This is a genomic window from Bacteroides sp. 3_1_23, from assembly GCF_000162555.1.
Lineage (GTDB): Bacteria > Bacteroidota > Bacteroidia > Bacteroidales > Bacteroidaceae > Bacteroides > Bacteroides ovatus.
Genome location: NZ_GG774957.1, coordinates 1 through 57,671 on the forward strand (window position 1 = coordinate 1; position 57,671 = coordinate 57,671).

The 57,671-nt window shown below is 42.0% G+C and carries 44 protein-coding genes and 3 pseudogenes (1 of these 47 running past the window's edge); 29 read left to right on the top strand and 18 right to left on the bottom strand.

Going from position 1 to position 57,671, the window contains the following annotated elements; all coding sequences use genetic code 11:
* Positions 1–336: pseudogene (locus HMPREF9010_RS25790) on the bottom strand (ISL3 family transposase); the annotation flags it as partial.
* 161 nt (positions 337–497) lie between these two features.
* Here HMPREF9010_RS25790 and HMPREF9010_RS01300 point away from each other — a divergent pair.
* A complete protein-coding gene (locus HMPREF9010_RS01300; RefSeq protein ID WP_008651728.1) occupies positions 498–2,123 on the top strand; it encodes an ATP-binding protein in 1,626 nt (541 codons plus the stop codon).
* A 76-nt stretch (positions 2,124–2,199) separates the two neighbouring features.
* Here HMPREF9010_RS01300 and HMPREF9010_RS01295 read toward each other — a convergent pair whose 3' ends face one another.
* A complete protein-coding gene (locus tag HMPREF9010_RS01295) occupies positions 2,200–3,345 on the bottom strand; it encodes an iron-containing alcohol dehydrogenase (RefSeq protein ID WP_004300100.1) in 1,146 nt (381 codons plus the stop codon).
* A gap of 79 nt (positions 3,346–3,424) precedes the next feature.
* The gene (locus HMPREF9010_RS26420) at positions 3,425–3,565 is read right to left on the bottom strand and encodes a hypothetical protein (protein WP_004300101.1); all 141 of its coding nucleotides are present in this window, start codon (positions 3,563–3,565) and stop codon (positions 3,425–3,427) included.
* Between the two features lie 359 nt (positions 3,566–3,924).
* On the opposite strand from HMPREF9010_RS26420, the gene trpB reads away from it, so the two are divergent.
* The 13 genes from trpB to HMPREF9010_RS01230 all read left to right on the top strand — a co-directional run bounded on the left by trpB (position 3,925) and on the right by HMPREF9010_RS01230 (position 18,203).
* Positions 3,925–5,112, top strand: a complete 1,188-nt coding sequence (trpB, locus tag HMPREF9010_RS01290; RefSeq protein WP_004300103.1) for a tryptophan synthase subunit beta — start codon at positions 3,925–3,927, stop codon at positions 5,110–5,112.
* Positions 5,113–5,160: 48 nt separating this feature from the next.
* Positions 5,161–6,567 (top strand): anthranilate synthase component I family protein, encoded by a 1,407-nt coding sequence (locus HMPREF9010_RS01285; RefSeq protein ID WP_004311853.1) that lies wholly within the window; start codon positions 5,161–5,163, stop codon positions 6,565–6,567.
* A 45-nt stretch (positions 6,568–6,612) separates the two neighbouring features.
* A complete protein-coding gene (locus HMPREF9010_RS01280; protein WP_008651733.1) occupies positions 6,613–7,179 on the top strand; it encodes an anthranilate synthase component II in 567 nt (188 codons plus the stop codon).
* 4 nt (positions 7,180–7,183) lie between these two features.
* Positions 7,184–8,179: an anthranilate phosphoribosyltransferase gene (gene trpD / locus HMPREF9010_RS01275; RefSeq protein ID WP_004317865.1), complete on the top strand. Its 996-nt coding sequence runs from the start codon at positions 7,184–7,186 to the stop codon at positions 8,177–8,179.
* 48 nt (positions 8,180–8,227) lie between these two features.
* Positions 8,228–9,010, top strand: a complete 783-nt coding sequence (gene trpC / locus HMPREF9010_RS01270; protein WP_008651734.1) for an indole-3-glycerol phosphate synthase TrpC — start codon at positions 8,228–8,230, stop codon at positions 9,008–9,010.
* A 26-nt stretch (positions 9,011–9,036) separates the two neighbouring features.
* Positions 9,037–9,660, top strand: a complete 624-nt coding sequence (locus HMPREF9010_RS01265; protein ID WP_004300108.1) for a phosphoribosylanthranilate isomerase — start codon at positions 9,037–9,039, stop codon at positions 9,658–9,660.
* Between the two features lie 18 nt (positions 9,661–9,678).
* Entirely contained in the window at positions 9,679–10,449 is a 771-nt protein-coding gene (gene trpA / locus HMPREF9010_RS01260) for a tryptophan synthase subunit alpha (protein WP_004303723.1), read from the top strand.
* A 754-nt stretch (positions 10,450–11,203) separates the two neighbouring features.
* The gene (locus HMPREF9010_RS01255; protein WP_004300111.1) at positions 11,204–12,244 is read left to right on the top strand and encodes an asparaginase; all 1,041 of its coding nucleotides are present in this window, start codon (positions 11,204–11,206) and stop codon (positions 12,242–12,244) included.
* Positions 12,245–12,485: 241 nt separating this feature from the next.
* Positions 12,486–14,870, top strand: coding sequence for an LruC domain-containing protein (locus HMPREF9010_RS01250; protein WP_004303725.1), 2,385 nt, complete (start codon positions 12,486–12,488; stop codon positions 14,868–14,870).
* Positions 14,871–15,104: 234 nt separating this feature from the next.
* A complete protein-coding gene (locus HMPREF9010_RS01245) occupies positions 15,105–15,470 on the top strand; it encodes a PleD family two-component system response regulator (RefSeq protein ID WP_008651738.1) in 366 nt (121 codons plus the stop codon).
* Positions 15,471–15,487: 17 nt separating this feature from the next.
* Entirely contained in the window at positions 15,488–16,645 is a 1,158-nt protein-coding gene (locus HMPREF9010_RS01240) for a sugar transferase (protein ID WP_004300115.1), read from the top strand.
* An 11-nt stretch (positions 16,646–16,656) separates the two neighbouring features.
* On the top strand, positions 16,657–17,604 hold the full coding sequence (locus tag HMPREF9010_RS01235) for a glycosyltransferase family 2 protein (RefSeq protein WP_004317854.1): 948 nt from the start codon (positions 16,657–16,659) through the stop codon (positions 17,602–17,604).
* The gene (locus HMPREF9010_RS01230) at positions 17,556–18,203 is read left to right on the top strand and encodes an acyltransferase (protein WP_004303727.1); all 648 of its coding nucleotides are present in this window, start codon (positions 17,556–17,558) and stop codon (positions 18,201–18,203) included. Before HMPREF9010_RS01235 ends, HMPREF9010_RS01230 begins: the two co-directional genes overlap by 49 nt.
* Before the next feature lie 543 nt (positions 18,204–18,746).
* On the opposite strand, the gene HMPREF9010_RS01225 is transcribed toward HMPREF9010_RS01230, so the two are convergent.
* Positions 18,747–19,358 (bottom strand): helix-turn-helix transcriptional regulator, encoded by a 612-nt coding sequence (locus tag HMPREF9010_RS01225; RefSeq protein ID WP_004300118.1) that lies wholly within the window; start codon positions 19,356–19,358, stop codon positions 18,747–18,749.
* On the bottom strand, positions 19,348–20,052 hold the full coding sequence (locus HMPREF9010_RS01220; RefSeq protein ID WP_008651739.1) for a hemerythrin domain-containing protein: 705 nt from the start codon (positions 20,050–20,052) through the stop codon (positions 19,348–19,350). The genes HMPREF9010_RS01225 and HMPREF9010_RS01220 overlap by 11 nt, the downstream gene beginning before the upstream one ends.
* Positions 20,053–20,260: 208 nt before the next feature.
* Between HMPREF9010_RS01220 and HMPREF9010_RS01215 the strand changes: the two genes are divergently transcribed.
* From HMPREF9010_RS01215 to ccsA, 10 genes are all read left to right on the top strand, one after another.
* Positions 20,261–21,436 (top strand): phosphoribosylaminoimidazolecarboxamide formyltransferase, encoded by a 1,176-nt coding sequence (locus HMPREF9010_RS01215; protein WP_008651740.1) that lies wholly within the window; start codon positions 20,261–20,263, stop codon positions 21,434–21,436.
* A 135-nt stretch (positions 21,437–21,571) separates the two neighbouring features.
* The gene (fldA, locus tag HMPREF9010_RS01210) at positions 21,572–22,078 is read left to right on the top strand and encodes a flavodoxin FldA (RefSeq protein ID WP_004311873.1); all 507 of its coding nucleotides are present in this window, start codon (positions 21,572–21,574) and stop codon (positions 22,076–22,078) included.
* A gap of 33 nt (positions 22,079–22,111) precedes the next feature.
* A complete protein-coding gene (locus HMPREF9010_RS01205; protein ID WP_004300123.1) occupies positions 22,112–22,474 on the top strand; it encodes a DUF2023 family protein in 363 nt (120 codons plus the stop codon).
* 390 nt (positions 22,475–22,864) lie between these two features.
* Entirely contained in the window at positions 22,865–24,205 is a 1,341-nt protein-coding gene (locus HMPREF9010_RS01200) for a hypothetical protein (protein ID WP_008651744.1), read from the top strand.
* A gap of 26 nt (positions 24,206–24,231) precedes the next feature.
* The gene (locus HMPREF9010_RS01195) at positions 24,232–25,386 is read left to right on the top strand and encodes an imelysin family protein (protein ID WP_008651745.1); all 1,155 of its coding nucleotides are present in this window, start codon (positions 24,232–24,234) and stop codon (positions 25,384–25,386) included.
* A gap of 110 nt (positions 25,387–25,496) precedes the next feature.
* A complete protein-coding gene (locus HMPREF9010_RS01190) occupies positions 25,497–26,927 on the top strand; it encodes a di-heme oxidoredictase family protein (RefSeq protein WP_004311875.1) in 1,431 nt (476 codons plus the stop codon).
* A 27-nt stretch (positions 26,928–26,954) separates the two neighbouring features.
* Positions 26,955–28,169, top strand: a complete 1,215-nt coding sequence (locus HMPREF9010_RS01185; protein WP_004303732.1) for a porin — start codon at positions 26,955–26,957, stop codon at positions 28,167–28,169.
* A gap of 23 nt (positions 28,170–28,192) precedes the next feature.
* On the top strand, positions 28,193–28,906 hold the full coding sequence (locus HMPREF9010_RS01180; protein ID WP_004300128.1) for a hypothetical protein: 714 nt from the start codon (positions 28,193–28,195) through the stop codon (positions 28,904–28,906).
* Between the two features lie 21 nt (positions 28,907–28,927).
* Positions 28,928–30,082, top strand: coding sequence for a Rid family hydrolase (locus HMPREF9010_RS01175; RefSeq protein WP_004303734.1), 1,155 nt, complete (start codon positions 28,928–28,930; stop codon positions 30,080–30,082).
* A 20-nt stretch (positions 30,083–30,102) separates the two neighbouring features.
* Positions 30,103–32,202, top strand: coding sequence for a cytochrome c biogenesis protein CcsA (gene ccsA / locus HMPREF9010_RS01170; protein ID WP_032852976.1), 2,100 nt, complete (start codon positions 30,103–30,105; stop codon positions 32,200–32,202).
* 318 nt (positions 32,203–32,520) lie between these two features.
* On the opposite strand, the gene HMPREF9010_RS01165 is transcribed toward ccsA, so the two are convergent.
* The 4 genes from HMPREF9010_RS01165 to HMPREF9010_RS01150 form a co-directional block, all read right to left on the bottom strand.
* On the bottom strand, positions 32,521–33,129 hold the full coding sequence (locus HMPREF9010_RS01165; RefSeq protein WP_004300131.1) for a TetR/AcrR family transcriptional regulator: 609 nt from the start codon (positions 33,127–33,129) through the stop codon (positions 32,521–32,523).
* A gap of 17 nt (positions 33,130–33,146) precedes the next feature.
* Positions 33,147–34,883, bottom strand: coding sequence for an ABC transporter ATP-binding protein (locus HMPREF9010_RS01160; protein WP_004300132.1), 1,737 nt, complete (start codon positions 34,881–34,883; stop codon positions 33,147–33,149).
* Complete coding sequence (locus HMPREF9010_RS01155) at positions 34,876–36,648, bottom strand: ABC transporter ATP-binding protein (protein ID WP_004300133.1); 1,773 nt, start codon at positions 36,646–36,648, stop codon at positions 34,876–34,878. The genes HMPREF9010_RS01160 and HMPREF9010_RS01155 overlap by 8 nt, the downstream gene beginning before the upstream one ends.
* A gap of 265 nt (positions 36,649–36,913) precedes the next feature.
* Entirely contained in the window at positions 36,914–39,220 is a 2,307-nt protein-coding gene (locus HMPREF9010_RS01150; protein WP_008651747.1) for a family 20 glycosylhydrolase, read from the bottom strand.
* A 184-nt stretch (positions 39,221–39,404) separates the two neighbouring features.
* Between HMPREF9010_RS01150 and HMPREF9010_RS01145 the strand changes: the two genes are divergently transcribed.
* Complete coding sequence (locus HMPREF9010_RS01145) at positions 39,405–40,319, top strand: cation diffusion facilitator family transporter (RefSeq protein WP_008651748.1); 915 nt, start codon at positions 39,405–39,407, stop codon at positions 40,317–40,319.
* Between the two features lie 335 nt (positions 40,320–40,654).
* Here HMPREF9010_RS01145 and HMPREF9010_RS01140 read toward each other — a convergent pair whose 3' ends face one another.
* The 9 genes and pseudogenes from HMPREF9010_RS01140 to HMPREF9010_RS01105 all read right to left on the bottom strand — a co-directional run bounded on the left by HMPREF9010_RS01140 (position 40,655) and on the right by HMPREF9010_RS01105 (position 50,313).
* Positions 40,655–42,994, bottom strand: coding sequence for a TonB-dependent receptor (locus HMPREF9010_RS01140; protein ID WP_008651753.1), 2,340 nt, complete (start codon positions 42,992–42,994; stop codon positions 40,655–40,657).
* 113 nt (positions 42,995–43,107) lie between these two features.
* A complete protein-coding gene (locus tag HMPREF9010_RS01135) occupies positions 43,108–43,449 on the bottom strand; it encodes a hypothetical protein (RefSeq protein WP_008651754.1) in 342 nt (113 codons plus the stop codon).
* A gap of 124 nt (positions 43,450–43,573) precedes the next feature.
* Positions 43,574–44,890, bottom strand: a pseudogene (locus HMPREF9010_RS26820) (TonB-dependent receptor plug domain-containing protein); the annotation flags it as partial.
* Between the two features lie 342 nt (positions 44,891–45,232).
* A pseudogene (locus HMPREF9010_RS26825) lies at positions 45,233–45,895 on the bottom strand (TonB-dependent receptor); the annotation flags it as partial.
* Positions 45,896–45,979: 84 nt separating this feature from the next.
* Positions 45,980–46,360 carry a hypothetical protein gene (locus HMPREF9010_RS01125; protein ID WP_032846677.1) on the bottom strand — a complete coding sequence of 127 codons (381 nt, stop codon included), beginning with the start codon at positions 46,358–46,360 and terminating at the stop codon, positions 45,980–45,982.
* Positions 46,361–46,406: 46 nt separating this feature from the next.
* Positions 46,407–48,005, bottom strand: a complete 1,599-nt coding sequence (locus HMPREF9010_RS01120; RefSeq protein ID WP_008651761.1) for an aspartate:alanine exchanger family transporter — start codon at positions 48,003–48,005, stop codon at positions 46,407–46,409.
* Positions 48,006–48,052: 47 nt separating this feature from the next.
* The gene (locus HMPREF9010_RS01115) at positions 48,053–48,955 is read right to left on the bottom strand and encodes a cation diffusion facilitator family transporter (RefSeq protein ID WP_004300142.1); all 903 of its coding nucleotides are present in this window, start codon (positions 48,953–48,955) and stop codon (positions 48,053–48,055) included.
* An 80-nt stretch (positions 48,956–49,035) separates the two neighbouring features.
* A complete protein-coding gene (locus HMPREF9010_RS01110; protein ID WP_004303823.1) occupies positions 49,036–49,416 on the bottom strand; it encodes a thioesterase family protein in 381 nt (126 codons plus the stop codon).
* A gap of 18 nt (positions 49,417–49,434) precedes the next feature.
* Positions 49,435–50,313: a hypothetical protein gene (locus HMPREF9010_RS01105; protein WP_008651763.1), complete on the bottom strand. Its 879-nt coding sequence runs from the start codon at positions 50,311–50,313 to the stop codon at positions 49,435–49,437.
* Positions 50,314–50,509: 196 nt separating this feature from the next.
* Between HMPREF9010_RS01105 and HMPREF9010_RS01100 the strand changes: the two genes are divergently transcribed.
* The 4 genes in view from HMPREF9010_RS01100 to HMPREF9010_RS01085 are tightly spaced (at most 38 nt apart) and all read left to right on the top strand, a layout consistent with a single transcriptional unit that may run on beyond the window.
* The gene (locus tag HMPREF9010_RS01100) at positions 50,510–51,400 is read left to right on the top strand and encodes a calycin-like domain-containing protein (RefSeq protein WP_008651766.1); all 891 of its coding nucleotides are present in this window, start codon (positions 50,510–50,512) and stop codon (positions 51,398–51,400) included.
* 14 nt (positions 51,401–51,414) lie between these two features.
* Entirely contained in the window at positions 51,415–52,098 is a 684-nt protein-coding gene (locus HMPREF9010_RS01095; RefSeq protein WP_008651768.1) for an HmuY family protein, read from the top strand.
* Positions 52,095–54,242: a TonB-dependent receptor gene (locus HMPREF9010_RS01090; RefSeq protein WP_004308060.1), complete on the top strand. Its 2,148-nt coding sequence runs from the start codon at positions 52,095–52,097 to the stop codon at positions 54,240–54,242. The genes HMPREF9010_RS01095 and HMPREF9010_RS01090 overlap by 4 nt, the downstream gene beginning before the upstream one ends.
* Positions 54,243–54,280: 38 nt before the next feature.
* On the top strand, positions 54,281–57,671 hold the 5' portion of the coding sequence (locus tag HMPREF9010_RS01085) for a cobaltochelatase subunit CobN (protein ID WP_008651769.1). The gene runs 1,004 nt beyond the window's last position; only the first 3,391 of its 4,395 coding nucleotides appear in the window; the start codon lies at positions 54,281–54,283; its stop codon lies off the right edge, out of view.

Consider the following 57,671-nt stretch of genomic DNA (forward strand, 5'->3'; position numbering starts at 1 on the left):
ATATTTTTGTGGACAAGAAACATTGTCACAATAATATTTGCCAACCTTGATGACTAAACTACCCAAAAGTAATGACCGTAAAACTTCAAGATCCTCAATATGACGGGAGTAGTAACTGTGCAATCGGTGACTGAAATGTCCGCAATAAGGACAGGAAGCCCCTTTGCCAGCCGTATGTAGAAAGACCGTCAATGAGCCAACAGCTTCAGAGATACCATCTTGTTGCAGATTATCGTAGCCAAGACTGAATCTGAAATCATGGAATAATCCCCTATTTGTAGGAGCATTTTCTTTTTTTGATGTATATTTGTACGTTGTAGATATGACTTGTTGCATTGTAACTCTTAATGATGTGGTGTCTTTAAAGTTACTAAAAAGCAAACATATCTACAACTTTTAATAGGATTAAGAAAGAAGAAGACAGTTGAAATAAAAAAGAGATTACCACCAAATTTGACGAAGAACCATCTTTACACCTCATTTATATCAAACATTTTATGGCAAACAATATTTTGTTAAATTATTGGATTAACGAAGTTCATTGGGGTTATAATTATTTACTAGTAGTTATTTTGCTCCTTGTCATCAGCATCTTACTATATAGAATCCGAAAATTGCAAAAAACGATTAAAAAGACCAATCATTCCTACCGTTTCTCCTTTGATATTCTCGATAACCTTCCTTTCCCCATCTTTGTAAAAGATATAACAAACGATTTCCGATACTATTACTGGAATAAAGAATCAGCCGCTCAATCCGGCATTAGCAGTGAAGAAGCCATCGGACATACTGATTATGAAATTTATGGAGAAGAAAGAGGTGAAAAATACCGGCATATCGACAAAGAACTCATACAAGCAGGCAAAGTATATCGCAAAGAAGAGAAATACACCACTCCCGATGGAATCACCCATGATACTATTGCCGTTAAATCTATTATTTCATGGGAAGGAGAAAAGAAATGGCTGTTGGCAACCCGGTGGGATATCACACAACTCAAGAATTATGAAAGAGAATTAGTTGCCGCCAAGGAAGAACTGGAAAAAGCATTGAAGAAGCAAAAACTAGCTCTAAAAAGTATCGACTTCGGCCTTATCTATATTGATAAAAATTACCGGGTACAATGGGAGGAAACAAGACAAATAGCCAGCCTGGTAAAAGGCAGACGATACATACCGGGAAAAATTTGCTATCAGACCAGTGCACTTCGTAATGAACCGTGTGGACAATGTGCTTTCAAGAAAGCTATCGAACAGGGCAAAATTATCCGGCATACCATCAGAGTAGACAATGTAGATTTTGAAGTGACCGCAACACCTGTATTCGGCGATGAAAAGGAAACTGAAATTATTGGAGGATTACTTCGTTTTGAAAACATCACTGAAAAATTAAAGATGGACAAAATGCTGCAGGAAGCAAAGGAAAAAGCCGAAGAATCCAATCGGCTCAAATCTGCCTTTCTCGCTAATATGAGCCATGAAATACGAACCCCGCTAAATGCGATTGTAGGATTCTCCGAAATGGTTTGCCAAACGGAGGAAGAGGAAGAGAGAAAAGAATTTGTAAAAATCATCTCCAGCAACAATATCTTATTATTGCAACTAATAGACGACATCCTCGATCTTTCTAAAATTGAAGCCGGTACTATGGAATTCACATTTGCACAGACTGATATCAACGAATTGATGGAAGGTATTTGCAGACAAATGCAAGAAAAGAATTCTTCCCCAGACATTCAAATCTTATTCACAGAGAAAGCAGATCAATGCATGATGTATACCGACCGCATACGTCTATCACAGGTTATCATCAACTTTACAAATAATGCTTTGAAATTCACCCCCAAAGGTTCTATCGAAATGGGATACCGGATTGAAGAAGCCAAAGATGAAATATACTTTTATGTAAAAGATACAGGTATCGGAATTCCTGCTGACAAGATAGATAAAGTGTTTGAACGCTTCGTCAAACTGAACTCCTTTATTAAAGGGACAGGACTCGGACTAGCCATCTGCCGTGTCATAGTAGAAAGACTGGGCGGGGTTATCGGAGTGGAATCTAAAGAAGGAGAAGGCTCTCGCTTCTGGTTCAGAATTCCAAGGTCAGAGAAAATTGAAAAATAATAAAAAGAAAAGAGGATATTGTGAAAAGTATGTTCCAATATCCTCTTTATCCTATATTTTTAATGTAAGAGTATGCTTAAAGTGCAGTCTCTAATATCCTGCGGGCAACAGCACCCGTTACATTTCCATTCTCTCCATATTTAGCACCACGTTCATTGAATCGGCGTTCGATTTCCAGAATAGTATCCTGTCCGATGTTCTCTTCATGCAAACGTGTAGTCAGCCCAAGCGAACGAAAGAACTCTTCGGTATGACAAATCGCTTCATCAATCCGTTCTTCTCGCGTACCGGAAGTAATTCCCCAGACTCTTTCACCATACTGCAAAAGTTTATCTCCTTTTTCTTCATGAAGCACCTGTAAAGTGGCAGGAAGAACAATGGCTAACGTATGACCATGTGTCAATCCGTGCAAAGCAGTAATTTCATGGCCAATCATGTGAGTTGCCCAGTCTTGCGACACTCCCATAGCAATAAATCCATTCAATGCCATTGTAGCCGAAAGCATAAAATCAGCCATCAGTTGATAATCATGCTGGTTTTCACGGATTTTCGGAGCTATTTCTACCAAAGTTTGTAAAATGCCTTCCGCCCAACGATCCATAATGCGGCTCTGCCCGGGAGTAGTCATATATTGCTCCATCACATGAACAAAGGTATCAGCCAAACCACAGGCCACCTGATGAGGAGGCAAGGTAAAAGTTACTTCCGGGTCAAGAATAGAGAAGATTGGATAGTTAGCATAAAAAGGATATTTCTCTTTTGTTTCACGACGGGAAATAACTGCCCCGTTATTCATCTCCGAACCGGTAGCGGGCAAAGTCAATACAGTGGCAAGAGGTACAGTATGAGTGACTGGACGTCCGGCAAGTACTAAATCCCAGGCATCACCATCATACAGGATTCCTGCGGAAATCAATTTCGTACCGTCAATAACGGAACCACCACCAACAGCCAGCAGATAATCTACTTTCTCTTCTTTTCCCAAAGCAATAGCTTTACGGAGAGTTTCAATGGCAGGATTGGGTTCGATTCCCCAGAATTCTACTGTAAAATGATTCTTCAATGCTTCCTTTACCTGATCGTACACTCCGTTTTTCTTCACGCTTCCACCGCCAAAAGTAATCATAATACGCTTGTCGGACGGTATTTCTTTAGCCAACCGAGCAATCATCCCTTTTCCCATTATCAGTTTCACGGGATTTTGAAAAATAAAATTTTCCATATCTTAGTCTATTGTTATTATTTTGGTTATTAGTCACTATCCTTGCAAAGATACATGATTTATCCGAACCCTGTCAGAATCAAGCGAAGAATTGTTGTGCCACGGAAGGAACCATAGCCGACAACCAAGGTTTCATATCCTCTGCTACCAATAACCAATACAATAATAATATAATGAAAATGGCAATAGCGATACCTACTAAAACTTTTCTCTGTTTCATAATTGTTTTTGTTTAAATATTCAATATTTATAAGAACAGTTCAGGTTGAAAATTGTTCTATATCAGAAAAATGAAGGCAAAAGAGAAAAAAAGTCATTTTTTGTTTGCTGTTTCAAACAAAGTGTCTATATTTGCCCCCATAAAATTACAAAAGACAATGAGAACAATGTTAGTAAATACATATTGGTGGTGGCACCCGTTACAACTCCGACAGTCGTAAGGGAGCAGTGCTCGTATGTATATACCTCATTAAAGATATAACAGATTTGAAAGAGCCCTGTCGCAACTTGCGGCAGGGCTCTTTTTATTTGCCCATTTTCGAACAGATTTAGATAATAACATAAAAAATAGATAGGATTATGAAAAGTTTTTTAGTTGACCAGGATGGCTATTACGGAGAATTCGGTGGTGCTTATGTACCGGAAATCCTCCACAAATGTGTTGAGGAACTGACAAACAAGTACCTCGAAGTGATTGAAAGCGAAGAGTTTAAAAAGGAATTTGAGCAATTATTACGCGACTACGTAGGACGCCCTTCCCCACTCTATCTGGCAAAACGCCTTTCCGAAAAGTATGGTTGCAAGTTGTATCTGAAACGGGAAGACCTGAATCATACCGGTGCACACAAAATCAACAACACCATCGGACAAATCTTGCTGGCACGCCGCATGGGAAAGAAACGCATCATCGCCGAAACCGGAGCCGGACAACATGGAGTAGCAACAGCTACCGTATGTGCGTTGATGGATATGGAATGTATCGTTTATATGGGAAAGACGGATGTAGAACGCCAACATATCAATGTGGAGAAAATGAAAATGCTGGGAGCTACCGTTATTCCCGTTACTTCCGGAAACATGACCTTGAAAGACGCAACCAACGAAGCGATCCGCGACTGGTGTTGCCATCCTGCCGACACTTATTATATTATCGGCTCTACCGTAGGCCCTCATCCTTATCCTGATATGGTGGCACGCCTGCAATCTGTTATCAGCGAAGAAATAAAAAAACAACTGCAAGAAAAAGAAGGACGTGACTATCCGGATTATCTGATAGCCTGCGTTGGAGGAGGAAGTAATGCTGCCGGAACGATTTATCATTATATCAATGATGAACGGGTAGGCATCATTCTGGCGGAAGCCGGAGGTAAAGGAATAGAAACCGGAATGACCGCCGCCACCATCCAACTCGGTAAAATGGGAATTATCCACGGAGCGCGTACTTACGTCATCCAAAACGAAGACGGACAGATTGAAGAGCCTTACTCGATTTCCGCCGGACTGGATTATCCGGGCATTGGTCCGATACACGCCAATCTTGCCGCACAAAGACGTGCCAACGTTTTGGCAATCAATGACGACGAAGCAATAGAAGCCGCTTACGAACTGACTAAACTCGAAGGTATTATCCCTGCACTGGAATCCGCCCATGCATTAGGAGCTTTGAAAAAATTGAAGTTCAAACCGGAAGATATCGTTGTATTGACTGTTTCAGGACGAGGAGACAAAGATATTGAAACCTATTTATCGTTTAATGAACAGCAATAAGTAATTAGTAAACCATCATTCGTAATCAATAATCAAGCAATTATAGAAATGAAAACATTTAATTATACAACTCATAGCAAACAAGTGCTCGGAGATATGCATACTCCTGTCAGCATTTACCTGAAAGTGCGCGACATGTATCCGCAATCTGCATTAATGGAAAGTTCCGACTATCATGCCGGAGAAAATTCCTTGTCATTTATAGCCCTCTGTCCCCTGGCAAGTATCGGTATAAATGGCGGCATTGTCACTTCCAACTATCCCGATAACAGCCGCACGGAAGAACCCCTGACAAAAACCTTCCATGTAGAAAAGGCCATGAACCGGTTTATCAATCAATTCCAGGTGACCGGGGATAATAAGAATGTATGTGGACTTTACGGATACACGACGTTCAACGCTGTGAAATACTTCGAGCACATCCCGGTGAAAGAAAGTCACGATGAGCAAAATGACGCTCCGGATTTGCTATACATATTATATAAGTATGTCATTGTTTTCAATCATTTCAAAAATGAATTGACACTCGTTGAAATGTTGTCCGAAGGAGAAGAAAGCGGCTTACCGGAACTGGAAGCAGCCATCGAAAACCGGAATTATGCTTCTTACAACTTCTCTGTAACAGGTCCCGTTACTAGCCCTATCACCGACGAGGAGCATAAAGCCAATGTCCGCAAAGGAATCGCGCACTGTATGCGTGGAGATGTTTTCCAAATCGTACTTTCCAGAAGATTTATCCAACCTTATGCCGGAGATGATTTCAAAGTGTACCGCGCACTCCGCAGCATCAATCCTTCTCCTTATCTTTTCTACTTCGATTTCGGAGGATACCGCATCTTCGGTTCTTCACCGGAAACACATTGCAAAATCGAAGATGGTCGTGCTTACATCGATCCGATTGCCGGAACTACCCGCCGTACCGGAGATGTAGTAAAAGACCGGGAACTGACAGAAGCTTTATTGGCTGACCCTAAAGAAAATGCAGAGCATGTCATGCTGGTTGATCTTGCCAGAAACGACCTTTCCCGTAATTGTCATGATGTACGCGTACTATTCTATAAGGAACCACAATATTATAGTCATGTCATTCACCTGGTAAGCCGTGTCAGCGGTATGTTGAATGAGGGCGCAGATAAAATAAAAACGTTTATTGATACGTTTCCTGCCGGCACATTAAGCGGTGCTCCCAAAGTACGCGCTATGCAGTTAATCAGCGAAATCGAACCACATAATCGTGGAGCCTATGGTGGCTGTATCGGTTTTATCGGATTGAACGGCGAATTAAATCAGGCTATCACTATCCGTACTTTTGTAAGCCGCAACAATGAACTCTGGTTCCAAGCCGGAGGAGGTATTGTAGCACGCAGTCAGGATGAATATGAACTGCAAGAGGTGAACAACAAACTGGGAGCACTGAAAAAGGCGATTGATTTAGCTGTCAAATTAAAAAATTGAAAGCAGAGATAGTATTTGAACAACCATTTTACAATGACAATAAAAATGAAAATATTACTTTTAGATAACTACGACTCTTTCACTTATAACCTACTGCACGCAGTGAAAGAATTAGGGGCTACAGATGTAGAAGTAGTTCGCAACGACCAGATAGAGCTTGATGAAGTAGACCGATTTGATAAAATCATCCTGTCTCCCGGACCGGGCATACCCGAAGAGGCCGGACTGCTATTACCTATTATTAAAAGATATGCTCCGACCAAAAGCATTCTGGGTGTCTGCCTCGGTCATCAAGCCATCGGCGAAGCTTTCGGAGCACGTCTGGAAAATCTCAAAGAAGTATATCATGGGGTACAGACTCCGATTACCATCCTTCACCAGGATTTGCTTTTTGAAGGGTTGGGAAAAGAAATCCCTGTTGGAAGATACCATTCCTGGGTAGTCAGCCGGGAAGGTTTTCCCGATTGCCTGGAAATAACGGCAGAAAGTCAGGAAGGACAAATCATGGCAATCCGCCATAAGACCTACAATGTACATGGTATTCAGTTCCATCCCGAATCAGTATTAACTCCGCAAGGAAAAGAAATTATTAAAAACTTCTTAAACGATTAAACTTATGAAACAGATTCTATACAAACTTTTCGAACATCAATATTTGGGACGCGATGAGGCTCGCACCATTTTACAGAACATCGCACAAGGAAAATATAATGATGTACAGGTAGCCTCTTTAATTACCGTCTTTCTGATGCGTAATATCTCTGTGGAAGAATTATGCGGTTTCCGCGATGCATTGCTTGAAATGCGTATTCCGGTTGATTTAAGTGAATTTGCTCCGATAGATATCGTAGGAACCGGAGGTGATGGAAAAAATACATTTAATATTTCTACAGCTTCCTGTTTTACTGTTGCCGGAGCCGGTTTCCCGGTTGTGAAACATGGTAATTACGGAGCAACATCAGTCAGCGGTGCCAGTAATGTAATGGAGCAACACGGTGTAAAGTTCACCAGTAACGTCGATCAACTGCGCCGTAGCATGGAGAAATGTAATCTTGCCTATCTGCATGCTCCTTTATTCAATCCGGCATTAAAGGCAGTTGCTCCGGTTCGTAAAGGATTGGCAGTGCGCACTTTCTTTAATATGCTCGGTCCGTTGGTTAATCCGGTATTACCGGCCTATCAGCTTTTAGGAGTTTACAACCTCCCGTTACTTCGCCTCTATACCTATACTTATCAGGAAAGCAAGACGAAATTTGCCGTTGTTCATAGTCTCGACGGATATGACGAAATCTCTCTGACAAATGAGTTTAAAGTGGCGACCAGCGATCATGAAAAGATTTACGCTCCCGAGAGTCTCGGATTCTCCCGCTATAAGGAAACTGACCTGGATGGTGGACAAACACCGGAAGATGCAGCTAAGATTTTCGACCAGATCATGAATAACACGGCTACAGAAGCTCAAAAAAATGTAGTGGTAGTCAATTCAGCTTTCGCCATCCATGTGATTTGTCCGGAGAAGACTATTGAAGAATGTATTGCTCTCTCCAAAGAGTCATTGGAAAGTGGACGCGCATTAGCTACCCTAAAAAAATTCATTGAATTGAACAGTTAATGTTTTATTTTTGCAAATCCATCATTTACAATTAATAATCCCACATCAATGAAAGATATATTATCAGAGATTATAGCAAACAAACGATTTGAAGTTGACCTGCAAAAGCAGGCTATCTCCATCGAGCAATTACAGGAAGGTATCAGCGAAGTTCCGACCTCTCGTTCTATGAAGCAGGCATTAGCCTCATCTGCATCGGGTATTATCGCTGAATTCAAGCGTCGGTCTCCATCCAAAGGATGGATAAAGGAAGAAGCATGCCCGGAAGAAATTGTTCCCTCCTATGCAGCAGCAGGAGCTTCTGCCCTTTCCATCCTCACCGACGAGAAATTTTTCGGAGGAAGCCTGAAGGACATCCGCACTGCACGCCCTTTGGTAGAGATCCCCATTCTTAGGAAGGACTTCATCATTGACGAATACCAGCTTTATCAAGCCAAAATTATCGGTGCCGATGCCGTACTTCTTATCGCAGCCGCATTAGAACCGGAGAAATGTAATGAACTTGCAGAAAAAGCTCATGAACTAGGTCTGGAAGTTCTTCTGGAGATTCATAGCTCCGAGGAATTAATATACATCGACAAGAAAATAGATATGGTAGGAATCAACAATCGTAATCTGGGTACTTTCTTCACTGATGTAGAAAACTCTTTCCGCTTGGCCGGACAGCTTCCCCAAGATGCTGTATTGGTATCCGAAAGCGGCATCTCCGATCCGGAAATAGTAAACCGACTTCGGGCAGCCGGATTCCGTGGATTCCTGATCGGTGAAACATTTATGAAAACACAGCAACCGGGAGAAACTTTACAGAATTTCCTGCAAGCAATCCAATAAACTAATTATTCAAAACGGACAGCCCTATGATTAACGGAAAAATTATCAAAGTATGCGGTATGCGTGAAGCTGAAAACATACAGGACGTAGAGTCTATCGAAGGCATAGATATGCTGGGATTCATCTTCTATCCTAAATCTCCCCGATATGTCTACGAGCTTCCGGCTTACTTGCCCATTCATGCCCGGCGTGTCGGAGTTTTCGTCAACGAAGACAAGCAGACAATCAGCATGTATGCTGATCGTTTCGGACTGAATTATGTACAGCTCCACGGAAATGAATCACCGGAATACTGCCGGTCCTTACATTCCACTGGATTGAAAATCATCAAGGCCTTTTCAGTAGACCGTCCCAAAGATTTGAGAAAGGTATATGACTACGAAAAAGTCTGTGATCTTTTTCTGTTCGATACCAAATGCGAACAATATGGTGGTTCGGGAAATCAATTCGACTGGAGCATCCTGGATATGTACAATGGACATGTACCCTTCCTATTGAGCGGAGGCATTAACTCATACAGTGCCAATGCCCTGAAAGAGTTTAAACATCCCCGGCTTGCCGGATACGATCTCAACAGCCGTTTTGAATTGAAACCGGGAGAAAAGGATCCGGAGCGTATCCGGACATTTTTAAACGAATTAAAATCATAATCTAAAAATTCCAACGTCATGAATAGAATTAATCAACTTTTCAATAGCAACAAGAAAGACATACTTTCTATTTATTTTTGTGCCGGTACTCCTACTTTGGATGGTACCGCTGATGTAATCCGCACGCTCGAAAAGCACGGAGTGAGTATGATTGAAGTCGGCATTCCTTTCAGTGATCCGATGGCAGATGGCATTGTTATTCAGAATGCCGCTACGCAGGCATTGCGCAATGGTATGTCTCTAAAACTTCTTTTTGAACAATTACGGGATATTCGCAAGGACGTAAAAATCCCACTTGTGCTTATGGGATATTTAAACCCAATCATGCAATTCGGATTTGAGAATTTCTGCCGTAAATGTGTGGAATGTGGTATCGACGGCGTCATTATTCCTGATCTCCCTTTCCGTGATTACCAAGAACATTATCGTATCATTGCCGAACGCTATAACATCAGAGTGATTATGCTCATCACACCGGAAACCAGCGAAGAACGGGTACGCGAGATAGATACACATACCGACGGATTTATTTATATGGTTTCATCAGCAGCAACCACCGGAGCGCAACAAGATTTCAACGAACAAAAACGGGCTTACTTCAAAAAGATTGAAGGTATGCATCTGAACAATCCGTTGATGGTGGGATTTGGTATCTCCAATAAAGCAACATTCCAAGCAGCTTGCGAACACGCTTCCGGAGCTATCATCGGCAGTAAGTTCGTCACTCTGCTCGAAGAAGAAAAAGACCCGGAAAAGGCGATTACCAGACTGAAAGAAGCCCTGAAGTAAGAGCCTCGGATGAAAATCTCCGCAGGCCGCAGGGCTATTTCCGCAAACCGTGGGGCTATTTCTGCAAGCCATGGGGAGGCTGTACTTCACCCGTGGGACGAGCAGAGACAAGCCGTGAGCTGAACAAAAACAAGACGTGGACTGAACAGGATCGAGGCGTGGGCTGACAATCTCGTTGCCCCTGTCATTCACCGAATCCGAAGTCCGAACAACAACAGCAGCAGTCTTCCTTTCCTCGCCAATATTGCTGCTGTTGTTTACAACAGTAGTAATATTTCTCTTCTCTTCTACTCTACTCTCTTGGGTTTCATTCGGTTTTTGCCCTTTATCCATCGGCGTTTCAGAGTTTTTTTCCACTGCACTTTTTTCCACTGGTTTTTGTATACTATTAACCACTGATTTGCTGTAGTCATTCTTTGCACACAGATACAGCAACAACACATAAATCCCTACAAGTTGCACTCCCCCTATCTGATACATCATGACGCTCAAATTGTCGCCTGCCCAAAAACAGATTTCTAACGGAAAATACCGGTCATTTTTCATTTTCTCTTTCGTTTTTTATTTAAAGCCGGACACTTCGTCCAACCTGCCCCAAAGATGGGGACATTTTTTCATACTACATATCGCAAAAATGCAACATAGATATTTTTTATAGTCTTGTCCTTCCAACTTTATATAATTCGTCGTTTAGCACTCATTATTCGCATTTAATCCGTATCTTTGCCAATGTTTTAACAGTAATTCAACAATTATGAGAGCAGAAACTCCTTCCGTTTTGTTAATTTACACGGGTGGGACTATCGGAATGATAGAGAATCCGGAAACAGGTGCCTTAGAAAATTTCAACTTCGATCATTTGCTTAAGCACGTCCCCGAACTGAAAAGATTCAACTACCGCATTTCCTCCTACCAATTCGATCCCCCTCTCGACTCTTCGGACATGGAACCTGCTTACTGGGCAAAACTGGTAAAGATCATCAATTACAATTATGATTATTTCGATGGTTTCGTCATCCTTCACGGAACAGACACAATGGCTTACACTGCCTCTGCACTAAGTTTCATGCTCGAAAATCTAAGCAAACCTGTCATCCTCACAGGTTCCCAGCTCCCGATCGGGACTTTGCGCACAGACGGAAAGGAAAACCTCATCACAGCCATCGAAATTGCAGCAGCTAAAAATCCGGATGGTACAGCCATTGTTCCGGAGGTTTGTATTTTCTTTGAGAATCATTTGATGCGTGGCAACCGTACCACCAAAATCAATGCGGAGAATTTCAATGCTTTCCGCTCTTTCAATTATCCGCCATTAGCACGGGTAGGTATCCACATTAAATATGAGCCTAATCTCATTCGAAAACCAGACCCGACAAAACCGTTAAAGCCGCATTACCTGTTTGACACCAATGTAGTTATTCTAACGCTTTTTCCGGGCATTCAAGAGAGTATCGTGACTTCTCTGCTTCATGTTCCGGGATTGAAAGCGGTTGTCATGAAAACCTTCGGTTCGGGAAATGCTCCGCAAAAAGAATGGTTCATCCGCCAACTAAAGGAAGCTACCGATCGTGGAATTATCATTGTCAACATTACACAATGTGCCTCCGGAGCAGTAGAAATGGGACGTTACGAAACAGGAATGCATCTTCTGGAAGCAGGTGTAATCAGTGGATATGACAGTACCCCCGAATGTGCCATAACAAAGCTCATGTTTTTATTGGGACATGGATTACCCAACAAGGATATCCGATATAAAATGAACTCCTGCTTAATAGGAGAAATCACCAAGTCTTAAGTTAAATCCATCTATTGTAACCCCCTGATTTTCATTTTAAGCAGTTGTATAAAAGTGAAAATCAGGGGATTTCTCTTCATCATCATCAAGACCGAATCAAACCTAAAAGAGCCAAAGAAGAACCAAAACGGAAGTATAGTTGTTTTCACTCCATAAAATAACAGAAAAAACATTTCCAATAAAAGATATGCAGTTATTTTTGTGATGGATTTGGTTACAAACAATCAAGCAATAATACATTATGATGAAAAAAACAATTCAATTTGTACCCATCATTGCAATAGCAATGGCAGGTACTATGTCTAGTTGTGTTGACTCTGGAAAGGATCTCTATGATCCGTCTTACGAAACACCTAACCCGATGGGAGATGGCTTTGCTGCTCCCGATGATATCGATTGGAACATGATAACCACTAAAAATGTCTCGGTCGAAGTGAAAGATGAAGAAGGAGGACTATTTGCTTATTTAGTTGAAATATATGCAGAAGATCCTTTGACTAATGAAAGCGCTTCCGTGCTCGCTGCAAGGACAGCTAATAAAGAAAACAACTTTAAATTTACAACCGCTGTCAGTCTGCTGCCAACTCAAAAGGGTATTTATGTGAAGCAAACCGACCCTAGAGGACGTGAACAGGTATATCAGTTCGATGTGCCGGAAAACAGCGATAATATTACCTGTAAACTCTATTATGCAGGATCTACTGCACAAAATAGAGCGTTGATGAGTCGTGCCGCTGCTACAAGAGGCCTTTCATTTGAAAAGCCGGATTACTATTCCATACCTGCTAATGCAAAAGAAGTGACTGAAATGTCAGGAACCACTTTGCTGCGTGATGCTTCTTACAAAATCACCTCTGACTATGCCGGCACATTCAAGTTTGACGGTTATGACGGTGAAATTGCAACCAAAGTTTATGTAGATGCTAAATGGACGATTCCCGCAACATTCCAATTCCAAAACGGTATTGAAATCATTGTGATGAATAATGCTAAAATTGAAGCATCAGGAACCATGACGTTCATTAGAAACTCCATGTTGACCATTATGGAAAAGGGAGAAGTAAATGCAGAGGATATATCATTCACCAATGGAGCGCCTGCTGCATTAAGAAACTGGGGTGCACTGACTGTAGCGAACACAATGACACTACATTCCGGTGCAACACTCTACAACAAAGGAACCATAACCAGCAAGAATATCTCAATCAATTCCAATACGAAAATTGTAAATGACAATAAAATCAGTTTGGAAGGAGAATTAAATCTGCCGTCTAATTTCTCTTTGGAAAATAACGGAGAGATTTATGGAGAGAAATTAATTGCAAATTCCGACGCTGTTGCTACCAACAACAACATCATGAAGTTTACAACCATCAGTCTCACCAATACGACTGTCAACAACGCTTGTAGCATGGAAGCAACGACTTCTTTCTATGCCAACGGAGCGACGTTTAACTTTACTCAAGGATATTTGAAAGCTCCTAAAATGGAGTTTGTTAATGGAACAGTAAATTTAAGTGATGGTTCTATGCTGGATGCTACGACAAGTATCAGCATACCTCCCGGTTATGCCAAGTTTTATGGAAAAGGCGAAAATACTTCTATGATAAAATCACCGGTTATCACCGGACAAGGTTTCACATATGATGGAAATTTGGTTATTGAATGTGACAGCCACGTTGAAAAGAACCAATGGTGGGAAAACTTCCATGTACTGAATGGCGCATACTTCACCAAAATGGGAGACTCTAAAGTCATCATCGATGTTTGTACAGGAATTAAAAATGGTGGAAATGAAGGAGGAGATCCTGAAGATCCTAAGTTCCCGATCATCATGGATGATAATCGCAATTATGCTTATCTGTTTGAAGACCAATGGCCTTTATATGGGGATTACGATATGAACGACCTTGTTCTGATTATCAAGGAAAGAAAGATCTCCATCAATAAGAGCAATAAGGCAGAAGAGTTCACGTTAAGTCTTGATTTATCGGCTGCCGGAGCTACCAAGAGTATTGGAGCTGCTATCATGCTGGACGGTGTTCCTGCCAGTGCCATTACGCAGCCGGTGGAATTCAGTGACAACTCTCTTTTTAAAGGTTTCAATGTGAATAGTAATCTGATTGAGAACGGACAGGACTATGCGGTTATTCCATTATTTGACGATGCTCACAAAGCATTGGGAAGAGACCGTTACGAACAGATCAATACGATTGCAGGTCACTCTGCCAATACGAGTCCTAAAAATATCAGTTTCACTATAAAGTTCAGCAATCCTATCTCTGTGGATGAGCTTAATATCAATAAACTGAATGTTTTCATTTTCGTAGAAGGAAACAGAAACCAGCGTAAGGAGATTCATATTGTCGGTTATCAACCAACTAAGTTGGCAAATACCGACTTGTTCGGAGGCAACAACGACGATAGTTCTACTTCCCGCAAGAGATATTACATCAGCAAAGATAACCTGGCATGGGGAATCATGGTTCCGACAGACTTCAAATGGCCTTTGGAATATGTGAATATCAAATCAGCTTACTCGTTATTCGAAAGTTGGGTGACCAGTGGCGGTACTAAGAATGAAGAATGGTGGAAAACTTTTGATTCATCAAGAGTATATAAATAAGCCTAACAATTAATCTTTAACACGGATTCCAGTTTTTATGGAATCCGTGTTTTTTCATTAAGATGCTGTAAGTTGCAATTAATAGAAAAAAAAGATATATCACGAATTTTACTCTCCTGATTGGGGATTATTCTAAAATAATATCTATATTTGCAGTGTATCACAAATATTATGTGACAACAATCTTAATCTATAAATCAAATAACAAAGCAAGCGATAGAAAGGTCTATTCGTATGAAGAAAAAAATATTACTAGTCGACGATAAATCGACAATCGGAAAAGTGACCGGTGTGTATCTAGGAAAAGAGTATGATTTTACCTATTTGGAAGATCCCATCAAAGCAATAGAATGGCTTAATGAAGGCAATGTACCTGACCTCATTATTTCAGACATTCGTATGCCTCTCATGATGGGGGATGAATTCTTAAGATACATGAAGAACAATGAATTATTCAAGTCAATTCCTATCGTTATGTTATCCAGTGAGGAAAGTACAACGGAAAGAATCAGACTATTGGAAGAAGGAGCAGAAGACTATATCCTGAAACCATTCAACCCTTTGGAACTCAAAATCCGAATCAAAAAGATTATTGACTAATACCGGGTCTTCTACACATGCAATATTTTGTTTATATAGGCAGAGATAGCAAAACAATAGAACTACTCTCCCGACTAAGTATTGGGGTATTCTATGCTGCACCCAATTGTAGCAAAGCTGTCAAAGTATTGGAGAAAATACGCGAAAAATATGACGCAGCTCTATTTTTCGAACAAGTGAACATATCCAAAGATATTGCAGATATCCAATACATGCGTAAAAAGTATCCGGGGCTTTATATGGTACTCGTTATCGACTCCTTATCTAAGGAAGAAGCATCCGAATACCTTAAAGCCGGTATCAACAATACGATAAAATATGAAACAAGCCAGGAGGCTTTAAAAGATTTATCAACTTTCCTTAAACGAAGAAAAGATCAGAAAATAAAGGCACTTCAACTTAAAGCACAAAATATAAATGCTTTCCGCCTGCCTTTATGGAAAAGAACCTTTGATATTTTCTTTTCAGGAATGGCGATATTATGTCTTTCTCCTCTCTTAATATTTACTGCACTAGCTATCCGGATAGAAAGTAAGGGTCCTATTATCTACAAATCCAAGCGCGTAGGAAGTAATTATCAGATATTCGACTTCCTTAAATTCCGTTCGATGTATACTGATGCAGACAAGCATTTAAAGGATTTCAATGCCCTTAACCAATATCAGCAGGAAGATGAGGATATTTGGGGAGAAGAACCGGAAGCGGAAGTGAATGAAGAAATCGATGAAGAAGAAATCCTCTTGATATCTGACGATTTCGTAATCTCCGAAGAAGACTACATAAACAAGAAGTCCAAGGAAAAAAGCAATGCTTTCGTTAAGCTGGAAAATGACCCTCGAATAACTAAGATTGGACGTATTATACGTAAATATAGTATTGACGAGTTACCCCAGCTTATTAATATTTTAAAAGGGGATATGTCAATAGTAGGCAACCGCCCTCTCCCACTCTATGAAGCCGAGTTGCTGACAAGCGATGAACACATCGACCGTTTCATGGGTCCGGCCGGATTGACCGGTTTATGGCAGGTAGAGAAAAGAGGCGAAGCCGGTAAACTTTCTGCTGAAGAACGCAAGCAATTGGATATCACCTATGCAAAGACATTCTCTTTCTGGTTGGATATAAAGATTATTCTGAAAACAGTTACTGCATTCATTCAAAAAGAGAACGTATAATCTCCTTCCAGATGATAGACTCTTATATCTACATAATAGATGATCTGGTATTCTTCTGTACAGGGCTTTTGCTCCTATACCTCTTTGTGATGGCCATAGCCTCACATTTCAAACATATCACCTACCCGAAGGCTCAAAAGGAATATGGTTGCGCCATTCTCGTTCCGGAGGGAAGTATTCTTCCGGATGTGTATAAAGAAGAAGAGTACGAGTTTATCACATACAGCGATCTATATCAGGCAATCAACAGTTTAGATCAGGAACGATATGATCTGGTTCTCTTCCTGTCCAATACAGCATGCGCTTTATCTCCGCAATTCCTGAATAAGATATATAATGCCTATGATGCCGGTGTACAAGCCATCCAACTACATACGATAGTAGAAAACCGCAAAGGCATCCGTAATCGCTTCCGGGCTATACGTGAGGAAATAAAAAACAGCCTCTGTAGAGCCGGCAATACACAATTCGGACTGTCATCCAATTTATTGGGAACTAATATGGCAATCGACCTAAAATGGCTGCAAAAGAACATGAAAAGTTCTAAGACTAATATCGAACGAAAATTATTCCGACAGAATATATACATTGACTACTTGCCGGATGTGATTGTTTATTGCCAGTCCGCACCCGCCTGTCCTTACCGTAAACGTATCCGGAAAACAACTTCCTACTTACTCCCTTCCATATTTGAAGGAAACTGGAGTTTCTGCAACCGGATCGTACAACAATTAACGCCTTCTCCACTTAAATTATGTATCTTCGTAAGTATTTGGACTTCGTTGATTACCGTATATAATTGGACCTTATCATTCGGATGGTGGATTGCACTTTTCGGTCTATTAATCACTTATAGCCTGGCAATTCCTGATTATCTGGTAGAGGACAAAAAGAAGAAAAAACATTCAATATGGAGAAGAAAACACTTAAACAGCGAATTAAAGAAAACCCCGGCTTAAAACAGGCTGTACATCGTTTTATCATGCACCCCGTTAAAACTCGCCCTAATTGGTGGATACGGCTCTTCGATTTCATATACCTGAAACGCGGAAAGGGTTCTGTCATCTATCGGAGTGTACGCAAAGACCTCCCTCCTTTCAACCGATTCTCTTTGGGTAAATATTCTGTTGTCGAAGACTTCTCTTGTCTGAATAATGCAGTTGGCGACTTGACAATCGGAGATTATACACGCATCGGATTGAGAAACACAATCATAGGTCCGGTTAATATTGGCAATCATGTCAACCTGGCACAGAATGTAACGGTCACAGGACTCAACCATAATTATCAGGATGCAGAAAAGATGATTGACGAACAAGGTGTCAGCACACTGCCTGTTGTCATCGAAGATGATGTATGGGTAGGTGCCAATTCGGTCATTCTACCGGGAGTAACTTTAGGGAAACATTGCGTAGTGGCTGCCGGAAGTGTAGTCAGTCATTCCGTCCCACCCTATTCAATATGTGCCGGATGCCCTGCTAGAATCATAAAAACATACGATTTCGAGACTAAAGAGTGGAAAAAAGTAGAGAAAACACCTGCTACTAACCATAAATAGTGAGAATAGCTACAGAATATACCTCATAAAGGTGATTGTGACACATTCTGAAACGCATTATCTTTGCAGTATCAGAATTGAATTAATTAGTCATAATTTTATTACGTAGCCACATTTAAGTAAAAAATGAAATAGAGTCCCGCCGAAGCGATTTCGTCGGGATTTTGTTTTTTATTACCTTAATCCAATCCACAGACTTAAATCCCATATAAATAAAAAACGAGCTAATTCTTTTTATAGAACCACTCGCCACTGCATCAGAAAAGCCTAAAGGCTTTTCCATAGTACCTCAAATTTCCTGAAAACTAATCTTCTTTTTACCTAAAAACGTCTTACCTATTGTTATCCTTTTACCTTCTACTAAAAACTTATCCTATTGAACTAAACTAAAAAACTTTTAATACCTTAAACTGTCTAATCTAATACCTTATTTAATATTTTCTTTTACCTTATAAACTAACAGCAATTTCTCAACTGCTTTGCAAAGGTACGAATATTTTTCGTGTGCGCAAACGGTTTTATATTTTATAACACTTCCGCAGGCTATAAATCTTTCACATCGCTCAATGCAACCAGCTTATTTACAATAGCATAGATAGTCAAACCGGCAGCACTATGTATTTGCAATTTTTTGCTAATATTTCTTCGGTGTGTAATCACTGTATGAATCGACAAAAAAAGCTTTTCCGCTATTTCCTTATTTGTCATTCCCTTCACCACACAGATGACGATTTCCTTTTCCCGCTGGCTAAGCGTATCCTGATTATCCATCTCTTCTTCTTCGGAAACCACATTCAATAAACCTGCAATTTTCTTAGAAAGAGTTTCCAAATCATCGAATATCGAAATAGACTCATCATACTTACCCAATAATGAAGCATCTACAAAAGAAGTAACCAACGCTATTAAACGTATTCTTTTACCGGATATTTCTTCTCGAAACTTAGCTACATCAAAGTAATCACCAAAAGTAGGATTGACAATCAACATCTCGGGACATTGCGTTCGGACGCAATCGTGCAAAGCTTCAACAGACAGTAATTCTATTGGTTGTACTTTTACGTTAGAAAGACGCTTCAATGCAGCAGTCAACCCACCACGAATAATTACAGAGGTCTCTGCAATAGCTATTCGAACTACTTCGTTATTTTTCATTTTCCCTAATCCTCCTTTCCAAATTCAGAATAGCAGGAACAAAAATATAGTCCTCAACCTTGCAATGAGATTCCAGTCCGGCTTCGCAAGCATATATGTCGAAAAGAGCCGCGTTCAGAAGATTTTCATTTGCTTTGGCAGGGCAATATTTAATAATGATATTTTTCAGTTCTGTCAATTTCTCCCCTACCTGATCGTGATGCTTGGAAAATGTACTGATCTGATAGTTTTTGGGAGCAACTCCTTTAATCAATGAATCGACATACTTAAATACGGTTTTCTCTTCATAATCCATGTGCTTACGCACCTCTCGTGTATATTCATCGAAAAACTTAAGGATGAGAAAAGCAACATCGTCTTGCGAACAGTCGATTGCCTCGATCAATTTACGACGAATAGCGGGAAGAGAAAAATCCAGAAAATAAATATGTGCCTGCCGCAGATAATCAATCAATGCAGGTATGGAAATATCATCTTTATCTCCATCGAGCCGGGAAAAGCCTTCAGCCATAAAGTTGACTACAATCAGAAAGGTCCGGCAGTCTACTCCATTCAGTTCACACACCTCCTTGACTGTCTTGTCACCGAACCCCAACGAAAGCCCAAAACGACTCATCACTTGCAACAAAGAATAATTATCGCTGATGAGATCAATCATCTTATCAGTTGGCTTATATTTTTGTAAATTATCCATCATACCTATTTATATTAGAGACTGCAAAGGAACGGAATATTTTGCTGAAATACAATCATCATTTATAGGTATTTTAATTCACCGGAAATAGCCAAATACTAATTATATGCTACTATTTTGTAGCGTAACTTTAGGCAAGCTAGTCTTTTTTTAGTAATTTTGTCGCTATCAATTTGTAATTAGTAACTCGTAATTTGTAATTAATAAAATGGCAAACGAACTCGAACTGAAATACGGCTGCAACCCTAATCAAAAGCCTGCCCGTATCTTCATGAAAGAAGGCGAACTCCCCATCGAAGTATTGAATGGACGTCCCGGTTATATCAATCTATTGGATGCATTCAACAGTTGGCAACTAGTGAAAGAACTGAAAGAAGCTACCGGACTGCCGGCTGCCGCTTCTTTTAAACATGTCAGCCCTGCAGGTGCTGCTGTTGCGGTAGAAATGAGCGACACGCTGAAGAAGATTTATTTTGTCGATGACATGAAACTATCTCCATTGGCTACAGCATACGCCCGTGCACGTGGAGCAGACCGTATGTCGTCTTACGGAGACTTTATCGCATTGTCCGACACTTGTGACGAAGAAACAGCACGCATCATCAACCGTGAAGTATCCGACGGCGTCATTGCTCCTGACTATACTCCCGAAGCACTGGAGATTCTAAAGAATAAAAGAAAAGGAAACTATAATGTAATAAAGATAGATCCTGCATACCGCCCGGCTCCTATCGAACATAAAGATGTATTCGGAGTAACTTTCGAACAAGGAAGAAACGAATTGAAGATCGATGAAAGTCTTTTGAAAGAGATGCCTACGCAGAACAAGGAAATCCCGGCTGATGCAAAACGCGACTTAATCATTGCCTTAATCACTTTAAAATATACACAATCCAATTCTGTATGTTATGCCAAAGACGGACAGGCAATCGGTATTGGCGCAGGCCAACAGTCACGTATTCACTGTACGCGCCTGGCAGGAAATAAAGCAGATATCTGGTATTTACGCCAACACCCGAAAGTGATGAACTTGCCGTGGATTGAAAAAATCCGTCGTGCAGACCGTGACAATACGATTGACGTTTACATTTCGGAAGATTATGACGACGTACTGGCAGACGGTATCTGGCAACAGTTCTTCACTGAAAAGCCTGAAATACTGACACGCGAAGAAAAACGGGCATGGTTGGATACGATGACAGGCGTAGCTTTAGGATCAGATGCATTCTTCCCATTCGGAGATAATATAGAACGCGCACACAAGAGTGGCGTCAGCTATATTGCACAACCGGGCGGATCAGTACGTGACGATCATGTGATTGGAACTTGCGACAAATACAATATGGCAATGGCATTTACAGGCATCCGCTTGTTCCACCATTAAAAAGATCGACCATTTTTTATTCCATATATCCCCATTTATAATGAGAAGGAGACAAATCTTCCATTATAAATGGGGATTTCCTATTTCTTTAAGACCCTCTATCTTTGCAGCGTTACATTTAAAAACGAATCAAAGATGAATAAAATTGGTGTATTTTATGGTTCCACAACAGGAACAACAGAAGACCTTGCCCGTCGAATTGCAGAGAAATTAGATGTACCATCGGCAGATGTATTTGATGTATCCAAGCTAACAGAGGCATTAGTCAATGAATATGATGTATTGGTGCTCGGCTCTTCCACATGGGGAGCAGGCGAACTTCAAGATGACTGGTACGATGGAGTAAAAGTTTTAAAGAAGTGTGATTTATCCCACAAATCTGTAGCCCTGTTCGGTTGCGGCGACTCTGACTCGTATAGCGACACATTCTGTGACGCAATAGGTATTCTTTATGAAGATCTGAAAGATACCCACTGCAAATTCTGTGGAGCAACAGATACTGCAGGCTATACCTTCGATTCTTCCATTGCCGTCGTAGACGGTAAGTTTGTAGGTCTTCCACTTGACGAAGTCAACGAAGATAGCAAAACAGACGAACGTATCAGCGCATGGGCTGAACAAGTGAAACAAGAAATTAGCTAATTTTACCTTAACATAAAAAGAATACTTTGCATCATGGCAACTGAAAGAATCATCCCCGGCGAAATCCGAATTTTTCTTAATCATATTTATGAGTTTAAGAAAGGCGTACGCAACATGGTACTTTACACAATGAGTAAAGAGCACGAAGAATTTGCCATCCGCCGATTGAAAAATCAAAAGATCAGTTATATGATACAGGAAGTAGGTACCAATAAAATTAACCTGTTTTTTGGAAAGGCAGAATGTATGGAAGCCATGCGGCACATCATCATCCGTCCTTTAAACCAACTGACTGCCGAAGAAGATTTTATTTTAGGAGCCATGCTGGGATATGACCTTTGCCAGCAATGCAAACGATATTGCAGTAAAAAAGAAGGTATAAAGATGGCAGTTTAAGCGATAACCTTAGCATAAGTTTAGCTTTGTTTGTATGTAGTTTGTCTGAGTTGAATCGTTTCTGAAAAGGTAGTTTCCTGATGGTAGATATACTCAAGGAAACTGGTTGTAGAAGAAACGATTCGCTCAATTACAAACAAAATCGGTGACACTATGAAATAATAAAGACAACTCTACACACTAACAACAGACAAAGGTGTATATCAGTAAAAATTATCATACTGAAATACACCTTTGTCTGTTTTATTTCATCTACTACTATATTTTTTTTACTCTTTAGATTAAAATTACCTACATATACTGAATTTAAGAAACAACTATGCCTAATATTAGGTATTGCCACATTTTTTAACCTCATCTAACTTTGCAGCCGATAAAATTATTAAAAAGATGAGAAAAATAACAGCAATCGTTATTCTTAGTCTCCTACCTTCTCTTACAATTCCAGCACAGGAGACAAAAGAAATTTCCAAAAGTAGTAATTCTTCTTCTACAGAAGAATATACAAAATTCCGTTTTGGAGGATACGGTGAAATGGTCGCTAATTTTAAAGATTATGGCATCAACCGTTTCTATGGAGGAAACGATGGTAATCCAAAGAAAAACAGGAATACCATTTCAATTCCCCGTTTCGTTTTAGCTTTTGATTATAAGTTCAATTCCAAATGGATACTCGGTGCAGAGATTGAGTTCGAATCTGGTGGAACAGGTACAGCTTTCGAATTAGAAAACACCGAAAACGGTGAATACGAAACAGAAGTTGAAAAAGGAGGTGAAGTAGCTATCGAACAATTTCACATCACACGTTTAATTCACCGCTCCCTCAATGTACGTGCCGGACATATTATTGTTCCGGTAGGATTGACTAACGCACACCATGAACCGATCAATTTCTTCGGAACTTCACGCCCGGAAGGTGAAACAAGCCTTTTGCCTTCTACCTGGCATGAAAATGGTCTGGAAATCTTTGGTTCTTTCGGAAAAGGGTATGCAAGCTTCGATTATCAAGCTATGGTGGTAGCAGGCCTGAATCCTAATGGATTCGATCGTAACACATGGGTAGGTAGTGGCAAACAGGGAATCTTTGAGGAAGACAACTTCACTTCTCCCGCGTATGTATTTCGTTTAGACTATAAAGGAGTTCCCAATTTACGTGTAGGTGCATCATTTTATTATTGTGCAGATGCAGGAGCCAACTCTGATAAAGAACAGACTTATGCAAGCTATGGAAAAATTCCGATAAGAATCTTCACCGCAGATGCACAGTATCGCAATAAATATGTAACGGCACGCGGTAATATCTTATATGGAAATTTAGGAAATTCATTAGGAGTAAGTCAGGCAAATGTCAAATTATCCAATAAATCGCCTTACAGCCGTCTGGCTCCGGTAGCGAAGAATGCCGTAAGTTATGCAGCAGAAGCCGGTATTAATATCCGCTCGGTCTTCGGAGGCAATAAAAAGATTCCGGTAATCTATCCATTTGCCCGCTATGAATACTACAACCCACAAGAGAAAGGGGAAAAAGGGCAAACGATGGAAAAGCGTTGCCAAGTAAGTATGTGGACAGCGGGATTAAATTGGTACGCTTTGCCAAACTTAGTGATAAAAGCAGACTATGCAACCCGCCAGATTGGTACAAATAAAGTTTTTGGCGTATCAAAGTCATACAACAGTGAAAACGAATTTTCTATTGGAATTGCCTATATAGGATGGTTTATTAAGAAATAACAAATAATCAATTATTTAATTTTTATATGATGAAAACAAAATTCTTTTATGTCGCAGCCCTAATATTGGGATTAGCATTCACAACAACTTCTTGCAGCAGTGATGATGACAACCCAACAGTAGATCCTGCTAATATTGATTACACTCCTGAAAATGCATCAAGCTGGCATAACTACATGAGAAATGTAGCAGCACTTCTAAAAACAGATGCAACCAATCTCTACAACGCATGGAATTCAAGCTATAAAGGAGGTGAAAGCTATGCTTCCCTGTTCAAGGCTCATAGTGCCTCTCCTTACGCAAGCGCCTTGAGCTGTGTGGAAGAAATCGTGGATAAATGCGCGGAAATTGCCAATGAAGTCGGTACAGCCAAAATTGGTGACCCATACAACTTGTATAAAGCCGGAAATACTGAAGAAGCATTATATGCTGTGGAATCCTGGTACAGCTGGCATTCTCGTGATGACTATACCAATAACATTTATTCCATCCGGAATGCATATTACGGTTCTTTAGACGGTAATATAAATGCTAATTCTTTATCTACTGTTATCGCCGGTGTTAATTCATCATTAGATACCAAGATAAAGAATGCTATCCAAAAAGCGGCAAAAGCCATTCAGGATATTCCGCAACCTTTCCGTAATCATATTCCCAGTAACGAAACGGTAGCAGCTATGGATGCTTGTGCAGAGCTGGAAAGTATACTGAAGAATGACTTAAAATCCTATATTGCAAATAATAGCAACAATATCAATACGGACGCAGTACTTAATCCTGTAGTAACACAATATGTAGATGCAGTAGTAGTGCCTACCTACAAAAGTTTGAAAGAAAAAAATGACGCTCTCTACAATGCAGTAATAGCCCTTGCAGACAATCCGTCAAATAGTGCTTTTGAAACAGCTTGTGATGCTTGGATCACTGCTCGTGAACCATGGGAAAAGAGCGAAGCTTTCTTATTCGGTCCGGTAGACGAAATGGGACTTGATCCTAACATGGACAGCTGGCCTTTGGATCAGAATGCTATTGTACAAATACTGAATTCTCAAAGTTGGAGTGATCTCGAATGGAGTGAAGGTGATGATGAAGCTGCTGTCGAATCGGCACAAAATGTACGCGGTTTCCACACATTGGAATTCCTTCTCTACAAAAACGGTGAACCACGTAAAGTACAATAAAGCTTTATCTTAGCTAAGATATTATTGAGAAGTAAAGGTTGGAATTCAATGATCCACCTTTACTTCTTTGGTATGTTTAAAACATATTATTGAAACAAAGTCAATAAACAATGAATCACTTTCTAAAATATTCATTCTCTTTCTTTTGCCTGTTGGCATGCTCTGCCTGTGATGATGACGGAATTGACATATTGGATATCGAGATTCCGGAGGGCTATGCTCTATCAGCCGGAACATCAACTATTTTCTTGAATTCGTCTGTTGCTTATGACACGCCTGCAGATTGGATAACAGGAGCATACGATGTACGTTTCACCCGAGGTGACAGACTATATGACGATGTACGTACAAGTAACAACGGTCATGGCGGCGGACTTGGTCCCGTTTATGCCGGTTATTCGTGCGGCAGTTGCCACCGGAATGCGGGACGTACCAAACCCTCTTTATGGACAGAGGGTGGATCGGGCAGCTATGGATTCTCTTCCATGCTAGTCTACATATCCCGTAAAAACGGAGCTTTCTTTCAAGATTATGGACGTGTGCTTCATGACCAGGCAATCTATGGAGTGCAACCGGAAGGCAAACTGTCTGTGGAATACACTTACGAGACATTTTCTTTCCCTGATGGAGAAGCCTACACACTTTGCAAACCCAATTATACTATATCTGAATGGTATGCCGAAGAAATCAAACCGGAAGATTTGTTTTGTACCGTACGTATTCCATTACGCCATGTAGGCATGGGGCAAATGATGGCACTAGATCCTGTTGAAATTGAAGCACTTGCAGCAAAAAGTAATTATCCCGAATATGGAATCAGCGGACGATGTAATTACATCACCGAACGCGGAGTGAGAAGTCTGGGATTGTCCGGCAACAAAGCTCAACATGCCGATTTAACTGTAGAATTGGGATTCTCCAGTGATATGGGCGTTACCAACAGCCGCTATCCGGAAGAAATCTGTGAAGGACAAATACAAGTAAACCAAGGTAGCATGATGGGGCTTTCTTACGACCAACTGGATGTCAGCACAGAAGAGATGGAAAACGTAGATCTCTATATGCAAAGTCTTGGTGTTCCCGCCCGGCGTAATGTAAACGATCCGCAAGTAATCAAAGGGGAACAGAACTTCTATAAAGCCAAATGTCATCTCTGTCATGTGACCACTTTACACACTAAGACACGTGGTAGTGTTTTATTAAATAATACTCAACTCCCGTGGTTAGGCGGTCAAACGATTCACCCTTATTCTGATTATCTATTACATGATATGGGTTCTGAAATTATGGGAGTCGGACTGAACGACAACTATATAAGCGGGCTGGCACGTGGAAACGAATGGCGTACTACCCCTCTTTGGGGAATCGGCTTACAAGAAAAGGTCAACGGACATACTTATTTCTTGCATGACGGACGTGCCCGCAATCTGACAGAAGCCATCATGTGGCATGGCGGAGAAGGAGAAGCATCAAAGAACTTATTTAAGAATATGAGTAAGGAAGACCGGGATGCGCTGATTGCATTTTTAAATTCACTTTAAACTAAAAGTAGTATATATAAAGTAATTATGAAGAGATTTATAATCATTGCCATGCTGACTGCCATAATGCCTTTGGCCGCTATGGCACAACATGAAGAAGATACAGAAAATGGTGTAGTATCATTAGCTGGAAGAGAAGGATTCACTATCGAAACCAAGAAAGGAGATTTTGTATTCAAACCCTATCTGCTCGTACAGACCAGTGCAAACTTCAATTGGTACGACGATGAAGGACTGGATAAAGCATACAATCAAGATAACATAGCCAACTCCGGATTTTCAGTTCCTTACGCCGTACTCGGATTCACCGGAAAGGCTTTCGATAAAGTATCTTTCAACCTTTCCATAAATGCGGCAGCCAGTGGAGGCGCATTACTTCAACAAGCCTGGTTTGATGTTCAACTGAAAAAGCAGTTTGCCATCCGGGTCGGTAAATTCAAAACTCCGTTTTCACATGCCTACCTGACAACACTGGGAGAAACATTGTTACCTAGTTTGCCAGTATCACTGACTGCTCCCGTTATCCTCCCCTATTCTTTGAATGCGGTAACACCCAATATTGGCACCGGATTCGATTTAGGTGTAGAGATTCACGGTTTGGTAGCTGATAAATTCGGGTATGAAATCGGTTTATTCAACGGTACGGGTGCAGCGGTAAATACAGCAACAAAAACATTTAGTGATGACTGGCACATTCCGTCTTTACTGTACGCCGGACGTTTCACCTATATGCCTAAAGGAGTGATGCCCGCTACACAGGGAAATCCGAACAGGCTGAATGAAGACAAAATCATGTTTGGTATTTCTACCTCTATCAATGTAGAAAGTGAAAATGAAAGTACCAATGATTATCGTGCCGGATTGGAGTTTGCAATGCTAAAGAACAAACTTTACCTGGGTGCTGAAGTCTATTATATGAATGTTGGCTTCACAAAAAGACAAAAGATTTCCGAGTCATATAATTACCTGGGCGGCTATGTACAAGGTGGTTACTTCGTTGCCCCCCGTCTGCAAGCAGCTGCACGCTATGATTTCTTCAACCGTAACGGAATGGACACCAATGGTTTTCTAAATATGCCAGCCGTGGGTATGAACTATTTTTTCAAGAACTGTAATCTGAAGTTACAAGCGATGTACCAGTATATTGCCCGTAAAGGTCATGATACCCAACTTGATCGGGATAACGACGATTTAGGTTTGGCAGTACATTCGGCCAGTATTCTACTTCAGTATACATTCTAAATAGCACAAGAAAGGATTTGTTTATGAAAAAATATATTCTTTTCGGAGGTTATCTACTGTTATTGGCATATATCACATCATGCGATGACGGACGTATTTACGAAAAGACAGAGACCCTATCAGAAGAAGGACGCACGCTGAAGATGAGCGGTAAGATCAATGGTATCAGTAAATGGCCCGATGGTTATAGTGTTGTAGTGGCAGGCTTCAATGATGAGAGCGAGTATGCCGTTGTCACCAAAACAATTCCGGCGGTCGAAGATGATGAGATCCAGGTTACGATGACAGGAGTCAGTGATAAAGTAACCACTATTGAATTGTGCGTTATTAATAAATTGAGAAAACGAGTTATCAGTTTTCAGTCAATGGACGACCTTACAGCAGTTGACGACACCATCCTTATGGATGTGGGAACTGTAAATGTAGGTATGTACCATGGCATTCAAGAAAAAGTATTTAATACGACATGCGCACACTGTCATGGCGGAAGTAGTTCGGCAGCAGCCAACCTGTATCTGACAGAAGGCAAAAGTTACGAGGCACTGGTCAACCGCCCGTCGAAGAAAGTAGATGGCATGTTACTCGTCAAGCCGGGCAGTGCGCAAGAAAGCGTATTGCACACATTATTGAATACCACTATTAGTTCAACCTGGGGATACGATCACTCAAAAGAAATAGTATCATCTCCGATTTTGACCCTTATTGACGACTGGATCAATAACGGTGCGCAAGAATAAATAGTTATTTACCCAACTGATATGAACAACAAAAAACAACAGAATATTCAGTCTGAAAAGACGCTAACAGAGATTTTTAAATATAATGCAGGAGGAGAAGCTTCAGAGTATCATATTATCATTCATTCTACTAAACCGGAAGATACATACGAAGAACAGCTGAATGCAGTATTAAACACCTACGATTATTTACTTACCCAAGAATTGAAAGGAGCAGTTGCCATCCTCAAACGTTATTTCCTTAGTGACGCTGCCAATCAGGCAGATACACTACTGGCATTGACAACCGAAGGTTCGGACTGCGCACTTTCCATTGTGGAACAGCCCCCGCTGGACGGAACAAAAATAGCCTTATGGGTTTACCTGTTGACAGATGTACAGACACAAGTCTTACATAACGGGCTTTTTGAGGTGAAACACAGTGCCTATCGCCACTTCTGGGGCGGTAGTGCATTCAATCGTGCCGCCAATTCGGAATACCAGACCCGTCTATTATTGAACGACTATGTGATGCAACTCATGGAACAAGGTTGTAAACTGGCAGACAATTGTATCCGTACATGGTTTTTCGTGCAAAATGTAGATGTGAATTATGCCGGAGTAGTGAAAGCACGTAATGAAGTTTTCGTCACCCAAAACCTGACAGAAAAAACACATTATATTTCCAGCACAGGCATCGACGGCCGGCATGCCGACCCGAAAGTACTGGTACAAATGGATACTTACGCCGTAGCAGGACTGCAACCGGAACAGATTCATTTCCTCTATGCTCCTACCCATCTGAACCCAACTTATGAATATGGAGTAAGCTTTGAACGTGGCACGTATGTAGATTATGGAGACCGCCGACAGGTATTTATTTCAGGAACGGCAAGTATCAACAACAAAGGCGATGTGGTATATCCCGGCAACATCCGCAAACAGACAGAACGAATGTGGGAGAATGTGGAAACCCTGTTGAAAGAAGCGGACTGCACGTTTGAAGATTTGGGACAAATGATTGTATATCTGCGTGACATAGCCGACTATACAGTTGTTAAAGCAATGTATGACAAACGTTTCCCACATACTCCTAAAGTATTTGTTCATGCTCCGGTATGCCGTCCCGGATGGTTGATTGAGATGGAATGTATGGGAGTGAAAGAATGTAAGAACAAGGAATACGCTCCATTTTAATATCATAAAAGATTATACAGTTGAAAAGGTTACTTATTATCTTATATATCTGTCTGGTGGGACTACTCGCTGTGACTACTTTCGTAGAACAAGCGTATGGGACAGATTTTGTAGAAAGAAATATATATCATACATGTTGGTTTTGTTGTTTGTGGGGAACAATTGCCACCATTGCACTTGTTGCTCTCATCCGACGCGCTTTATGGCGACGGTTCCCCATATTGTTGTTTCATGGCTCCCTCCTCGTTATCTTGGTGGGGGCCATGATTACGTTTATCGGAAGCAAAAAAGGATACGTACACTTGCTTCCGGGGGCAACGATAGACAGTTTCCTGGAATCGGAAAGCGGCAGAAAAGCTGATCTGCCATTCACAATACAACTAGATAGTTTCTGTATAGCATACTATCCCGGAACAGAAGCACCGGCAGACTACATCAGCTATATCACCTACTCTCTTCCCGGACAGAAAAATGTTCTATTACACGAACAGATTTCAATGAATCGTATATTTACATCACAAGGTTTCCGTTTCTATCAGTCATCTTTCGATGATGACGGAAAAGGGAGCTGGCTGACTGTCAATTATGATCCATGGGGAACAGGAGTGACTTATGCAGGATATATCCTGCTCGGTCTCTCCATGATTTGGCTACTATTTTCCCGCAGTAGTGATTTCCGACGCCTGCTAAACCACCCGCTACTTAAAAAAGGAGGTGTATTTATACTGTTTATTTTCTGCCTTGCAGGTAACATGCAAGCACAAAAAAAACTCCTTCCTGCATTGAAACGAACACAAGCGGACAGTTTAGCACAGGAACAGGTTATTTATCACGACCGGGTAGTACCTTTCAACACATTAGCCCGTGATTTCATTCAGAAACTGACAGGAGAAGCTTCATATAAAGGATTGACACCTGAACAAGTGATAGGTGGCTGGTTACTTTATCCGGAAGTGTGGAGAAATGAGCCATTGATATACATCAAAAATACAGAATTACAGCATTTATTAAACTTACAAACACCTTATGCTCGATTAACTGATTTATTTGACGGTTCTGTTTACCGTCTCCGTGAACATTGGCAACGTGAACAAAGACAACAAAGCAAACTCGCCAAAGCAATCCAGGAAACAGATGAAAAAGTAGGCCTGATCCTGATGTTGGAAAAAGGAGCATTCATCCATCCATTACCCACTGATGGCAGCGTGCAACCTCTCTCCGAACTGGAAGTGAAAGCAGAATTACTCTACAACCGGATTCCGTTCAGCAAGATTCTTTTTATGATAAATCTGTCATTGGGAGTGTTGTCTTTCCTGCTTCTACTTCATAACAGCCTGCAAAGAAATACCCTCTCGCCCAAAGCCAAAACGATTTCCCGCACAGCAGGAACTTTCTTTTCTGTTGCACTCTATCTTGCTTTCATATTCCATTTAGCAGGGTATTGCCTGCGCTGGTACATCGGCGGTCGTATTCCACTTAGCAACGGTTACGAAACCATGCAGTTTATGGCTCTTTGTATTCTTTTGATAGCCTGTCTGCTCCATCGAAGATTCCCATTTATACTTCCATTCGGATTCCTCCTCTCCGGCTTTGCTTTGTTGGTTTCCTATCTGGGACAAATGAATCCCCAGATAACCCCATTAATGCCGGTGCTCGTCTCTCCATGGCTAAGTATTCATGTTTCATTGATTATGATGTCTTATGCCCTATTGGCATTCATCATGCTAAACGGAATACTGGCATTATGCCTCCGGAAAAAAGAATCGGAAAACAATGTCTCCGGAAACGACGCTATACAAGACAACCGGATAGAACAGTTGACGCTAGTCAGCCGCTTGCTACTCTACCCTGCCACCTTCTTTTTAGGAGCAGGCATCTTTCTGGGAGCAGTTTGGGCAAACGTTTCCTGGGGACGATACTGGGCGTGGGACCCGAAAGAAGTATGGGCACTGATTACTTTTCTGGTATATGGAGTAGCCTTCCATTCACAAAGTCTGCGCATTTTCCGCAAGCCTCTATTCTTCCATATCTATATGATTCTTGCTTTCCTGACCGTCTTAATGACCTATTTCGGGGTAAATTATGTTCTTGGAGGGATGCATAGTTATGCAAACGCCTGAACCACTATATATAGCTAGTAATTGATAGAAGAATACCCATTTTAGGGGATTGCGGGAAAAGCGGAAAGCCCCTATCTTTGCAGTATCAGAATTAAATTAATTAGTCATAATTATATTACGTAGCCACATTAAAAATACATAGAAATCGGCCGAAGTGATTCACCCGCATTTCTTTTATTTGGTTGTTAAGTTGAAAAAACCATATAATGTATTCATTTTGGAATATGAATAGATGACATATTCTAAAAGAGGCAAGGACGTCCGGCTTGTGAAAGCCGGACGTTTTTTTATATCAGTAAGAGAATAAAGTGAGAGAGCTCATGCATTCATGAGCTCTTTCCAACCAGCCGTTTCAAAAGCGATATACTCCGCTATAAACTTCTCCATCTCTTCTTTCTTCACAGGATGCAACACCAGCTCTTCGAGTAGGGCAAACAACCATACCGTATTCAGGTGAATAAAGAAGTTAGTTATTGCTATATTGATATGCGGATATTTCTGCTTCATTCCTTGAAAAAAAACAGAAATCGTACGCGTCATCAAATCTGTATATTCAGAACGGAAGTTCTCCAAAACAGAACCTTGTGCCTGAAAAAGCAGCAACCGCAAACGGTCACGATGTTCAGAGACCAATCTGATATATTCCCGTACAGACATTTTCTGATAATCCGAATCCATAAAGACGTCTATCGTCATCTGATCTGCATCGTGATTATAAATCATAGCATACAGATCATTCAATACCGGTTTCAGAATCGTACGGAATATCTCATCCTTATTGGTGAAATAATGATAGATATTACTCACCGTCACCCCTGCCCTCGAAGCTATTTCACGCATAGAGGCATCCTTGTATCCCTTTTCCAGAAACACTTCTTCGGCTGCCTTCAAGATTCCCTCTTGTATATCTCCTTTCAAAAATTGCATAGTATCGTTGCTATTTATCAATTCATATTTGTAACCTGTCTGTTCACCATCCGGGCAAATATACCATTTTTCTTTTTCAATTCCTCCGGTGTTCCCATTTCAGCAACACTTCCATTCTCCAATACTACAATTTTGTCGGCATTGGCAACGGTGCGCATACGGTGCGCAATAATCAGCACCGTTTTGTTACGTACCAATTCAGATATACCTGCCTGTATCTTGGTTTCATTCTCAACATCAAGCGAAGCCGTAGCCTCATCCAACAGAACAATCGGAGCATCCTTCAACAAAGCGCGGGCAATGGAAATACGCTGACGCTCACCGCCGGATAATGTTTCTCCATTCTCACCGATAATCGTCTGGTATCCCTGCGGCATTTTAGTGACAAACTCATCACATTGTGCCAAGCGGGCAACTCTCCGGACTTCCTCATCCGTAGCATCCCGTTTGCCAATACGGATATTATCCATAATGGAAGCATTGAAAAGAACTACATCCTGAAAGACAACGGAATAGTTTTTCAACAAAGTTTCAGGATCAATCCGACTGATATCCTGCCCGCCGAGGGTAATCTTTCCCGACTGGATATCCCAGAAACGTGCCGCCAACCTGGCCGCCGTACTCTTGCCACTACCTGAAGGACCAACCAAAGCCGTTTTTTCACCTTGCCGGGCAATAAAAGACAAGTTATTCAGAATTTGTTTTCCCTGCTCATAAGCAAAGTCTACCTGTCTGAATTCGATATCATAACCTTGAGGAGTGAATTCGGTAGTCCCGTTTTGTACCGGCAATGCTTCCATCTCATTCATTCTATTGATACGCACATCCAAATAGAACAAAGCGGCAATATTATTCATCACCTCACTGACCGGAGCATACACACGCGACCCGATAACCATAAATATAAGATAGGTAAACAAATCAACCGTACCCGAAGCCAAGAGATTGGCACCAACGATAATAACGCTTGCCAGTCCGAGTTTCAATACACTCTGGGAACCGTTTACCAACATGCCGAGCACCAGTTCATTACGAGTCAATACCTTTTCATAGGTATCAATGCTCGCATCCAGTTTTTCCAGATAGTCTCTCTCCTGATTGTAGGATTTTATCTCCTGAATGGTATCGAGTCCTTCCTGGATATGCTCGGTCACCATCCGCTTGTTCAGATAATTACTTTCATTGCTTTTCTGTATTTCCTTCTTCGAGAAAAGAAGGATTGCGGCAGCAAGCGGCACTACCCAGAACAAAGCAATCGTCAACTGCCAGTTATAAAATGCCATGCCGACGGTAATAAGCAGAATACTGATAATGGAAGCAAACAACTGGGGAACCGCATGCGAGAAAGTATGCTCGAGATCAGTGCAGTCATCCATAATCGTGGCGGTGAGGTCGGAAAGATTCTTTTCGCCAAAGAAAGCCAGAGGCAACTTGCGAAGTTTTTCCGCCAATGAGATACGCCGGTTTGCACTCTCATCATAAACGGTGGTATAGGTACTACGATATTGCAATACCGCAAATATATACATGACTATCATAAAGACAATACCGAGTATGCTATAATAGAGAATACCATGCGTCACCGAAGCCGAAGGCTGAAACACAGGACGAAGATATTCCTCAAGAAAAAGAAAAACAAATACCGCCGGCAACATCAATACAATATCGAGCAGTGTAGTGAAAAACACACCTTTACAGAAATCTTTCGCTCCTTTAGTTGAAAGGGCAAAACGTCTTTTTATTACTTCAATCATTAGAAACCTCCTTTCCTATTGTCCAGCGAACAGATTGCTGGTATTCATTCCACATATGATAATAGATGCCTTGTTTTCCAAGCAGGTTGGCATGTGTACCTTGTTCCGCAATCTTCCCCTTGTCAATGACGAGGATATTGTCGGCATCAGTGATGCTTGAAAGACGATGAGCAATCATCAATACGGTTTTTCCTTTTGTCAGTTCTTTCAAGGCTTGCTGGATGAGATGCTCATTTTCGGGGTCGGCAAAAGCAGTCGCCTCATCCAGTACAATGATGGGAGCATTTTTCAGGATTGCACGTGCCAGTACGATCCGTTGCTGTTCCCCGCCGGAGAGATATGTTCCCTCCGTACCAATCTTCGTATTCAGTCCGAGCGGAAGTTTATTGATAATTTCCCGGCATTGTGCCATATCTACTGCCCGTTCCACTTCCTCCATTGTCGCGTCGGGATTACCATATTTGATATTTTCGAGCAGAGAAGTCTTGAACAGCTTTGTATTCTGGAACACGAAAGAAATATATTTCATCAGTTCTTCGGGAGCGATTTCTCTTACATTGATGCCACCTATTAAAACTTTCCCTTCCGTTGCCTCCCAGAAACGGGGAACTAGACGGGCAATCGTTGTTTTCCCTCCGCCCGAAGCTCCGACAAGAGCTACTGTGTTTCCTTGCGGAATAGTGAAACTAACATCATCCACCGCCTTTTGATTAGCTCCCGGATAGCTGAAGGAAACTTTTTCGAACTGAATACTGAATTCCTTTACCGGTTGTGGATGCTCTACAACAGTCAGGTGCTCATAAGCAACCAGATTCTCAAGACGTCCGATAGCTTCACTCGCCTGCCCCAAAGCCTGATTGAGATACATACTCTTCATGATACTTTGGGAGAATACAGGAGTAATGAGAACAAACAGGAAGAAATTAAGTAATACCGATGCATAATTACCTGAATAACCAATCAGCAAAATAGCCAACGGAGCAAGGAAAAACACAAAACCATTGATTATTACGGTATAGAGCGACATCGGCTTCTCCCACATTCGTGTATAGCCGAATACCATTTTATTATAATTCATGATACAGCGGTGAAAGTTTTTGAAAGAGTAAATAGTCTGCTGGAAAACCTTCACTACGGGAATTCCTCTCACATACTCTACAGCTTCGGTATTCATTTCCTCCAGAGAGGTCATGTAGCTTTTCATAAACTGCCGTCCCTCCGCATTCATCATAAAACCCATAACCAGCATGGCAATAATTACAGGGACGATACATGCCAGACCGAGTATCCAATCGAACACAAAAATCAGTATGGCAGCTACCAACGGCACTAGAAAAGTAGCCGCAAGGTCGGGCAACTGATGTGCCAGAAAACTATGGGTAACCCCTGCATTGTCATCTATAATCTTGCGAATACGTCCGCTCGTATTAATGTCAAAGAAGCCGAGAGGCATACGCACTATCTGGCGCATGGCTTCTTTACGCAAATTCGATTCAACCCGAAAAGCTGCAAGATGCGAAGACATCAATGCGGCAAAATAAAGGACGATGCTCGCCACGGCCATGCCTGCTGCCCACCAGGCATACGTCACCACATTACCGGAAGAGGTTATCTCTCCGTGTTCAAGCAGTTCTCTCACAATCAGCCAAATAAGGATATAAGGCAACATGCCCGCCAGGGCACTTAGGGCAGACAGCAGCATTGCCGCAGGCAAAAGCACTTTCCGTTTACCCATGTAGTTCTGAAGTTTTTTCAATGTACTCATAACGTACGTTCAATCTATATTAAGTTCGACAATCATTTAACTTATCGCTTGTTTTCAAAAAAGAACAATATTCGAAATCGTTCAAAAAAAAGAGAGCTTATATTTCTATAAGCTCTCTTCATCCCATTCAATCCGGTGCATGTGCACCTTTGATATATGATTAATCTCGACTTGTCTCTCACTGATTCGCATAAGTTTTCAAATATTTTCTGCAAAGGTACAGCTCGCCGGCAAGACGGACAATACCTAAAAATAATGAAATTTGCTATTCATGTTTCAGCCATGCACTTGGCAATACTTCTTTTTCACCTTTTTCATTCACCAGTTCCATCTGCAATACGCCTCCGTTACAATCGAAGTAACGTACCTCTATCGGATGAAGCCCAGCTTTCAAAGCCTTCTGCACAATAATCTCTACCGGCGAATGTGCTCCATCATTATCTCCCAACAATTCACCGTCAAGCATTAATGTGCTACCGTCGTCCGAGAGAAGGGCAAATGTATAGATACCATCGGCAGGAACTTCCAGATAGCCGGTCAATACCAGACCGATATTTCCTTTCACCTCTTCGGGAATGGATACCGATTCCACCACATACTCCCCTTTGACAGGAGCTGCATCAATATCCGCACAAAGATTACCACGGAAATCGTGCCATACTGCTTTCAAGCCGGGCTGCAAAGCAGCCGGAGCAGTCACCGCCTCCGCATAAGGAGCCTTTACATACTTGGTACGCACCACATCCGAAGGAGAACCATCCGGACGAAAAGTGCGGAAAGCGAAATCCGTAGTCTTCCCAACTTCCAAAGCACCGTTATAAAGAGCTGATTCTTTGGTAGGCATACTGCCGTCTGTCGTATAACGTATTTCAGTACCGGGTAACGGGCAGGTCAATTCCACAGTTGTTTCATCAATAAATGCATTCACTTTATAGAATCCCTGCAAATCAGGCACCCTATAATTTACCCTCATCACATCCATCCGCTTAAATTGCGGAACAAGCTGACGATAAAATTCTTCGAGACCCGGTTTAGCTGTCGGCTCCGCCCAAGCTATTTCACTCAACGCTATCATACGGGGAACAATCAAATATTCAATGCGCTTCATTGTCGGAATCCATTCAGCCCAGAGATTCGCCTGCACACCCCAGATATATTTCTTCTGTTCCGGCGATAACCGCTCGTCTGCACACGGATCATACGCAAGTATTTTCTTTACTGAATTCTGATCCTGCGCATAATCGAAATAGAAATATTCATTCGGACAAGCAATCACTTTCTGCTTTTGTGCAGTTGCCGTAGGCAATGCATCTTTCGCCCAACTTCTCCACCAGGTAATGGCAGCATCGGAAGATAATCCGTCGGATACCACTTCATCCCAGCCTATGAGTTTCTTTCCGTTGGCAAGGAAGAATTTCTCCATGTCACGTACAAACCATGCCTGAAGTTCTTCTACCGAACCCAGTTTCTCCGTACGAATCCGTTTCTGACAAAGAGGACATTTCTTCCAGTTGGCTTTTTCCACTTCATCACCACCCATGTGCACATATTCATAAGGGAAAAGTTCAAAAACTTCTTTGAACACATTCTGACAGAACTCCAGCGTTGTATCTTTGCCCGGACAGATAGGAGAAGAGAAAGTTTCCCCCCACCCGATTAATCCGTCGCACGCCAATTCCGGATATTGACCGATAGCTGCCAGGAAATGTCCCGGCATATCGATCTCGGGAATGACATCGATACCTCTTTGCGTAGCATAGGCTACTATTTCTTTTATATCATCATGAGTGTAATAACCTCCATACAGCGTATCTCCTTCCACAATGCGTATCTTATCTTCCGGAATCAGGAAATCGGTATTATCTTCTTCTTTCGCACGTGCCATACAGGTACGATCCTGCGTATTGAATTTACGCCAGGCCCCTTTTTCTGTAAGCAACGGGTATTTCTCGATCTCTATACGCCAACCCTGATCGTCGGACAGATGCCAGTGGAACTTATTAAGTTTATACAAAGACATCAGATCTAATACATGCTTCACTTCTTTTTTATTCCAGAAATGGCGGGAAGCATCCAACATAAATCCACGCCATTCAAACCGTGGCGCATCTTCTATTTGCACGACAGGGATAGAATAATTCTGTTTCTCTCCCTGCACTTCTATCGTTGCAGGAAGCAACTGGCGAATAGTAGTAATAGCAGAAATAATACCCGAATAGTCAGTTGCCTCTACCCGAATATACTCCGGCGTAGACTCAAGTTTATAAGAGCCGGGCTTTCCAACAGTATCCTTCAACTGAAAATACATATCTACCTGACTCTTATCGGTAGTGACTTCAACAGAAGACGATATGACATTCCGAAGAATCTCCTGCAGATACCCGACAGCCGGAAACAAGGACTGATCGGAAACCCCAATCTTCATTCCATCTTTTAAAACAAACGAGCCAGACTGCTCGGTCAGACTAACGGGGGTAGGTAAGATTGCAATCTCTTGCTTGACGGTAGGCGTGCAAGAAGAAAAAATACAAGCTGACACAATGAGAAAAAAGCTACTTAGTTTTTTGAACATGCGGTTAACTATTTAATAAATTAATTGTCCTGTTTTTAATTGACCATCTATATATAATACAACTAAAACGTATAAACTACTAAAAAGGCAGAAAAAGTTTTTTGCGACTTCATATCACAGACTCCTATTAATGTTTATCTTTGCTCCCCAATCCCATTACAAACAATTATAAAGAGTCACTTCAATGTCAAGAGAGAAAATACTAATCACAACCTCGTGGATCAACACAATTGGCAATGCAATCTTGTCCGTATCCAAAATCATAATCGGTTTATTTGCCGGTAGTTTAGCCGTAGTCGGCGACGGTATCGACTCGGCAACCGACGTCGTTATCTCTATCGTTATGATTTTTACGGCACGCCTCATCAACCGCCCTCCTTCAAAGAAATATGTATTCGGATATGAGAAAGCGGAAGGGATCGCAACAAAGATTCTATCACTCGTGATATTTTATGCCGGTGTACAAATGTTGCTATCATCCACTAAAAACATCTTTTCAGATGAAGTGAAAGAGATACCATCGGCTATCGCCATCTATGTCACTATATTTTCTATTATCGGTAAACTCTTACTGGCTTCATACCAGTACAAACAGGGAAAGAAGATCAACAGTTCCATGCTCACGGCAAACGCTATCAATATGCGTAATGATGTTGTCATTTCAACCAGTGTTTTGTTAGGATTGATATTTACTTTTATCTTCAAATTGCCGATACTCGATTCGATAACAGGATTGATAATCAGTCTCTTTATCATCAAATCTTCCATCAGCATCTTCATTGATTCCAATGTGGAGCTAATGGACGGGGTGAAAGATGTCAATGTATATAATAAGATATTCGAGGCTGTAGAGAAAGTGCCCGGTGCCAGTAATCCGCATCGCGTCCGGTCACGAATGATAGGGAATCTCTATATGATTACCCTTGATATAGAAGTGAATCCACAAATCACGATCACGCAAGCCCATGAGATTGCCGATGCAGTGGAGAAGAGCATCATTAATTCGGTAGATAATGTATATGACATTCTGGTACATGTGGAACCTGCCGGTAAATGTCAGACAGGAGAAAAATTCGGGGTCGATAAAGATATGGTTTGATCCATCTCTACACAGAGTTTTTTTCACTTTCCTCTATCACCTATCACCGACACTTCCAAAAGCTCTTATTCATGGGGATTTCAGGGGTGGTGACAGGTTGTTTGCAACCTATCACCGCATCTATCACCTATCACCGCCCGATCAATCAATGATTAACAAGGAGAAAAGAACAGGTCTCTATACGACATATTAGTTTCAGCCGCTTGAAACTTTTAGTTTCAAGGCTTGGAACAAAGTGTTTCCCGGTGTGAAACAAATCGTTTCACCATTTGAAACAAAGTGTTTCAACGCAGGAAACAAAAAGTACCGTGCCGGGAAACTATTTTTATGACCGATTAATAACTAATCTTCACCCCGGCAAAGAAACTTCTCGGCAAAGAAGGACCGTAAATATAACCGGAATCCCGGTTAGCTCCTCTGTCAAAGTCCTTCTGATAAGACTCAAAAATATTCTGAACTCCGCCGTTTAATTGCAAATCAACCGTTTTGTATAACTTGAAGTCATAAGCCAGTTTCACTCCCAAATCAAAAAAACGAGGTGTTCTGATTGCTTCCGCTTTTCTTTCAGGCATTTCACCCAGTTCGGCATTCTCGGCGGTGATATCCATACGTTGCACCAACATCCTGCCGGTATAGGTTCCTGACAAAGCAATAGATAAAGGTTTGATGGGGGTACAAGTAGCAGTGAAATAACCGTATGTATCGGGAGTACGGAAAATCTTCTTTTCTGCCGGTGCATCGTCATGCCACTTATGCGGTTCATCGTACCGGCTACGTTGTAAAGTTAATCCCGCTTGTATTTGCAGGATAGAAAGATAAGCCACTTTACCTTCCAGTGTCAATCCCATCACTTTAGCACCGGAGCCATTGCTACGTGTTTTCACTAATATACCATCACCACGGTCGTAAGGTTTGCCCAATACAAAAACATCGGTCAGTCTTGTATAAAAACCCTCAATCAACAAATTCGTCTGGAATGCTCCGAAACGATGATACATATCTGCAGAAACACTGAAACTTTGGGATTTCTCTTCTTTCAAATCCTTTGCACGCTCGATCATAGCCACCGTTCCGCCCACATTTTCAATATGCATATCCTCATCAAAAGCCTGCGGAGCACGAAATCCGGAAGAATAGCTTAAACGCAGGTTAATATTCTGGGTAGGATTAAAACGCAAGTTGGCACGGGGACTAAAGATCACATTATCCACCATATTATGCTTATCCAGACGACCACCAATCAGAATCCCCCAACGGTCGTTCTTCCATTCGTTCTGCAGAAAAGCACTGTAAATATTCACCGTCTGATCCGTGTGACGGTTATATCCCCACATGTTATCTTTTAGGCGGTCACGGTTATATTCAAGCCCTGCCGTGAGATCAGAAGGCATAAAAAAGCACTTGTCAAACGTATGTACGTATTGTGCACCACCCATAGCGGTTAAATCCGTTGTCTTTCCATAGGCTTTCAGAGGATCGTTACCCGGTCCGTAATAACTGTCCCGGTCTGTATTGGCAGCCGATGCAAAAACACTTAGACGGTTCTTTTCATCCGGAGAGAAATAATCGAATTTCAAACTTCCACCATCAATAGAATGTTGCAACTGCTCCGCAATATGCGCTTCGTGAGGAGGACGGTTCAACATATCCCCTCCACGACGGAATTCCTGCATGTGGTGATATTCAAAGGTCAGTTTGGAATAAGTACTTGTTTTCAGATAAGAGCGGAAACCCACTGTCTGATTCTTCAATTTGGGCAGTTCGGTAAATCCGTCTCCGTCATAATCATATCCCGACCGATAACGGTTCTGACCAAAGATATACAATCCGGCACGATGATCGTCCGTCACCAATGAAGCATTCAGCGAGGTGTTGTTATCGAATGAGGAGCTTCCTCCTAAAGAAGTTATGGTGTGCGACAGCTGACCCGAATTACGTAAAGGCTCTTTGGTGATTATATTAATCGTTCCTGCAATAGCTGAAGAACCGAACAAGGCGGAGCCTCCCCCACGCATCACTTCTACACGTTCAATCATACTGGCAGGAATCTGTTCCAGTCCATACACTCCGGAAAGGGCGCTGAATACGGGACGCGAATCTATCAGAATTTGTGTATATGGTCCGTCCAGACCATTGATGCGGACTTGCTGGAAGCCACAATTCTGGCAATTTGTCTCCACACGCACTCCAGGCTGGAAGTTCAGTCCTTGTGATAAAGTGGAAGAGTTGGTGGTTTCAAAAAGTTTCAGGTCGACAACATTCACCAAAGTAGGAGCCATACGACGTGTCGTTTCACTCCGGTTGGCGGAAACTACTACTCCGTCGAGAGCAATCGCATCCTCTTCTATTTCAAAATCTTCTTCCAGTGTCTTTCCTTTTTTCAGAGTTACGTTGCGGGTCACTGTCTTGTAACCTACTGAACTAACTTCCAGTATAAAATTTCCTTCCGGCAAATTCTTCAAAAAATAATGCCCGGTAGCATCGGTCACGGTTCCTATGGTCGTTCCTTTCAGTGCGATAGTGATGTACGGAAGATGTTCTTTCGTTTTTTTATCCAGTACATGACCTATTATATTCGCATCGGATTTCTTCAGTTCAGGGTAGTCCGGACGTTCAGCCAATGCGTATGACAAGACACAGCACAGGCCGACCAGGACTAAAAGATATTTCTTCATTGTCGTTAGTCTTTTAATGTTTTAATTCGAAAAATAATAATAAAGGGAAAGGGAAGCAGCGATCGTTAATCGTTGATCCTAATACATTAATACTGTTCCCCCAAAAAGATAGACTAAGCGATAGGAGGTGCTCTAAGAGATATTACGCCCGAACAAGAACGGTAAAATTGCTCAATTTGCGGGCGGACAAACAGGATGCATAATAGAGATAAAGCAGCAACAGAGAATGTTGGTATCAAACCGCTGTCGGTTACCAACACATGGCTCAAGAGATGAATTAGTTGGAATTCAACCGTCGTATGGCTATGTTCGCTGCCTTTTTTAAATGGATGTGAATGGACAATTGTAACTCCGTTGACCACATGGGAGTGAGTAAACAAAGTGATTCCTGCCATGTACGAGATAAACAGTACAGGCAGAAACCACTTCATTATATGTAGGTACAATTGTTTCATTCGGTCATCTTGCACATTTATTCTGTGCACCTAAGTCAGGGTTTAGTTTGTTTTTTGCAAAGATAAGGATTGTCTCCATGCAAAACAATCCCTATTTATAACGATTTTAAATCTTAACCGAATTTTAATAACTTATCTTCACTCCAGCAAAGAAACTTCTCGGCAATGACGGACCATAGATATAACCGGAGTCACGGTCAGCCCCTTTGTCGAAGTCGTTCTGGTAGGCATTGAAAATATTCTGTACACCGGCATTTACCTGCAAGTTCATCGACTTGTAAAGTTTGAAATCATAGGCAGCCTTCAAACCGATATCGAAGAAGTCCTTCGTATTCACCGTTATCGGTTTTTCAAGGAATCCCGGAACTGGTTCGTGGGGAACCAGCATCGAACCGGTATATGTACCGGAAAGAGCGATAGATAATGGTTTTATCGGGGTATAGGTTGCTGTAAAATAACCGTAAGTATTCGGTGTACGCATCATTTTCTTTACAGCCGGAGCTTCTTTGTTCCATACATGCGGTTCGCTATAATGGCTCTGTTGCAGGGTGACTCCTGCCTGAACCTGGAATTTAGTCAGATACGCCATCTTTCCTTCCAATGTCAGTCCCATCACACGGGCTCCCGGTGCATTGTAGCGTGTACGTGTCAGGATTCCATCCACTACCTCTCCGTCGGTAAGGGCAAATACATCTGATAACTTTGTATAAAATCCTTCTACCAAAAAGTTAACCTGAAACGCACCAAAACGATGATAAATATCTGCCGAAGCACTCAAGCTCTGTGATCTTTCTTCTTTCAGATTATCGGCCAATTCAACCATCGCCACATTACCGCCTACATTCTCCACATGCAAATCCTCGTCGAAAGCCTGCGGAGCACGGAAACCGGATGAGTAGCTGAAACGAAGATTGATATTTTCCGTCGGATTATAACGCAGATTGGCACGCGGACTGAATATCACATGGTCAATCAGGTTATGTTTATCCAAACGACCGCCAATCAGAAATCCCCAATGCTCATTCTTCCATTCATTCTGAAAGAAAGCACTACCGATATTCACTTTTTGGTCTACTGTACGGTGGTATCCCCACATATTGTCTTCCAGTTTATCCTGATTGAATTCTATTCCGGCAGTCAGGTCAGCAGGCATGAAAATACATTTTCCGAAACTATAGACATATTGCGATCCTGCCATCCAGTTTAAGTCGGTAGTGTTTCCGTAAGCATTCGGATCTTGGCCGCCACCATAATAGCTGTCACGATTGATATGCTGCGCTGATGCAAACACATTGAAACGATGTTTCTCGTTAGGTGAGAAATAATCAAATTTCAGTCCTCCACCATTGATCGAGTGTTCGGTCTGTTCCGCTACATTCGCTTCGTGAGGTGGACGGTTCAACAAGTCTCCTCCCCTACGGAATTCTTCCATGTGGTGATATTCAAAAGTTAGTTTCGAATATGTCGTTGTTTTCAGGAATGAACGGAAACCGATGGTTTGGCCGTGTATCTTGGGAATTTCAGAATATCCGTCACCATCATGGTCATACGCGGAACGATGGCGATTCTGACCGAAGATATACAAACCGGCACGCTGGTCGTCCGTCACAAGTGATGCATTCAGCGCCGTACTGTTATCAAAAGCATCGCCATCACCAATACCTGTAATGGTATGCGATAACATACCGGAATTGCGCATCGGTTCTTTGGTAATGATATTGATTGTTCCGGCAATAACAGACGAGCCGAACAAAGCAGATCCGCCTCCACGCATCACTTCCACACGTTCTATCATGCTGGCAGGAATCTGCTCGATGCCATACACACCGGAAAGTGCACTAAAAATAGGACGGGAATCGAGCAGGATTTGCGTATAAGGGCCATCCAGTCCATTGATACGCACTTGCTGGAAGCCGCAATTCTGACAATTAGACTCTACACGGACACCCGGCTGAAAGCTCAATCCTTGTGCCAAAGTCGTAGAATTGGTATTCTCAAAGATTTTCAGATCCACCACATTCACCAGTGTCGGAGCCAGGCGACGGGTAGTCTCGTTACGATTGGCAGATACTACTACGCCATCCAAGGCAACTGCATCTTCTTCTATCTCGAAATCTTCTTCCAATGTGCGCCCTTTCTTCAGCGTCACATTCCGTCTGACGGTTTTATACCCCACCGAACTAACTTCGAGCACAAAATTGCCTTCGGGAAGATTCTTCAAGAAATAATGCCCGGTAGCATCGGTTACCGTTCCGATGGTAGTACCTTTCAAGGCGACTGTTATATAGGGCAAGTGTTCTTTGGTGTTTTTATCAAGAATATGGCCAACGATATTGGCATCTGACTTACGTAATTCAGGATGATTAGGATATTCATGAGCTTGTCCTTCAAGGGCAGGCAACAATGTGCAGCACAGGCAGACAAGCGAAAAGATGTATTTCTTCATTTTTCGTTTGTTATTCGTTTTCGATAAGTATTCACATGGATAGACAGATAATGCCCTACCTCATGCAAGGTACGGTATCATCATTCAAAGAATGGAGAAACGAATAACCGGAGGTGCTCTAAGTCCCACTACCCCATGATACGGACAGTGATAGTGAGCATACGGCGAACGGCCGAGCAACAAATACAATAAGAAAGGAATAAAAAGGGAAAGAGCAAAAACTACGGCTGCACCGTCTGCCGTTAAATGAGACAGAAAATGAATCAGTAGCAGTTCTACTGTAGAGTGTTTATGTGCCGCCCCTTTCTTAAATGGGTGTGAATGGACGATTGTCACGCCATTGACCACATGCACGTGGGCAAAGAATGTGAAGCTTACCAGATACGACACAAACAGTATCGGTAAGAAGTAGCGTGTAATATTCAATAACAATCGTTTCACCTCATTTTTTCTTTGAGGCGGCAAAGATACGAACTATTTATTTAACAATCAATGATTATACAATATTCTGTTAATATACTGCCGAAGCTATGATTTGAATAAACAGAATCAGAAATACCATGGCAATCGGATAAACAGTTGCGTAAGCTACGCTCGGTATGTTACTGTCCACCATTGAATCGGCAGCTGCAAGTCCCGGAGTACTCGTCATACCTCCCGTTATCGTTCCCAGCAAATCGAGCAGACTGATTTTAAATACCAGACGTCCGATAATAGCTGCTACAAGCATCGGTACCAATGTGATGGCAGCTCCTACTCCGAACATCAGCAATCCGCTTTCCTGGAAAGTGGCTACCAGATTCTTACCGGCAGAAGTTCCCACTTCGGCAAGAAAAAGAAGCAGACCTAACTGGCGCAACAACTGATTGGCAGGTCCGGACATAGACCAGATGATGGGGCCTGTCTTACCAATCGCACTCAACACAAGGGCTACCATCAATACTCCGCCGGTCAGTCCCGGAGAGAATGACAGACTATCAGAGAAAGATATATTTATTTTGCCGAACAGCACTCCCAGTACAATACCCATCGCAATGGGGAAGAAATCCGTATCAGACAGTTTCTTCGCATTGTTACCCAGCAGGCGGGCTACTCCTTTAAGTCCTTCTTTCTCACCGACAACCATCAATTTATCACCAAACTTCAAAGCGAGATCTGGAGATGGAGACAAATCAATACCGCTTCGACGGACACGAGTCACTGTACAACCAAAATTTTTCTGTAAGTTCAAATCACCCAGTTGTTTATTTATCATGTCCTTTTTGGTCAACAGTAAAGATTCTATTTCCTGCGTTTTATCCAAAGGCAGTTCGCCTTCTTCTCTCTTACCGATTAACACAGCAAGCTGATTCAATGATTCTTCGCTACCTACGGCTTGTATGTAGTCTCCTTCACGCAGCACTGTATGGGCTGTAGGAATAGATATTTCATCATTGTGCTTCAGACGGGAAATAACAGCGCCCGTCATACCGCGTGCATTAATTTGCATCAGGTTACGGTTGAACACATGCGAATTGGTGACACGGTAGATACAAGTAGTCAGTTCTGGAAATTGTCCGCGACGTTCTATCTCCAGGCGACGGGCTTCTTTATCCAAATCTACCCGCATAATTTTAGGTAACAGTTTGACAAACAGAATCACGCCGATTACTCCAAACGGATATGCGATACCGTAAGCAATGGATGCCAAAGGAGAATTGGTACTGTCAATAGCAACCGCCAGACCCGGCGTACTGGTCAACGCACCGGCAATCAGACCGACAATACTCGGTGTATCAATATCAAATGCGTACTTCAACCCGACTGCGGTCAGGCAGGCGGAACAAATTATAAGCATAGTAATGAGAATAAGCGTCTTTCCTTTACTGCGGAAAGAATCGAAGAATCCGGGCCCTGCCTGAATACCGATGGTAAAAATGAAGAGCACCAAACCGAAGTTTCCTAATTCTTTAGGAATGATAACACCAAAATGCCCGAAAAGAAGGGCAATGAAAATAACTGCCGACACATCGAGAGATAATCCTCTGATTTTTATTCTTCCCAGCATAAACCCTAATGCGACAATCAGGAAAAGGGAAAAATAAGAGGAATGCAATAAGTCAGTAAACATAAAAATAAAGGTTAGTTAGTTTAAGGGCGCGAAGGTACGGATTTTATTTAATCCTCACAACATTCGTTGCTGCAAGTAGCTCTTTCGTCTTCAAACTCCAAAGTGGCATGATGAATGCCTGCCTCTTCGAGTGCTTCCTTTATATGATGTTTCACTTCCTCCAACTGTGTGATATTATCAATGACAACGTGGGCAGTCAGAGCGGTTTCCGTTGTGCTTAACGCCCAAATATGCAAGTGATGGCAATTCTCCACACCGGGTTGTTCCACGATAAGTTGCTGTATCTTTTGAGCGTCTATCCCCACTGGTACTCCATCCAAAGACAACCGGAGACTGTCATGAAGCAATCCCCAGGTAGAGACAATAATAATAACAGCAATGCCAAGTCCGATAATCGGGTCAATGATGCTCCATCCTGTATACGTAATAATAATACCGGAAGCAACTACACCGACAGATACCAGTGTATCTGCTGCCATGTGCAAGTAGGCCCCCTTCACATTCAGATCCTTATCTTTATCTTTCATGAAAAGCCATGCAGTAAGCGCATTGATGACCACTCCCACCCCAGCTGTCCATGCGATAGCGGAACCATCAACCGAAACCGGATGAAATAATTTGTCTATGCTCTCGGCAATAATAATGCCAACAGCAATCAACAGTATAACTGCATTTAATAAAGAAACAAGTATCGTACTCTTCTTATATCCATACGTGTAACGACTATTAGGGTGAACTTTCTCCAACCGGAAGGCCAACATGGCAAGTACCAGACTGGCTACATCACCCAAATTATGCCCGGCATCGGAAAGTAACCCCAAAGAATTATAATAAAACCCTACTCCGAATTCTACTATGACAAAAGTTATATTCAGAGCAATGCCTATGATAAAAGCTTTATTGAGCGATGTCAACCGATGACTATGTTCGTGGTGATGATGAGGTTCCATATTATATATTGTTATTATATCTAATATACAAAAAACATCTTACCCGGAGATTAGTTCATCCTTTTCCACTTTTGGCAGTATTAACGACTGGTTAGTTTTTCCATAAACTTATTCCGGTCTACCACATAACGTATATGTGTTCCTTCACCAATTTTACCCTGTGAATCAGAGGCTACTACGGAAAATGTTAACTTTCGTCCCTCTACCTCAAGAAGTGTGGCTGTTACAAGAACCGTGTCTCCCAATGCAGTGGGTTTAAGATGTGTAGTCTGAATCATTGCTCCTACCGTTGTATTGCCTTCCGGCAGTTGATCTTCAACAGCAGACAAAGCTGCATTTTCCATGAATGCTACCATAGCGGGAGTAGCAAGAACAGGGAGATCACCCGATCCCATTGCCACTGCCAGATTTTCCGGTTTGACCACTACTTCCTTTATAAATTGCAATCCTTTTTCTAACATAATTTCTGATTCTATATTTTAGTTATGACTATTCTTCTTTTTAGCAGACTGGTAGAACAGAAATGCCAACAGAGCTAAAAAAGCCAAAAGTATCGTAATCATCTCTGTTGTATATGCCATTGGTTCTACCCATATTTCATGAAAGATATTCCAGCGTCCCAATACTTCTACAAAAGTCCAGAACACTACTACCGTAGCAATAGAAAAGCGCATGGCATATCCCCATTGAGTGATTTTCAACAGGCGTTTAAACATAAAAAATGAACCTACCAGACAGCCGAAAGCAACTATAGCAGTAACAGGGCTATGCTCGCCGACAAAATTCTCATCATAACAGAAGAGTAGCACGAGATAGCTCGTCCACATGATGAGATTTAACTCCATAAAAGTAACAATCGAGGTATGACGTGTCATCGGCCGTACTACAATGGTGGTACTCTTACGGAAAAAGACTTTTTGAAGATAGGTAAAGAAGTCGCATCCGCTTTTTATACTGAAAATGTAAATCAGCATAAACATCATCCAAAAGCCGAAGGAGGAAGGCATGATTAAATATTCCGGTTTTGTCACGACTTCACCGGCAGCGTTCAGCAATGGTTGTACTTCATAACGATGTGCATAATATACGTAGATAAACTCTACCCATCCGGTCCAGAAGAGTAGTCCTCCGAATAATCCCCATAATGTCTGTCGTGTATCTCCTTTTGCAAACACTCCAATAATCACCATCACCAGACCTACTGCTCCCATCGTGAAAGCCGCATAGTGAAGAGCTGTGGATGAGAGCACATGCTCCATAAAAATCATTAATGCATGCCCCAACGGCATAGTAAACAATACAATCAGGAAAGAAGTAATCCCTGTCAATACACTTTTTCTACTGTAGCCGCCTTTCATTTTCTTCTCATTTTAATTTTTTAATCATCAATTTAGTAAAAGACTGCAAAAATAACGAGTTAATCCACTCCTCCCAATACCTACATATAATTAAAGCCTCTCATTTTTTCATTTTTTTTAGGTATTTCCCCCGTATATATATCCCCGTAACTTTGCAGCTGGAAATTTAATTAATCATTATCTATCAAAATTAAGTATGAAAATCTTAAACTTTTGGATGGTTGCCCTTATGGCACTATCTCTTTCTTCTACTTTCGTTTCTTGTAGCGACAACGACGACGATGAACCTAACCTTGCCAAAGAAATAGCAGGAGCTTATAAAGGTTATTCAGTCGGCGCATGCAATATGTTCTCTGATTATTTGTTGGGTGATGAATCCACAGCAACAATCACTGCCAACGAAGATGGTACCATCAATTTGGTATATAAATCCGGATCTGGAGATTTCACTCTGAATAATTTAAAACTTTCTTCTAATAAGTCTTTCAGCGGTTCCGGTGAAGTTGCCATGTCTATGGGCGGCAGCACAGGCGGTAGCTACGACTACACATTAGAAGGTAGTGTAGATGGTTCTAAAGTGTTAAGTTTGAAAGCCAATGTTGATATTCCTGTACCTATGGGAAAAATGGAGATTGATTTCATACAAGGAGAAACTCCTGTTGGTTATTATATAAAAGACACTTATAAATACCAAACTAATTTGAGCCTTAAGGTACAAGGAGGAGAAGTTGGCTCTACTACAGATTGCCAAGTAAAGATTGAAAACCCAACAGGTAGTACCGTAAATGTTACAATCAGCGGGTTTAATAATGCAGGAGGTTCAATGAGTAACTTTGAAAAATTCACTGTTACCGGAGTCAATGTTACTAAAGCAAACAATGGTAGTTACTCGCTCAGTCTGGGTGCCTTTGAAGCAGATACCCAAAAAACTACAGGTGAAGCTCTTGCTATTAACGGCACAAGTCTGAACGGTACAATTAATGCAGACGGAACAGCCACTGTTAGTATCGTTTTCTCACCGGGAAGTATGCCAATGCCAATTACAGCAGAATTTACGGGAAGTAATACTCAAAGTAGCGCACAATAAACGATTAAATAGCAATGAAAAGAAGCAGGAACGCTATTTTCAAATATACTATAGTACTGGGAGCGGCAATGTCGCTCTCTGCTTGTAATGGAATATTTGAAAATATTTATGATGCCCCCATCGAAACGGAGATGGAAATCAAGGAGAATAGCTTTTCACAAGTCAAGACTGTTGAATATACAGAATGGGCCTACATTAACCTTTCGGAACGTACGGTTACCACCGTTAAAATCGGAGAGGAATATGAGAGTCAAATTCCTGATAAGTGGGATTTCGCTATTCATCGTTATGATATAAAAACCAACGAGGGTGCTACCTACAAAACAACTTACACAAGTATCGACGAGTTTAAAGCAACAGGTAAACTGCCTAAAGCGGAAGATTTTGTAGAAGATGAATGGACAACCGATAAAATAGCTATTGACATGTCGGGCATGATGGACGGAAACATTATCTACACAGAGTCTTACCGTAATACTGTTCTTTCCAGCTGGCTGGACGTTAATACCGCAACGATGCCTCCGGTATACACCATGTCAAACCAAGTTTTTTTGATACGTTTGAAAGACAATACATACGCCGCGATCCGTTTTACCAACTACATGAATGCCAGAGGTATAAAAGGATATATTGACTTCGATTTCCAGTATCCGCTTGAGTTCGAGGACAACAACAATGAAACCAATCAACAAGAATGAAACCTACATTTATAATCTCATTATTGCTTTTTTCATTTATAGCAACTTGCACCACATTAGCACAACACTCAACTTATCACATCAGCGGACGTGTAACTGATACAGAAGGGGAACCTCTCCCCGGTGCAACGATTTCCATCAAAGGTAAAGGAACCGGAGCCGTCACATCCGTCGACGGCACATATACATTACAACTCCCCGGAACCGGTACATACCTCATCACCGCCTCGTATGTAGGCTATCAGCCACAAGAAAAAAGACTGACTGTAGGGAAAGAGAAAAGACTAAGTTTCCGCTTATCGGAAGATCAGTTTGACCTGGGAACAGTGGTTGTCACAGGTACACGTACTCCCAAATTACTGAAAGATGCTCCTATCATCACTCGTGTAATCACAGCAGACGATATAAAGAAGGTAGATGCAACCAACGTAGGACAATTATTACAATCGGAACTGCCGGGCATTGAATTTTCCTATTCAATGGATCAGCAGGTTTCTATCAATATGCAGGGATTCGGAGGAAACTCTGTACTCTTCCTGGTAGATGGCGAACGTCTGGCAGGGGAAACTTTAAACAACGTCGACTACAACCGATTGAACCTCGATAACGTGGAACGGGTAGAAATTGTAAAAGGGGCTGCCTCTACTCTCTATGGTTCCAGTGCAGTAGGTGGCGTAATCAACATCATCACCCGTGATTCCGAGGACCCATGGAATTTAAATGTAAACAGCCGCTTCGGTGAACATAACGACCAACGATATGGCGGAACTTTCAGTTTCAAAGCCGGTAAATTCAACAGCCAGACGAATGTGCAACATACAATGTCCGATTCTTACGACGTACCGGAAGGAGATGTGACAACCATCTTCGGAAACCGCACATGGAATGTGAAAGAACGTCTTGTTTACAGACCGATTGAACAGTTGAAACTGACTGCACGCGGAGGTTATTATTTCCGCGAACGGGATAAGACCGGAGACAGCAAAGACCGTTATCGTGATTTCAGCGGAGGTCTGAAAGCCAACTATGATTTCAACATCATGAGTAATCTGGAAGTTGCCTATACATTCGACCAATATGATAAAAGTGATTATCTGACCTCATACAAATACGATGTCCGCGATTACAGCAATGTGCAACATAGCGTACGCGCACTCTACAATTACACCTTCAACGATAAAAACATTCTGACCGTAGGAGGAGATTATATGCGTGACTATCTATTGTCTTATCAATTTACCAACAATGGAAGTTATACCATGCACTCGGCAGATGCATTCGGACAGTTCGACTGGAACCCGACCGAACATTTCAACGTAATCAGCGGGGTACGTTTCGACTATTTCTCACAATCTAACGTACGTCATATATCTCCGCACATCGGACTGATGTACAAAATAGCCAACTGCTCCCTCCGTGGCTCATACTCACAGGGATTCCGCTCTCCTACCCTCAAAGAAATGTATATGAACTTCGACATGGCAAATGCCATGATGATTTATGGTAATCCCGACCTGAAATCGGAGACGAGCCACAACTTCTCGCTCTCGGCGGAATATACCAAGAACCGTTACAATTTTACCGTTTCAGGATATTACAACCTTGTCAATGACCGGATCGACCTGACTTCATTCCGCGACACTGACGGAAGATGGGCACAGCTATATATCAATACAGAGAAAGTAGACATCGCCGGTGTGGATATCAACGCCTCCGCCAAATATCCTTGTGGTCTGGGAATACGTGTTTCTTACGGATACCTCCACGAGTTTATGCGCGACGGACAAATGAAATTCTCCAGTACCCGCCCACATTCAGCGACCGCACGTATCGAATACGGCAAATCATGGGATAATTATCAATTCAATCTTTCCCTGAACGGACGTGCGTTATCCAAAGTAGAAACCAATAAATATGTGGGCAATAATCCGGATGAAGGGACTACCGGAGTGACTTATCCGGGATATACGATGTGGAACCTGACGTTGACACAAGGGATCTGGAAAGGAGTCAGCCTGAATATGGCCGTCAACAACATATTTAATTATGTTCCAAGCTATTATGACGCAAACTCTCCTTATACCCGGGGAACCAATTTCTCCATCGGACTTGCATTAGACGTAGACAGGTTCTTCAGAAAATAGAAAAGATAAAACTACATACAAAGCTAAAAATAAGAGAAATGAAAAAGAAAAGTAAAATCATCTTAGGTGTATGCATCGTTGCTGCAGCTCTGATAGGGATGTCCGTATGGAATACCTGGTTCAGTCCTACAAAGATTGCTTTCATCAACTTCCAGACCATACAGCAGGGAAGTATATCGAAAGCCAACGACAATTCATCCATCAAACTCAGTGAAGTATCGCTCGGCAACCTCGACCGTCTGACCGGTTACGACATGGTATTCATCAACGGAATGGGTCTGCGTATCGTCGAGGAACAACGTCAACAGATACAACAGGCTGCCGACAAAGGTATTCCTGTATATACTTCCATGGCTACCAACCCGGCCAACAACATTTGTAATCTGGACAGCGTACAACAGAATCTGATACGAGGTTATCTGACCAACGGAGGAAAGACCAACTACCGGAATATGCTGAATTATATCCGTAAAGCTATTGACGGTAAAATCTCTTCCATACCGGAAGTGGAAGACCCGGCAGAAAGACCCAGCGACATGCTCTATCACGCCGGACTCACCAACCCGGATGATGAACTGGAGTTCCTCACCGTGGCAGATTATGAGAAATTCATGAAGGACAACCGTCTTTATAAAGAAGGAGCACGTAAAATCATGATAACCGGACAAATGGCTGATGCCACCAGACTTATTGAGGCTCTTGAAAAAGAAGGTTACAATGTTTATCCGGTTCAGTCAATGACGAAATTCATGTCATTTATTGACGAAGTGCAGCCAGACGCAATCATCAACATGGCACACGGACGCATGGGAGACAAAATGGTGGATTATCTGAAAGCTAAGAATATCCTCTTGTTTGCTCCGCTCACCATCAACAGCCTGGTAGACGAATGGGAGAAAGATCCGATGGGAATGGCAGGAGGATTTATGTCACAAAGTATCGTGACTCCGGAAATCGACGGTGCCGTCCGTCCTTTCGCTCTCTTTGCACAATATGAGGATGAAGAAGGATTGCGCCATTCGTATGCAGTACCCGAACGCTTGAAGACTTTCGTATCCACAATCAATAATTATTTGAATCTGAATACTAAGCCGAACAGCGAGAAGAAGGTAGCTATCTACTATTATAAAGGTCCGGGGCAAAATGCATTGACCGCTGCCGGTATGGAGGTGGTTCCTTCCCTATACAATCTTCTGGTCCGCATGAAACAGGAAGGATACAACATATCCGGTCTGCCTGCAAATGCTGAAGAACTGGGTAAAATGATACAGGCTCAAGGCGCTGTGTTCAACTCTTACGCAGAGGGAGCCTTTAATGACTTTATGCAAAAAGGACATCCCGAACTTATCACCAAAGATCAATATGAAAGTTGGGTGAAAGAGTCACTCCGCCCTGAAAAATATCAGGAAGTGGTGGATGCTTTCGGCGAATTCCCCGGCAACTATATGGCGACTAACGACGGTAAATTGGGTATTGCCCGTCTGCAATTCGGGAATGTAGTCTTAATGCCACAAAATGCTGCCGGAAGCGGGGACAACTCCTTCCAAGTGATTCATGGCACTAATATGGCTCCTCCTCATACTTATATTGCTTCCTATCTATGGATGCAACATGGTTTCAAGGCTGACGCACTGATCCATTTCGGTACACATGGAAGTCTTGAATTTACTCCCAGAAAACAAGTGGCATTGTGCAGCAACGACTGGCCGGATCGCCTGGTTGGAGCAGTTCCGCACTTCTATATCTACTCTATTGGTAATGTTGGTGAAGGAATGATGGCTAAACGCCGTTCGTATGCCACCATACAGTCGTACCTCACTCCTCCTTTCCTTGAAAGCAGTGTGCGTGGTATTTATCGGGAGCTGATGGAAAAAATCAAGATTTACAATAACTCTCACAAAGAGAATAAAGATCAGGAATCATTAGCTGTCAAAACGCTGACTGTGAAAATGGGAATTCACCGTGATTTAGGTTTGGACAGCATTGCCAACAAACCATATACGGAAGATGAAATCGCCCGTGTAGAAAACTTCGCAGAAGAACTGGCTACCGAGAAAATCACCGGACAACTCTACACAATGGGAGTTCCTTATGAAGCGGAACGGATCACTTCTTCCGTCTATGCAATGGCTACAGAACCTATCGCATACAGTCTGCTGGCTCTTGACAAGCAACGTGGTAAAGCGACAGATGCCGTTAGCAAGCACCGCAGCCTCTTTACACAACAGTACTTGACTCCTGCTCGCCATCTGGTAGAAAAGTTGCTCGCTAATCCTGCACTGGCCACAGATGAACTGATTTGTCGTACAGCCGGTATCACCGCACAGGAACTAGCCAAGGCTCGTCAAATAGAGGCAGACCGCAATGCTCCGAAAGGTATGATGGCAATGATGATGGCTGCATCGGCAAAGAGTGAACAATCCGACAAAAAGAAAGCAGGTAAAGGACATCCGGCATCTGTCTCCAAAGAGGGTTCTCCTCATGGTCAAATACCCGAAAGCATGAAAGAGGCCATGAAGAAAATGGGCGCCAACATGGATCCTGAAAAAGCAATGGAAACGGCTAAGTCTATGGGAGCAAGTCCGGAAGCATTGAAGAAAATGGAAGCCGGAATGAAAGCTAATAAAGAAAAAGCTGCCGGATCTTCTGACAAACAGGGAAACAGTGGAAAGCAAGAAAAGCCTCAAGGTATGGCTGCCATGATGGCCGCTATGGGAAAAGCTCCGAAAGAATACAGTAAAGAAGAAATCGAACTGACACTTGCCATCGCTGAAGTAGAGCGTACAATCAAGAATGTAGGCAACTACAAGAACGCACTTCTGACAAGTCCCGAAGAAGAGTTAAGCAGTCTGATGAATGCATTGAAAGGTGGATACACCGCTCCTACTCCCGGAGGTGATCCGATTGCTAATCCGAATGCTTTACCAACCGGACGTAATATGTATGCTATCAATGCCGAAGCAACTCCTACAGAATCCGCTTGGGAAAAAGGTATCGCTTTAGCCAAACAAACGATTGATACTTACAAGCAACGTCACAATGATTCAATCCCACGTAAAGTGAGTTATACTCTCTGGTCTTCCGAATTTATAGAAACCGGTGGGGCTACTATTGCTCAAGTACTGTATATGCTGGGAGTAGAACCTGTTCGTGACGCATTCGGTCGTGTCAGCGATTTGAAACTGATTCCTTCAGCCGAACTGGGACGTCCACGTATCGACGTAGTGGTCCAGACTTCCGGACAACTCCGTGATATCGCCGCTTCCCGCCTCTTCCTGATTAACCGTGCAGTAGAAATGGCTGCGGCAGCGAAAGACGACAAGTTTGAAAATCAGGTAGCCGCCAGTGTGGTAGAAGCTGAAAGAGTGTTGACCGAAAAAGGTGTCAGTCCGAAAAATGCCCGCGAAATGGCTTCTTTCCGAGTATTCG

Excerpts from the sequence above, each read along its gene's own strand:
- HMPREF9010_RS01300 (WP_008651728.1), top strand. The coding sequence starts at position 498 with ATGGCAAACAATATTTTGTTAAATTATTGGATTAACGAAGTTCATTGG.
- HMPREF9010_RS01295 (WP_004300100.1), bottom strand. The coding sequence starts at position 3,345 with ATGGAAAATTTTATTTTTCAAAATCCCGTGAAACTGATAATGGGAAAA.
- HMPREF9010_RS26420 (WP_004300101.1), bottom strand. The coding sequence starts at position 3,565 with ATGAAACAGAGAAAAGTTTTAGTAGGTATCGCTATTGCCATTTTCATT.
- trpB (WP_004300103.1), top strand. The coding sequence starts at position 3,925 with ATGAAAAGTTTTTTAGTTGACCAGGATGGCTATTACGGAGAATTCGGT.
- HMPREF9010_RS01285 (WP_004311853.1), top strand. The coding sequence starts at position 5,161 with ATGAAAACATTTAATTATACAACTCATAGCAAACAAGTGCTCGGAGAT.
- HMPREF9010_RS01280 (WP_008651733.1), top strand. The coding sequence starts at position 6,613 with ATGAAAATATTACTTTTAGATAACTACGACTCTTTCACTTATAACCTA.
- trpD (WP_004317865.1), top strand. The coding sequence starts at position 7,184 with ATGAAACAGATTCTATACAAACTTTTCGAACATCAATATTTGGGACGC.
- trpC (WP_008651734.1), top strand. The coding sequence starts at position 8,228 with ATGAAAGATATATTATCAGAGATTATAGCAAACAAACGATTTGAAGTT.
- HMPREF9010_RS01265 (WP_004300108.1), top strand. The coding sequence starts at position 9,037 with ATGATTAACGGAAAAATTATCAAAGTATGCGGTATGCGTGAAGCTGAA.
- trpA (WP_004303723.1), top strand. The coding sequence starts at position 9,679 with ATGAATAGAATTAATCAACTTTTCAATAGCAACAAGAAAGACATACTT.
- HMPREF9010_RS01255 (WP_004300111.1), top strand. The coding sequence starts at position 11,204 with ATGAGAGCAGAAACTCCTTCCGTTTTGTTAATTTACACGGGTGGGACT.
- HMPREF9010_RS01250 (WP_004303725.1), top strand. The coding sequence starts at position 12,486 with ATGATGAAAAAAACAATTCAATTTGTACCCATCATTGCAATAGCAATG.
- HMPREF9010_RS01245 (WP_008651738.1), top strand. The coding sequence starts at position 15,105 with ATGAAGAAAAAAATATTACTAGTCGACGATAAATCGACAATCGGAAAA.
- HMPREF9010_RS01240 (WP_004300115.1), top strand. The coding sequence starts at position 15,488 with ATGCAATATTTTGTTTATATAGGCAGAGATAGCAAAACAATAGAACTA.
- HMPREF9010_RS01235 (WP_004317854.1), top strand. The coding sequence starts at position 16,657 with ATGATAGACTCTTATATCTACATAATAGATGATCTGGTATTCTTCTGT.
- HMPREF9010_RS01230 (WP_004303727.1), top strand. The coding sequence starts at position 17,556 with ATGGAGAAGAAAACACTTAAACAGCGAATTAAAGAAAACCCCGGCTTA.
- HMPREF9010_RS01225 (WP_004300118.1), bottom strand. The coding sequence starts at position 19,358 with ATGAAAAATAACGAAGTAGTTCGAATAGCTATTGCAGAGACCTCTGTA.
- HMPREF9010_RS01220 (WP_008651739.1), bottom strand. The coding sequence starts at position 20,052 with ATGGATAATTTACAAAAATATAAGCCAACTGATAAGATGATTGATCTC.
- HMPREF9010_RS01215 (WP_008651740.1), top strand. The coding sequence starts at position 20,261 with ATGGCAAACGAACTCGAACTGAAATACGGCTGCAACCCTAATCAAAAG.
- fldA (WP_004311873.1), top strand. The coding sequence starts at position 21,572 with ATGAATAAAATTGGTGTATTTTATGGTTCCACAACAGGAACAACAGAA.
- HMPREF9010_RS01205 (WP_004300123.1), top strand. The coding sequence starts at position 22,112 with ATGGCAACTGAAAGAATCATCCCCGGCGAAATCCGAATTTTTCTTAAT.
- HMPREF9010_RS01200 (WP_008651744.1), top strand. The coding sequence starts at position 22,865 with ATGAGAAAAATAACAGCAATCGTTATTCTTAGTCTCCTACCTTCTCTT.
- HMPREF9010_RS01195 (WP_008651745.1), top strand. The coding sequence starts at position 24,232 with ATGATGAAAACAAAATTCTTTTATGTCGCAGCCCTAATATTGGGATTA.
- HMPREF9010_RS01190 (WP_004311875.1), top strand. The coding sequence starts at position 25,497 with ATGAATCACTTTCTAAAATATTCATTCTCTTTCTTTTGCCTGTTGGCA.
- HMPREF9010_RS01185 (WP_004303732.1), top strand. The coding sequence starts at position 26,955 with ATGAAGAGATTTATAATCATTGCCATGCTGACTGCCATAATGCCTTTG.
- HMPREF9010_RS01180 (WP_004300128.1), top strand. The coding sequence starts at position 28,193 with ATGAAAAAATATATTCTTTTCGGAGGTTATCTACTGTTATTGGCATAT.
- HMPREF9010_RS01175 (WP_004303734.1), top strand. The coding sequence starts at position 28,928 with ATGAACAACAAAAAACAACAGAATATTCAGTCTGAAAAGACGCTAACA.
- HMPREF9010_RS01165 (WP_004300131.1), bottom strand. The coding sequence starts at position 33,129 with ATGCAATTTTTGAAAGGAGATATACAAGAGGGAATCTTGAAGGCAGCC.
- HMPREF9010_RS01160 (WP_004300132.1), bottom strand. The coding sequence starts at position 34,883 with ATGATTGAAGTAATAAAAAGACGTTTTGCCCTTTCAACTAAAGGAGCG.
- HMPREF9010_RS01155 (WP_004300133.1), bottom strand. The coding sequence starts at position 36,648 with ATGAGTACATTGAAAAAACTTCAGAACTACATGGGTAAACGGAAAGTG.
- HMPREF9010_RS01150 (WP_008651747.1), bottom strand. The coding sequence starts at position 39,220 with ATGTTCAAAAAACTAAGTAGCTTTTTTCTCATTGTGTCAGCTTGTATT.
- HMPREF9010_RS01145 (WP_008651748.1), top strand. The coding sequence starts at position 39,405 with ATGTCAAGAGAGAAAATACTAATCACAACCTCGTGGATCAACACAATT.
- HMPREF9010_RS01140 (WP_008651753.1), bottom strand. The coding sequence starts at position 42,994 with ATGAAGAAATATCTTTTAGTCCTGGTCGGCCTGTGCTGTGTCTTGTCA.
- HMPREF9010_RS01135 (WP_008651754.1), bottom strand. The coding sequence starts at position 43,449 with ATGAAACAATTGTACCTACATATAATGAAGTGGTTTCTGCCTGTACTG.
- HMPREF9010_RS01120 (WP_008651761.1), bottom strand. The coding sequence starts at position 48,005 with ATGTTTACTGACTTATTGCATTCCTCTTATTTTTCCCTTTTCCTGATT.
- HMPREF9010_RS01115 (WP_004300142.1), bottom strand. The coding sequence starts at position 48,955 with ATGGAACCTCATCATCACCACGAACATAGTCATCGGTTGACATCGCTC.
- HMPREF9010_RS01110 (WP_004303823.1), bottom strand. The coding sequence starts at position 49,416 with ATGTTAGAAAAAGGATTGCAATTTATAAAGGAAGTAGTGGTCAAACCG.
- HMPREF9010_RS01105 (WP_008651763.1), bottom strand. The coding sequence starts at position 50,313 with ATGAAAGGCGGCTACAGTAGAAAAAGTGTATTGACAGGGATTACTTCT.
- HMPREF9010_RS01100 (WP_008651766.1), top strand. The coding sequence starts at position 50,510 with ATGAAAATCTTAAACTTTTGGATGGTTGCCCTTATGGCACTATCTCTT.
- HMPREF9010_RS01095 (WP_008651768.1), top strand. The coding sequence starts at position 51,415 with ATGAAAAGAAGCAGGAACGCTATTTTCAAATATACTATAGTACTGGGA.
- HMPREF9010_RS01090 (WP_004308060.1), top strand. The coding sequence starts at position 52,095 with ATGAAACCTACATTTATAATCTCATTATTGCTTTTTTCATTTATAGCA.